The following is a 56,009-nucleotide window of genomic DNA, read 5'->3' as shown; positions in this document are numbered from 1 at the left end:
GTCGTGTACGGCTGCCGCGCGTTCGGGCGGCTCATGATCGACGAGGGCAAGCGCGGGCACATCGTGAATATCGCCTCCGCGGCGGCCTTCACTCCGACCCCGGTAATGGCGGCGTACTCGGTGTCCAAGGCCGGGGTGAAGATGCTGACCGAATGCCTGCGGCTGGAACTCGCGCCCAAAGGCGTTGGTGTGAGCGCGATCTGCCCCGGTGTGATCAACACCAATATCGGGGAGCATGCCGTCGCGGTCGGTGTGGATCCGGCACTGGTGGAACGTGGCAAGCAGATCGCCGCGCAGATTCAGGAGCTCGCGGAGCGGCTGCCGTTCTCGCCGATGAGTCCCGACCTGGTCGCACGTGCCGTGGTGCGCTCCATCCGCTTCGATCTCGCCGTCGTTCCGGTGCGGACCGAAGCCTGGCTCGGCTACTTCATGCTGCGCATTGCGCCCGGCGTGAATCGCCGCATGACCCAGCCGCTTTCGATGGATCGCATCCAGTCGCTCGGTGAGCTGGTACTGGGCAGAGGGGGAGGCCCCAGGTGAATGCTCGCGCCCACGAACTCAAGGTGCGCGAAGTCATCAGCGAGACCGCCGATGCGGTCTCGCTGATCTTCGATATCCCCACCGACCTGACCGGCCGTTTCACCTACACGCCGGGCCAGTATCTGACGCTGCGTGTGCCCAGTGAGCGCACGGGATCGGTCGCTCGCTGCTATTCGCTGTCGAGCAGCCCGCACGGCGACGAACGCCCCACCGTCACGATCAAACGCACGCCCGGCGGGTACGGCTCGAACTGGTTGTGCGACAACGTCTCCGCGGGTGACATTCTCACGGTCCTGGAACCGGTGGGCAACTTCACGCCCCGCTCGTGGAACCGCGATCTGCTGCTGTGTGCGGCGGGCAGCGGCATCACCCCGATCATGTCGATCCTCAAATCGGCGCTGCGCTTGGGCCGCGGCGAGATCGCGGTCCTCTATGCGAATCGGGATCGGCCGTCGATCATATTCGCGGCGCAACTGCAGGAGTTGGTCCGCCGGTATCCGCGTCGCCTGACCGTGGTGCACTGGTTGGAGTCCGAGCGTGGAATCCCCACCGCCCGCGGCATCGCCGGGCTGGCCCGACCCTACCGGCGACACGAGATATACCTTTGCGGCCCAGTGGGTTTCACCTCGGCCGTGAAACAGGGATTGGGGCAGCTGCGGGTGCCCGAACGGGCCATTCGGGAGGAGAAGTACCGCTCGCTCACCGACAACCCCTTCGAGCATGCCACCGTGGCGCACGCCGATCCCGATCCGGTCGGCCCGGCCCCCGTGGCCTCGGCCGAATCCGCCATCGTTACCGTCGATATCGACGGCGAGACGCACACCCTGCCCTGGCCGCGAAACAAGAAGCTGCTCGACGTCCTGCTCGACCACGGCATCGACGCACCCTACGTCTGCCGCGAATCCGCCTGTGCCACCTGCATCTGCTCGGTCAAGCAGGGCCGCACCCGCATGCTCATGAACGAATCCCTCATCGAGGAGGAACTGGCCCAGGGCCTGACCCTGGCCTGCCAGACCCTGCCCGAATCCGATTCGCTGCACATCTCTTTCGATCAGTAGCGGCCGGACGCGCGAATCAGGCGGCGGGAGTGAGCAGTCCGTCGATGATCCGGCGCGCCATGGCCACGCTGTTCTCGTCGTCCAGGCGCAGCTCCTGATTGACCGTGGTCAGCAGGGCATTGACCTGGAAGGCGGCCAGATCGGGATCGATCGGGGCGATCTCACCGGCGGCGAGGGCCGCGCGGAACTGGGTGGCGAGAATCTCGACCCACTCCCGTCGCTGCCGACGCAGCTCGTCGCGGATCGGCCCGGTGCGGCTGTCGAAGATCGGGAGGTTCGCACCCCAGAAGCAACCGCCGGGGAACAGCGGCGCGACGACGTAATCCATCCAGCGATCGACGAGCGCGCGCAGCCGGGCGACGCCCGCGGGGGAGTCCTGCGCGGGCCGCACGACCGCGTCGAGGAACTCCGCTCGCGCCGCCTCGACGGTCGCGAGCTGCAGCTTCTCCTTGGTCCGGAACAGCGTCTGAATTCCCGCCTTGCTGACCCCGAGATCGTCGGCCAGTCGGCCGAAGCTGAGCCCGTCGAGGCCGTCGGTCGAGGCGATATCGACCGCGCGCTCGGTCACCGCGAGTCGTGATCGCGCCCCGCGCAGCAATCGCCGATCACCGCTTTCGGCGCTCGTCTCGGCCTCGGAAGTGTCCATACAGCCGATCGTATGCCGTTTTTCGATCCGATGGTCGCAACCCTTGCGATGTACATACGCCCGACCGTATTCTTTTTTTTCGTCTGACGAGAAGGGGAGCCTGATGGATGGCGTAACTACCGCACGGAACGCGACCGCGGACGCATCGGCGGCCTCGCCGCCGCCTCGCGATCGTTCGACGGCGATCGTGTGGATCCTGTGTTCGGCCGCGTTCATGGCCATGCTCGACGTCTTCGTCGTGAACGTGGCCTTCACGAAAATCGGTGAGTCCTACCGGGGTTCGTCGCTGGCGGATGTCAGCTGGGTGCTCAACGGGTACGCGATCGTCTATGCGGCGCTGCTGATTCCGGCGGGCCGATTCTCCGACCGGTTCGGGCGCAAGGCCGGATTCCTGGTCGGGCTGGGCGTTTTCACGCTGGCGAGCCTGGCGTGCGCGGTGGCACCGACCCTGTGGGCGTTGGTCGCGTTCCGGGTGGTGCAGGCGGTCGGCGCGGCCGCCTTGACCCCGGCCAGCCTGGGGCTGTTGTTGACGGTGCTGCCGGGAGCTCGGGTGCCGGGCGCGGTGAAGATCTGGGCGACGACGAGTTCCTTCGCCGCCGCGGTCGGCCCGGTGGTCGGCGGGGCGCTGGTCGAGGCGTCCTGGCGGTGGGTGTTCCTGATCAACCTGCCGGTGGGCGTGGCAGCGGCCGTCGCGGCGGTGCGGCTGGTGCCGAATCGGCACGAGCGCATGCCTTCTCGCCTGCCCGACCTGTTCGGGACGGCCTTGCTGATCGTGGCCATCGGTGCGTTGTCACTCGGGTTGGTGAAGAGCGGCGACTGGTCGTGGCACGGTGGCGCGACGATCACCACGCTGGTGATCGCGGTGATCGGGGTGGCCTGGTTCGTGATTCGGATTGTGCGGCAACCGAATCCGGTGGTCTCGCCCGACTTGTTCCGGGTGCCGACCTTCGTCTGGGCGAATATCACCGTGCTGGCGTTCTGCACCGCCTTCGGGGCGTGGTTCCTCAGTATCGCGCTGTGGCTGGAGAATTCGGCCCACTTCAGCACCATCGCCACCGGGCTCGCCATTCTCCCGGGGCCGAGCATGGTGCCGATCTTCGCGGCCGTCAGCCAGCGGCTGATCAAGCGCATGCCGGTGGGTGCCGTTGTCGCTCTCGGGAATCTGCTGTTGGCCGCCGGTGTCCTACTGGTTCTGGCCAGTGCGGGTACGCCGGTGCACTATGCCACCGATGTGCTGCCCGGTTGGGTGATCTCCGGTATCGGTATCGGCCTCGCGTTGCCCAGCATGATCGCCTCGGCCGCCGTCGATCTGCCACCGGAGCAGTCGGCCACCGGCAGCGCGGTGGTGAACACCGCCCGCCAGCTCGGCTATGTGCTGGGGGTGGCGGTGTTGATCGCGGTGCTCGGTTCGCTCGATACCACCGCGGACCGCATGGTGACCGGCTTCCGGCACGGGTGGGTGTTCGTGGCGATCGTCGCGGTGGTCGGTGCCGCAACGGCATTCGGCATCACGCCCCGCTCGCGTCGGCCGGAATAGGAGTCGACGATGCCGAATAGTGCTCTGACAGAACAGAATGACCCCTACTGCCTCTCCGATCTCACCGCCGCGGGCCTGCTGTACGCCGCGCCCTGGCGACGATTCGGGGTGGTCGGCGACAGCCTGTCGGCCGGTGTCGGGGAGCCCACGCCCGGCTACCGAAACCTGGGCTGGTCGGACCGGGTCGCCGAGGTGCTGCGGCGGGTGCGCCCGGATATGCGGTACCTCAACACGTCCGAGATCGGCGCCACCACGGCCCGGACCCTGGCCGACCAGTTCGACCGCATGCTCGACTTCGAGCCGGATCTCCTGCATCTGCCCAGTGGTCCAAACGACATCCTGCGGCGGGAGCCCGATTTCGACGAGATCGAGCGGACCATGCGACGCATGTACCGGCTCGCGGCCGACACCGGTGCGCTACTGACAACCTTCACGATGGGGCGTGCGTTCGTCGTGCCCGCATATCCCGACTGGGACAAGCGGATTCGGACGGTCACCGACATCACCCGCCGACTCGCGGCCGAGTACGGGGCGGTGGTCTTCGATATGTGGGATCACCCCTTCAACAACCGCGACAACCTGGTCAGCGCCGATCAAATCCACTTCTCGACCTCGGGCCAGGCGGTGATGGCGGCCGTAGCGGTGCAGGAACTCGCCCACGTGCTCTCGACCGGCCGCTGATCCTCAAGAGTGCGCGGCAATGCGGGAGAGGGCTCGGGCCAATCGTTCGAGCCACTCCCGCTTGTCGCCGGACACCTGGGGATGCCTGCGCCGGAACCTATCCCAGTCCACCTTCCAGGCCAGGATGTCTTCGGCCTCGAAATCCGCTGTCCTGTCACCGAACACCTTGCGTAACAAGGATCGGGTGAGGTGGGTGCGTGGGGACTCCGCCAGCAGGACGGCGTCGTAGAGATCCTTGCCCGCGCCGCCGTCGAAACCGTCACCGTAGATCTCCACCTCGTGCGCATCGGTGTAGAGCCACAACAGCTTCCAGGCCAGCGACAGTTCCGGCCCGGCCGTGGCGCACGGGGTGGGCGCGCGACCCTCACCGCGCGGGATCAGGGTCCAGACCGGTGAGTCGAAGACGGCCTGGTCGGCCGCGAAATCCAGTTGGATGCGACCGGACATCGGCTCGGGGCCCAGCGTGTACCAGGGGACATGGAGGCGCAGGCCCGGGGTGTCGCCGTAGTCGAGGGCATAGTCCTCGAAGGATCCGGTCTCGATGCCGTCGGCGCTCAGGACCACACCCGCCGAGGCCACCGGTTGCCGCCGAATCGTCTCGATCAGGCAGTCCCGCAAGGGAGTCCAGGTGTGATTCTCCAGGTAGTCCGTGAGATCCACCCAGTGCAGGCCCTCCGGCGGCAGAGCCGGACGCAGCCCGAACGTCTCGAACTGCTCGTCCTCCCACATCTCGCCGTCGACCGCGCCGAACGCCGCCTCCGGCCAATGCTGCACCCAGGACAGGTCTTCCACGAACGGGAACGGATCCGCGGTATCGGTGAACGCGATATCGGTCGGCTCCGGCACGATCCAATCCAGATCCGCCGGCTCCCGCGCCGCCGCACCCACCCACGCGGCCATGGTCATACTCCCGCGCAGCACCAGCCCACGCCCCCACGATGATTCGGCGATCAGCGCCAGTACATGATCCAGCGCGGACCGGTGCGCGGCACGAAACCGCGGTGAGTTCTCCACACCTCGCGACGCTAGGGCAGGGGTGTGACAACGGCGCGAATAACCATGGTGCGCAACGGCATTTCGAACGGGCCGTCGGCCGTCTCGGGTCGGCTGTGCAGATACGTCGAGATGTGATCGAGCAGGACCGTGCGATCGTCCGGCGGAATCACGAGGGTGTGGGAGTGGGTTCCGATGGTGGCGGTGAGGGATTCGACGGTGCGCCGATGCGAATGCGGGAACGTCGCCGTCTCGAAGGGGGTGAACAGGGGATGGCTGGGTAGCTCGCCCGACTGCTTGGCCGAGGGGAAGGACGCATTCGACCGCGAGACCTGTTCGAGCCCGGCCACCCACTCCACGGAGAGGTCGGGTTCGTTCCAGAACGCCGCCAGCACACCGCCGGGCCGCAGCACCCGCGCGATCTCGGGAAACGCGCGCGGCAGATCGAACCAGTGCAGGGCCTGGCCCACCAGTACGGCATCCACCGAATCCGTCGGCAGCGGAATCGATTCCGCGGTCCCGGCGAGCGCGGTCACCTCCGGAAACCGCTCCGCCAGCACCGCACGCATCCCGTCATCGGGCTCGACCGCGGTCACCTGCGCGCCCGCGGCGAGGACCACCCCGGTGAGCTTCCCGGTCCCCGCCGCGAGGTCGAGCACTCGTACCTTGTCGCCCGCCACCGGTTCCAGCGCCCACCGCACTCCGGCCGCCGGATAGTCCGGCCGATGTTCGTCATAGGTGGCCGCCTCCGCTCCGAACGACCGCGCCCGTCGTTCCCGAAGCTCCTGATCCGCTCCCGCATTGCTGAATTGGCTCATTCGGCCAGGATAGGACCGCCGGTCAAGAGAAATAGCGGGCGTTTTCGGCGATGAAGTGGACCTGGTCGGTGGGTACGTCGTCCTCGTAGTAGATCGCCTCCACCGGGCAGACCGGTTCACAGGCGGCGCAGTCGACGCATTCGTCAGGGTTGATGTAGGCCATGCGCTCGCCGATGGCGATGCAGTTGATCGGGCATTCTTCCAGGCAGGCTTTGTCGAGCACATCGACACAGGCGGCTCCGATCACGAATGTCACGGGGCGCTCCTTCGGTTTTCGTCTCCGCGACTTGCGGATACGAATGATCCTGGTGCGGACACGGGGGAGTGGCTAGGGCGCCGAACGCGATCACGTCATAAGGTGGGCTTATGAGCTTGCCGTCGGGGACGCCGGATCTGGAGTCGCTGGAGCTGCTGGTTTCCGTGGCGGAGTTGGGGAGTTTGGGGGCCGCGGCGCGGCGGCACGGAATCAGTCAGCCCGCGGCGAGCATGCGGGTCACTGCGCTGGAGCGGCGGGTGGGTTTGCGGCTGCTGGATCGGGGGCGGACGGGTTCGGTGCTGACCGACGCCGGGCAGGCCGTGGTCGAGCTGGGACGGCCGGTGCTGGCGGCGGCGCTGGAGTTGACCGACGGCATCAAGGCATTGCAGAGCGTTCCGCGCTCGAGCCTGCGCATCCTGGCCTCGACGACGCTTGCCGACCATCGCATTCCGCATTGGCTGACGGCGCTGCGGAAGCTGCATCCGGAGTTGGCGGTGACGCTGGATGTGGCGAACTCCCGTCAGGTCACGACCGCCGTCCGGGATCGCGAGGCGGTACTGGGTTTCGTCGAAGGACCGCAGCCGCCAACGGGATTGGGCAGCCGGGTGCTGGCCGCCGATGAGCTGGTGGTGGTTGTCGCGCCCCACCATCCGTGGGCCACCCGCCGCCGCGCCCTGACCCCGCGCGAGCTCGCCGACACCCCGCTGCTGTGGCGGGAGAAGGGCTCCGGGACCCGGGACACGGTGTGGGAGACCCTGGAAATGCACGGCACGCCCGCCCCACCCGCCGCCGAACTCGGTTCCGCCGCGGCGATTCTCACCACTGCCCGCAGCGGTGCCGCCCCGGCCGTGGTGAGCCGCCTGATCGTGGCTCACGAACTGCGGGCGGGCACGCTCCGTGAGATACCGCTGGCCGAGGAGATGACCTTGACCAGGAAGTTCCGTGCGATCTGGCATCGCCGCACCCCGCCCACCGGCCCCGCCGCCGACCTGGTCGAACTCGCCGCCCGCATCGAAGCGGCCCGTACCCGCAGGCATTAGGCCGACCAGCGTTGTCGGGCAGACGATTTCGACCAGGGCTCGAGGTCAGGGGCGAGTCAGTTCGGCGCGCGCGGCGGTGACCATGGTGGTGATGGCGGTGGGAAGCGCCTGGCCGGGGTCCGGAGCGAAGCGCGGGGAGTGGTTGGATGGGAAGTGTGGCGGCAGTGCGCCTTCCGACAGCATGAACGCCTGATCCTCCGGGGTGAACCGGGCCGGATCGATGCCGCCGATGTGCCAGAAGACGGACGGGGCCTTGGCCGCCGTGCCGAACGCGCCGAAGTCCTCGCTGCCGGTGATGGGGCGTTCCATCGGCATGACGGGAAGTCCCGCCTCGGTGAGGGTGGCCAGCACCCGTTCGGTGTCGCCGGGGGTGTTCTCGGTGACCGGGAAGTGGTCGTAGAACTCGACTTTGGGCTCCTGGGGCGCGCCCGCGGCGGCGGCCTCGGCCTCGGCCATGCGCTGGATGCCCTCGATCATGTGATCGCGGGAGCCGTCGGTGAAGGTGCGCAGGCTCAGCAGCACCTCGGAGGTGTCGGCGATGATATTGGGCCGGGTGCCCGCGTGCAGCGCGCCCGCGGTCAGCACGGGGGTGGACGCGGTCGCGGTCTGGCGGGCGGTGAGCGACTGCAGGCGCACCACCAGCGAGGCCGCCATCAGCAGCGGATCGATGGCCGTATGCGGCTGGGAGGCATGACCGCCCCGGCCCAGGAAGGTGACGCGAACCGAATCGGAGGCGGCCATCAGGGTCCCCGGCTTGGACAGGATGATGCCCGCGGGCAGCGGGCTCACATGCTGGCCCAGCACGATGCGCGGATGCGGAAAACGTTCCAGCAGACCGTCATTGACCATCCCCTGCGCACCCGAACCGGTCTCCTCGGCGGGCTGGAACAGTGCGACCACGGTGCCGGGCAACGGATTCGCGGCCAGCTCCGCACAGGTGCCGAGCAGCGCGGTGACATGCACATCGTGACCGCAGGCATGCATGACGCCGGGCACGGTGGAGGCGTAGTCGAGGCCGGTCTCCTCCTGCACCGGCAGCGCATCCATATCGGCCCGCAACCAGATCACCGGGCCGGGACCGCTCTGCAGCACGCCGACAACGCCGGTGCCGCCGACGTTCTCGGTCACCTCCCAGCCGGGCAGCGCCCGCAGCTCCTCGGCCACCAGGCGGGCGGTGGCGTGCTCCTGGCTCGACAGCTCCGGGTGCGCGTGCAGCTGCCGATACACCTGCTGCCAGTGCTCGCCGTCCAGAAGCCGTGGTGCGGCAGCGGCGGATGCGCTCATGTGAGACTCTCCTTCGAGGGGACGGGCGCCGGTGCGCGCCGGGACAGCTTCGTCCGGAACGCCTCGGCGGTTTGCGGGACCAGGGCCGCTGCGACCAGGGCCAGCAGCGGTCCGGCGGCCATTGTTTCGAAAGCCGTGGTGTACGAAAGCCGATCGGTGATGAACCCGAAGGCCGCCGGGGCCAGCACCCCGGCCAACTGACCGCCGAAGATGATCACCCCGGTGGCCGCCCCGATCGTCGCGCTCGGCAGCGCGCGCAACGGCACCGCGAACGCGGGCATGTAGGCCAGCCCGGCGGCCAGGCTCATCAGCGTGCCCACCAGCACGAACAGCGGGAAAGGCTCGGCGCGCGGCAGCACGAAAAGCAGTGCGGCGGTACAGGCCATCGCCGGGACCACGATCATCCGCGGCCGCCCGCCGATCCGGTCGGAGAGCCGCGCGCCGAGCACCACCCCGGCCGCCGCGGCGAGTGTGGTCGGCACCGCCGCGAAGGCGATGTGGCCCATGGAGATGTGGCGCTGGTCGTGCAGGAAGGTCGGTGTCCACGAGGTGACACCCCACACCAGCACGTCATAGCCGAAGAAGATAACCGCGAACCCCAGCAGTGCGGGGGAGAACAACACCGCCCGGCGTTCGGTCTTGTCGCCGAGGCCCGCCATCGGAATCTCGTCCTGCACCAGCGGTTCCGGCATCCACCGCCGCCACGCCAGGATCACCGCCACCCCCAGCACCGAGATGACGCCGAACATGGCCCGCCAGCCCACCGTCGGCAGCATCACCCCGGCGATCGCCGCCGCCAGCAGCAGGCCCGCGGCGTTGGAGGCATTGGTCCAGCCCGCCGCGGTCGTGCGTTGTTCGGGCCGACTGCGTTCGGCCAAGGCCTTGATGGCGGCCGCGGGAAAGACGCCCTGTACCAACCCGAACAGGAAGCGGATGCTCATCAGCGCCGCGAAAGACCAGGCCACGGCGGTCAATCCGGTGAAGACCGACCAGGCCGTGAGCCCAATGACGCCCACCTTCAACGCGCCGTAGCGGTCCGCCAGCAACCCGCCGGGAATCTGGATGAGCGCGTACGGGATGAAGAACACCGACACCAGCAGACCCTGTTGGGTGTGGGAGAGACCGAGATCGTCGCCGATGGACGGCAGCGCGAAATTGATGACGGTCCGGTCGATGTAATCGACCACCCACGCCGCGAACAGCAGCATGATGGTTATCCGGGTGGTGCGTGGCATCCAAGCCCCTTCACGGCGGGAGGAGTGGCTGAACTGCCACACTGGGCCCCATGCCCGAGGATACGGCGGATTCGCCGGATACCGCCATCGATGAGAGCGTCGTGCCGGAATCCGCCGCGCTCGCCGCTTTCGATGAGCGCGACCTGGATCTGGTGAACGCGCTGCAGATCAATCCGCGGGCCTCCTGGACCCGGATCGGCGCCTCGCTCGGCATCGACGCCACCACCGCCGCCCGCCGCTGGCAGCAGCTGACCGGTGCGGGCCTGGCGTGGATCACCGCCTACGCGCCGGAGTTCGCGACCATCGCCTACCTGCGATTGCGTTGCCGCGCCGAGCACCTGACCGAGATCTGTGACCGGGTGATCGCCATGCCGTGCGTCTTCAGCGTCGACCGCCTCACCGGCAGCTTCGGGCTGCAACTGTCGGTCGCGGTCGACTCGCTCGCGGGCCTGGACGATTTCGTCGCGCGCGAACTGTCCGCCCTGCCCGGCGTCGAGGAGATCCGCACGGCGGTCAACGTGCACGTGTATGTCGAAGGCAGCCATTGGCGTCCGCAGGCCCTCGACCCCGGTCAGCGCACGCTGCTGACCGATCCGAGCACCCCGGCCCCGGCTCGTTCCCGGCCGTTGCCCGGTGATGCGGCACTGGTGCTGGCCCTGTCGGTGGATGGCCGCCGCAGCATCGCCGACCTGGCTCGCGACACGGGGCTCACCGAAACCACGGTGCGCCGCCGTATTTCGGAGATGACGCGTTCGGGGCGGCTGGTGCTGCGTTGCGATTTCGCGGAGCAGGCCGCCGGGTGGACGGTCACCGCCAACTATTGGGCGCAGTTGCCCGCGGCCGGGCTCGACGAACTCGGTGCGGCGCTGGCGAGCTGGCCCGAGATCCGGCTCTGTGTCGCGACCGCCGATGACAGCAATGTCATGCTCATCGGCTGGCTGCGCAGCGCCCGCGAAGGAGTCCTGCTGGAAGCCCGCCTGCAGCGCGCCTTCCCGGAGCTGCGGATCACCGAACGCCAATTGAACCTGCGCACGCTCAAACGGATGGGCCGGATCCTCGGCCCGCGCGGCCTCGCGGTGGGGTATGTCCCATTCAATGTCTGGGGTCGCCGCCTGGAGCGCGCAGCTCGCTAGGCTCGTTCCCGATGACTGAAACGATGACGCACGGTGTGGTCGCGCCGGGATACGGCCGGGTTGCCGACGCCTTCCGACGGAACTTCGAACGCCACGGTGAGATCGGTGCGGCGATCGCGGTCTTCGACGGCGACACCCCGGTGGTGGACCTGTGGGGCGGTTGGCGCGACCCGGTGCGGCGGCTGCCGTGGGAGCGCGACACCATCGCGCCGGTCTTCTCCTGCACGAAAGGCGTTGCGGCACTGGTGCTCGCGCTGCTGGTGTCGCGCGGGCAGCTCGATTACGACGAGCCGGTGGCGCGCTACTGGCCGGAGTTCGCGGCGCGCGGCAAGGCGGAGGTGACCGTCCGGCAGCTCATCGACCATCAGGTCGGCCTGCACATCCTGCGCGACACCCGGATGACGCTGGCGGATCTGCGGGATCTGGATCGGGTGGCGGGGGTGCTGGCCGCGCAGCGACCGGCGTGGACGCCGGGCACCCGGCAGGGCTACCACCCGGTGAGCATCGGGTTGTTCATCAATGAGCTGGTGCGTCGCGCCGATCCGGCCGGACGCAGCATCCGGCAGGTGATCGCCGAGGACATCGCCCGGCCGCTGGGCGTCGATTTCACGCTCGGCTCGGATGCGGAACTGGGTGGTGAGCGGATGGCGCACCTGACCCGCACCACCGGACCGGCGCTGCGCTTCGAGCGGAATATCGCGTGGAATCAAGCGATTCCGGCCTTGCTGCGCCGCGGTCAGCTCTTCCGGGCGCTTGCGGTCCCGGATCTGGGCATGCCGGAGGATTTCGTGCGCCCGGAGATCATGTCGGTCGAACTGCCCGGCAGCAATGGCGTCGGTTCGGCTCGCGCGCTGGCCCGCATCTATGCCGCAGGGCTCACCGGTGAGCTGCCGATCGCCGACGCGGTGCGCGCCCGCATTGCCGATCCGGGCCCGGTGCCCGCCCCCGATGCCGTGCTGAAGACGACGACGCGCTTCCACCTGGGCTTCCGAAAGTCCTGTCCCACTTTCCCGTTCGGTTCGCCCGATCATCGCGCGTACGGCACACCCGGCATGGGTGGTTCGCTCGGTTTCGCCGATCCGGAGACCGGTCTGTCCTTCGCCTACGTCCCCAATCGGCTGGGTCTCACGCTCAACGGCGACATTCGCTGCCTCCGGCTGGCGCATGCGGTATTCGGAAAGTCGACACGCCCATCGGGCACTCGCCGTGAACCGCAACGGGCCGCCATCCGTTGATACGGGTGTACCGGTCCTGAGCCGGTAGCCGTCCAGATGCGGTCCGGGAACCCCCTGCACCCGGACCCGGGCCCCGCCGCCACTGTCCCGCGGCGGGGTCTTCGCGCATCTAATTGCCCTGGCTAACAGCATTTTTCGGGCAACTATGTGATCTGTGACACGTTGATTAACTTACCTTCGAGTAGATACCTTGTGTGCGATGTATCGCGGACGAGTCAAGCGAAACGGGGGACCGTGTCCGAGATCGAACCGAGAACCAGCACCGTGGCCGACCTCATCGTCGACCGCATCGCGGCGCACACCGACCACCTCTTCGGAGTCGGCGGCGCCAATATCGAAGACCTCTACGACGCCGTCCATCGACGCCCCGGCCTCACCGGGCTGATCGCCAAGCACGAATTCGGCGCGGCCACCATGGCGGACGGCTACGCTCGCGCCACCAACCGGCTCGGTGTAGTGGCCGCTACCTCGGGTGGCGGAGCCATGAATCTCCTTGCGGCCCTCACCGAATCGTTCGATTCCCGAGTTCCGGTGCTCGCGCTGGTCGGCCAGCCGCCGACGGCACTCGAAGGACGCGGCGCGTTTCAGGACACCAGTGGACTGCCCGGCAGGCTCGATGCCCGGCGGATCTTCGGCGCGGTGTCGCGGTACTGCGCCAAAGTGACCGATCCGGAGGGCATTTCCGACGAGCTGGATCGGGCGATCGACGCCGCGCTCGGCGGAGGTCCAGCGGTTCTGTTGCTGCCCAAGGACATTCAGGCGGCGGATTCTCCTCGTCATTCCGGCGCGCTCTTGGCCGGAATCCAACGCGGCGGTGTGGATCCCGGCCAAAAGCATGCCGGGATGACGGGTGCGCACGCCGGGATGACGGAGGTAGCTCGCGCTGCGGTGGCGGCGGTAGTCGCCGACCTGCCCGCACCGGCGCGCGTGGTCATCATCGCCGGACCGGAGATCGGCCTGGCTGACGCGCGAGCGGAGTTGGCCGGCGCGGCACGGGCACTGAATGCCAGAGTCCTCGTGACCCCGGATGCCAAGGACGCCTTCCCGAATCGCGATCCGCGCTTCGCCGGGGTCGTCGGCGTCATGGGCCACCCCGGCGCAGGCGAACTGGTCGCCACGGCCGACCTGTGCCTACTCGTGGGTGCGAGCATGTCGATGACGGCCCGCGCCGGACTGGACGGTCCGCTGGCCGCGTGCCCGCGGCTCGTGCACCTGGGCGCGGAGGAGCCCTTCGTCCATGTCCACGCCCGCGCGTGCGGACCGTTGCCCGCCGCCCTTCGGGAGGTGGCGGGGCTGATCCGGTCGGGTTCTGCCGCACAACATGATTCGGCCGCAGCCGATCCGGACCGCGTCGTCCCCGAGTCGCCCGTCGCCCTGCCCGGCGAGGCGGCCGCCCCGGTTGTCGAGGCCGTCCAGGCCACCGGCGTGCAGCAGGATCCGCGCACGGGAGCAGCGCCTGCCGCGCTCGGCCCTTTGGTGGTTCCGCGCGCTTCCGGCCCGGGTGTTCGCTATTGGGAGGCGGTCGCGGCGCTCGAGGCGGCGTTGGAGCCGGGGACCGATGTGGTTGCCGATGCGGGCAATACCGGTGCGGCGGTGGTGCATCATCTGCGCGTTCCCGAGGACGGGCGGTTTCTCATCGCGCTCGGGATGGGCGGGATGGGGTACTCGTTCGGGGCCGGGATCGGGTGTGCGCTCGGGCGGAACCGCCGGACGGTCGTCATCGCCGGGGACGGTGCGTATTTCATGCACGGCCACGAGGTGCACACCGCGCTCGAGTATCAGGCCCCCGTCACCTTCGTCATCTTCAACAACAACGCGCACGCCATGTGCGTGACGCGCGAACAGGTCTACTACTCCGGCGATTACAGCTTCAACCGATTCCGGCCCGCCGAGATCGGCGCGGGCGTTGCCGCCCTGTTTCCGGACCTGCCCACCTGGACCGCCCGCACCCTCACCGAATTCGAGAACGCCCTGGAGAAGGCGCGAGCAATACCCGGGCCCGTCTTCATCGAACTGCAGTGTGACCCCGACGAGATCCCACCCTTCGCCCCCTTCCTGAAGGAGCCCCGCGCATGACCGAAACCGTCAAGGACGAGCCGATCGAGGTACCGGACCTGCAGATTCCGGGGGTGTATCGCATCGAGTCGATGGCCCTCAAGGAGGGCATGCCGCTGGTGCTGGACATGACCCGGGCGGTCTACCCGCACGATGAGATCTACGGGCAGTACTGCACCGTCACCGAGTACATCGACGCGCCGCCGCAGGAGGTGTTCGAGTATCTGGCCGACACCCGCAGCCTGTGCGAATGGACCTACAGCATGCGGGGTTTCGAGCGCACCGAGGATCCGGAGATCTGGGTCTCCGATGACCGCATCGGCTCGCACACCCGCATCTACACCCGCACGGTGTCCGTGCCCGAGGCCCGCACGGTGGACTACCACTGCGCCTGGGACCAGGCCGACCACCTGTGGATGATCTACCTGATGCGGGTCGTGGACGCGCAGCTGGTGCTCAACAAGCCGGGATCCGTTGTCACCTGGACCAATTGCCATCACCCGTTCTACGACGAGAACGGCTACCCGCAGACCGAACCCGAGGGCCGTCCGGTGTGGGTGGGCGACTTCTGGCACCTCTTCGCCGCCGGGCATCTGCTGGAACTGCGCAATCTCAAGGCCATCTGCGAACACCGCCACGCCAATGGCGAGCCGATCAAGCCGGAATGGATGAACTGAGCATGAGCACCGTCAGCCTGATCGACGTGGCCGGGTATCTACCCGAGAACATCGTCCCCGCAGACTATTTCGCGCAGTACGCCGATCCCGACGAGGTCACCTCGAACTTCATGTTCAAGGCGCCCAAGTTCCGTCACCACGTCGCCCCGGGCGAGACGCCCGCCGATATGGCCGAGCGCGCCGTCGCCCCGATCCTGGGCCGTCAGGGCCGGGAAGTGTTGCGCGACATCGATATTCTCATCGTGCACACCCAGCTCCCGGAGCTCGGCGTGGTCGGCAACGGCGGCGAGGTGGCCAATCGCCTGGGCATCAAGCCGGAGTGGCTGATCGATCTGCACAACGGCGGCTGCGCGTCGTTCGTCTACGGCATGAAACTGGCGCGGCAGATCCTGCTGTCCTCCGACGCCCGCTCCGCGCTGGTGGTCACCGTGCAGAACGTCGCCGGGCAGGTGTTCACCCAGGAGCAGGTGCGTGGCAAGGCGCAGGCCGCCATCCCCGGCGACGGCGCGGGCGCGGGACTGCTGGTGAAGTCCGGTGATTCGCCGATCCTCGATATCGAGACCCGGCACCTGCCGGAATTCGCCGGGCAGATGACCGTCATCGCCGACCCGCCGCGCCGCTACTGGGAGGCGGGCACCGGGCAGATGCACGTCGGCTTCACCGAATCCAAGATCGCCAAGGTGCTGCAGCGCGGCAACCGGCTGGTCCCGGAGGTCGCGCAGGCGGTGTGCAAGCGCATCGACGTGGCCTCGCAGGACCTGGACCTGCTGGTCACCAACCAGCCCAACCGCGCCTTCCTGCGCAACTGGCGTGACGCGTTGCAGCTGCCGCCGGAGAAGCATCCCGACACCTTCGACGACTGCGGAAACCTGTTCGGCGCGGGCATTCCGGTCACCTTCGACCGGGCCGTGGACGAGGGCCGGGTGCCCGCGGGGTCGGTGGTGATGCTCGCGGGCTTCGCGCACGCGGGCGACTTCGCCGGGGCCGCCGCGGTCCGCTGGGGTGGGCGCTGAGGAGGCGAGCGTCATGACCTCGCTGGTGACGGCCGGACATCGGTTGCAGCTCAACGAGATTCCCTACGGGCCGCCGCCGTCGGTGCGGGAGGCGCTGAGCCGGGCGCTGGCCTCGGCCAACCGCTATCCGGAGTTCCTGCCGCAGCGGTTGCCCCGGCTCATCGCCGAGCGGCTGGGCTGCGCGCCCGACCGGATCGTGGTGGGTGCGGGCGCGACCGGGGTGATCATGCACATCGTGCAGGAATTCGGTTCCGGCGGTGCGGAAGTCGTGATGGCGACCCCCACCTTCGACGGGTATCCGATCCTGGTCTCGATGGCGGGTGGTCGGCCGGTCGCGGTGCCGCTCACCGGCGGAGGCCGCCAGGACCTGGCGGCGCTGGCCGCCGCGGTGACCGAGCGGACCCGGCTGGTGGTGGTGTGTAGTCCGCACAACCCGACCGGAACACTGATCACGCCAAGGGAATTCGAGGATTTCCTCGGCGAGATCCCGACCTCGGTCACCGTTGTGCTGGATGAGGCGTACGTGGACTTCGTGGCCGCGGGCGACCGCATCGACGTCTTCGCCCTGCTCGAGCGCTACCCGAATCTGCTTGTGCTGCGCACCTTTTCGAAGGCATACGGCCTGGCGGCGCTGCGGGTCGGCTACGGCATCGGCGCACCCGAGCTCATCGAGCGCGTCGCCCGCTGGCAACTGCCCTTCGGGATGACCGCGCTCGCCGAGGTCGCCGTGCGCGCCTGCTACGAGGCGGAGCCGGAGATCGAGGCACGGGTGGCGATGCTCGGCGAGCATCGTGACCGGCTCACCGCCGGACTGCGCGAACTCGGCCTGTGCGTGCCCGACAGCTACGCCAACTTCTCCTATCTCACCGTGGCGGGCCCGCAGGCCGATGCGGTGGCAACCGCGCTGGCGGGCGCGGACATCCACGTCAAGGCCTATCCCACCGGTATCCGCATCACCGTCGGCGATCGCGTGGCCACCGATGCGGTACTCGCCACGGTCCGCAGTACAGTGCTGTAATGCACGAACATCCGCCTTCCGCACCCGACGGGCATCGGGCCGGAGCGGACGAGGAGATCGACTACGCGCTGCTGTCGCTGAACGCCCAGCTGTGCTTCGCGCTGTACTCCACGTCACGATCCATGACCGCGGCCTACCGGCCGTTCCTGGACGATATGAAGCTCACCTATCCGCAGTACCTGGTGCTGCTGGCGCTGTGGGAACGGCCCGGCATCACCATGAAGGAACTGGGTGAGCAGGTCCACCTCGACTACGGCACCCTCTCGCCGCTGGTCCAGCGACTACAGTCGCGCGACCTGGTCGAGAGCGTGCGTAGTGAGACCGACGGCCGCGCGGTGGTGCTGCACGCCACCGAGGCCAGTCGTGAACTGCAGCACGGGGCGCAGCACATGATTCAGACCGTGCTGGACCTGGTCGGCGTGCCGCTCGAGGACATCGAGGCCATGCGCGATCAGGTCAAGGCCCTGGGTGCGCGGCTGGATGCCGCCGCGGCCGCCGCCCGCGCCCGCTGACCGGATCGACCCGCCGAACCGGTCAGGCGAACTTGGCCAGGGCGTCGGCCACGATGGCGTCCAGGCGCGCGTGGTGCGCGCCCTTCCAATAGGTCTGCCCGCAGTCGACGCACTGGGCGAAGGAGTCGTAGCTCTCGCCGGTGTTGCCGGGCAGCCGGTCGCGCACCGCGTCCCGTTCGGCGGCCCGCAGCACCCCGTTGCATGCGGTGCAGCGGGTCCAGGGCGCCAGCCGCGGTGCGAAGCGGGACAGCACGTCGTCCAGCTGTTCGGCCGGCTGATGGCTGTAGACGTAAGCGCCGGAATAGATTTCGCGACGACGCAGCAGGCCGCGGTCGCGCGACAGCAGCACCCGTTGCTCGGCCGCCGAGCGGGCCGCCAGCGCGGCGTCGCCGATGTCCGGATTCTCGTATGCCGCATCGATTCCCAGCAGGCGCAGCCGCCGGGTGAGGGTGCCGAGGTGGATGTCGAGCAGGAAGCGCAGCGGCTCCGAGCTGGGCTGCGGACGCGCCACCGAGGACACCGTGACGGTCTCGCCCGCGGCCGGAATATGCCCGGCCGCAACCGGTTCACCGTCCACCGTCAGCCCGCCCACCTCGGTGAGCGGCACACCCAATGACTCCACCACGTGCCCCAGCGTCGACGTGCCGTCGATCCGGATCGGCGAGCCGTCGCGCTGCCCGACGAAGACGCGCAACTCGGGCGCGAACTCGACGGTGATTTCCCCTGCGTTCACCAGCCCAGGATCCCAGAAACCGGGCACCCGCGAGCAACTCAATTTCGATCTTGATCGGCCCGGGCGCGGCGCGAAAAGTGAAGTAGCGACGAAATTCTGTGGGTTAGTGGCCTGAAGCACAGTCGAAGTAAATGAGAACAATTCGTTAACCAATTGTTTGCACACCTAAGGGTTGCGGTGCTGGAACGTTGGTGTTTTTCTTGGTGCGCAGGTCGATTACGACCCACCGATGGACGAAGGAGTATTTCCCATCGGGTGCCATTCTCGGCAGCGTCGCCGCCGCACACCACCGACCTGCGACCACCAAGTCGCCGTCCCCCGGCGCTTGTCCTGATGAAGGCGAAAGGAAAACAGGCCATGAATGCATCCCGGATGGCCCGTGCGGCCGTACTTCTCGCGGGCATCTGTGTGCCCCTGTTCGCGCCGGCCTTGGCTACCGCCGCGCCGGCGGGCGGCGACTCTCCCGCCCCCGTCGGCGCGGACACCCCCGCACCGCCCCCGCAGTCCTCGGTATTGCCGCAGCTCGGCACGGGCAGTGCCGCACTCGGCACCGGCAGCTCCACCGCCGCCGGACTGGCCGGGGCGCTGGGCACCGGCAGTGCCGCGGGCGGCAGCATCGCCGGGCTCTTCCCGGGGCCGGGCACGGTACTCGGACTGCTCGGCACCGGCAGCGGCGCCGCCAGCGGTTCGGCGCAGGCCGGTGGCACGGCCGCACAGGCATTGGGGACCGGCAGCGCCGCAGCGGGCGCTGGATCCTCCGGTAAGTAGAGCAATAGCTTTCAATTCGCCGGACAGCTTATAAACCGGTTCGGGAGCGAGGGTTTCGCTCGGACTGATTTATTTACGGAATTCAAACAGGCTGTTCCAGGTGGAATTAGATGAGGGAGACCGGTCGTGGATTACACCCATCTGTCCGAATTCGCCGTGCGCCCAGGCGCACTCACCCTGTGGCAGGCCGACCTGGCCGCCGGGTCGCGCTGGGTCACCGATGAGCGACCCTTCACCAGCGTGCATGTGCGGCACTGCCGCGATGCCGACGTCGCCGACCCGCGCCCCGGGCGCGGGCGCTGGATCGGCACCATCTTCGAAATGGACGCGCCCCTCGACGCCGGGCACTGGCGCGAGACGGTGCGGCTGTGGCATGCGCGCCACGAGGGTCTGCGCACCACGCTCGACGACCCGGCCGGGTCCGGCGAGCCTGGGCGGTTGGTTTGCGCGGCGGCCGATGTGACCGTGGTCGACGAGCCGGTGGCTGACATCACCGAATCCGAGCAGATCAACGAATACCTCACCGGCACACTGGAATCGCGGCTCTCCCCGCTGCACTGGCCGCACTGCCTGCTGGCCACCGTCGAGCACGCCGACACCGGCGACTTCACCGTGCTGGTCGCCGCCGACCACTCGGTCATGGACGCCTACTCGCAGGCCATCGTGATCCTGGAGCTGCGCAGCCTGTACCGCTCGGTCGCCGCGGGCGAGCCGGTGCGGGAATCGCCGACCTTCGGCAGTTCGGCCGACTTCGCGCACTGGGAGCGCACCGCCGCCGCGGGCCTCACCACCGACTGCGAGCCGGTGCGCTACTGGCGGCGGTTCCTGGACGGCTCCGGCGGTATGCTGCCGCGCTTCGAACCCGCCATCACACCGTCCGGCGACGCGGTCTCGCACCGGCCGCAGGCCAGCGTCTCCCGAAAGCTGTTGTCGCTGACCGAACTCGAAGCGGTCGAGCAGGCCGTCACCACGCGCGGGCATCGACTCTCGGTCGCCGTCTTCACGGCGCTTGCCATCGCCTACCGCCGCACCTTCGGCTACATCTCGCTGCGCGCCATCATGCCCATCGCCACCCGCCCGGACCTGCGCTACCTGGAATCCATGGGCTGGTTCGTGAATGTCGTGCCCATCGACATCACCCTCGCCCCCGACCTGGACGCCGACAGCGCCCTGGAAACCACCCGCAGCACCCTGCGCCGTTCCCGAATCGCCAACGACGCCACCTGGACCCGCGTGCTGGAGCTGCTCGACTGCGCCGATCGCCCCCGCTTCGGCATCTCCTTCCTCGACATCCGCGTCCTCCCCGACTACGAACTCGTGGAATCCCTGCGCGGCCACACGCTGCGCGCCGAGTCCTACTCCGGCGACGAAGTCTTCTTCTGGATCGTGCGCGCCGCCGACGGCCTCCGCCTCTCCACCCGCTTCCCCGCCTCCTTCCCGGCCGTGGAGATGGATCGCTTCCTCGCCGAATTCACCAGAGCCATGGCGGAATTCGCCCACGGTCTGCTCCCCGAGACCCCCACCGCCCCCGCGATCCCCACCGCATCGGAGATCCAGGGCCGCGAAACCGATCAGGTCACCGCGGCGCTCCCCGGCACCGCCGCCGGGCCCCGAACAGCCGCGGCCCTGGAACCTTTCGGGATTCCGGGCGCCCCGGCCGAAGCGCCCGCGGCAGCACCGGCGCAACCGCCTCGTACCCAGACTCCGGCCAGGGTGTGAGCCATGCGCGCGCTCTCGAAAGTCTCCGGCGCACACCGTGACAACCGCCCGGGTGGCCTGCTCGGCCGCGATTGCGCGGGCCGCACCCACCGGCTGTCATCCGCATCTCCGCATCCGTCCGTCCGACCCTGCCTCGAATCCCGTTCCGGCGGTGCCCGATGAAGGTGCTGTTGGCCTTCGCGGGCAGCCGGGGTGATGCGCAACCGGGCGTGCTGATCGGGCGGGAGCTGGCGGCGCGCGGTCACGAGGTGACGGTGGCCGTTTCGCCGAATCTCGTCGATTTCGCGGAGCGGCACGGGGTTTCGGCCGTGCCGTTCGGGGTCGGCAGTGACGAGTTGTTGCGTGCGCAACGGGATGATCCACGGTTTCGGCAGTGGAATCCGGTGGGGCGGGTGCAGGCGGTGGTGGAGCTGCAGCGTCGCGGATTCGCCGAGGCCGTTCGTGGTCTGGACGCGATCGGCGGGGACAACGATGTCCTCGTCACCGGGATGGCGTGCGAGGAGGTCGCCGCGGAAGTGGCACGCCACCACGCCATCCCGCTCGCGGCCGTGCACTTCTTCCCGATCCGGCCGAACGGCGCCGTCCCGGTGGTGCCCACCGGCTGGGGCCGCAAGCTGCCCGGAGCACTGCATCGCCTCGGTTGGCAGACTCTGACCGCGGCTCGCGCCTGGGCGCTGGCCCCGGAGATCGCCGCCGCTCGGGCGGTCGCCGAGCCGCCCGGTGAGGTGTTGCGCCACACCGTGATTCAGGCCTATGACCCGGCTCTCTTCCCGGGGCTCGCCGACGAGTTCCCCGACCTTCGCTTCACCGGGTTCCCGGTCCCGCCCGCCCCGGCGGGCGACGCTTCCTCGATCGATGTCGAGTTGGCCGAGTGGCTGGCGGCGGGAACCGCACCGGTGTACGTCGGGTTCGGGTCGATGCCGATCGCGGATCCGGTGGCCGCCGAATCGATGGTTCGGGAGGTCGGTCGGCGACTGAGACGGCGAATATTGCTGGTGGGAACCATGTTTCGACCTCGGATCGGCGACGGTCTGGCGGTGGTCGATCAAGTCGATCACGGGGCCGTGCTGCCGCTGTGCGCCGTGGCCGTGCACCACGGCGGGGCGGGTACCACCGCCGCCGTCCTCCGGGCGGGGGTCCCGTCGGTGATCTGCTCGGTGCAGGCCGATCAGCCCTACTGGGGCAGTCAGATCGAAATGCTCGGGCTGGGGGCGACCGCGCCGTTCGCCGACCTGACCGCGAATCGGTTGGAGCGGTTGCTGATTCGGGCGACCGAACCCGAAGTGGTGGCGTGGGCGGCCGCCTTCGGTGCGGGGTTCCGGGACGACGGAGTCCGGCGCGCCGCCGATGTCATTGAATCCATTGTTCCGGACAGCGACGTTCATGGGACACCGACCATGATCGGAGGTGTGCGATGAGTGGTGAGATCGCGATCGAAACCCGGGGGCTGGGTAAGAGTTTCGGCAGTATGACCGCCGTGGACGCGGTGGATCTGCGGGTCGAGGCCGGAACGGTGTTCGGGTTGCTCGGGCCGAACGGGGCCGGGAAGACCACCACCGTGCGGATGCTGGCCACCCTCGTGCGGCCGACCCGCGGCACCGCAACGGTTTTCGACTACGACGTGGTCGGGCAGGCCACGGCGGTGCGGTCGATGATCGGGCTGACCGGGCAGTACGCGGCGGTCGACGAGAACCTGACCGCGTGGGAGAACCTGCGGTTGTTCGGGCGGCTGCTCGGGTTGAGCAAGCGCGCGGCCCAGGACCGGGCGGCAGAACTACTGGAGGAGTTCGAGTTGACCGGCGCGGCGACGCGGCGGGTCGGATCGTTCTCCGGTGGCATGCGCCGGCGGCTGGATCTGGCGGCGACCCTGATCACGGTGCCGCCCTTGATCTTTCTGGACGAGCCGACCACCGGCCTGGATCCGCACACCCGCGAGCGCATGTGGTCGGTGGTGCGCGGCCTGGTGGGGCGCGGCGCGACCATCCTGCTGACCACCCAGTACCTGGAGGAGGCCGACGCGCTGGCCGACCGGATCGCCGTCATCGACCACGGCAGCGTGGTCGCCGAGGGCACCGCCGCAGAACTCAAGTCCTCCATCGGCGAGGAGATGCTGCGCATCGATCTGGCCGATCCGGCACAACGCCCGCTGGCCGATGCCGCCGTCGAGCGGCTCACCGGCAGCACGCCGCTGCACGGAGACAACCCGGCCACCCTCACCGTCCCGCTCACCGATATCGGCACCGCCGCCGATGTGATCACGGCCTGCCGGGACAGCGGAATCCGGCTGCGCGGCTTCGGGGTCGAACGCCCCGACCTGAACTCGGTGTTCCTGGCGCTCACCCAGCGCCCGGCCCGCCCCTCGCTCCCCGTGGAAAGGGCCAGCGCATGACCGCCGTCTCCGCCACCCCCGTGTTCGTGCACCCGACCGCGCGCATCGCGCGGCAGCCCCGCCTCACCCGGATCGGCGCGCGCGCCGGGCTGGCGCAGGCCCTGTTCATGGCGCAGCGCGGCCTGCTGACCTTCCGGCACAGCCCGCAACTGCTCTACGACGCCGTGCTGCTGCCCATCGTCGGGCCGCTGCTGTTCGGCAGCGTCTTCGGCAAGGCCATCGCGGGCAGCCTCGACGCCTACCTGCCGACCTTGATCCCCGGCGTGCTGGTGCAGATCGTGCTCACCTCCTCGGTGGCCATGGGAGTCCAACTCTCCGAGGACATCCGGTCAGGCGTGTTCGACCGCTTCGTCGCCATGCCCATCGCCCGCTCCGCACCGGTGACCGGGGCGCTGCTGGCGGGCGCGACCCGCTACGTGATCGCCGCGGTCATGGTGCTCCTGGTCGGCTTCGGCATGGGCTACCGCCCGGATCACCCGCTCGGCCTGATCGCGGGCGCGGTCCTGGTGGTCTTCGCGACCACCGCCATGAGCTGGCTGTTCGCCTTCATCGGCGTGACCGTGGCCAAACCCGCTGCGGTGCAGGGCATGTCGATGCTGGTGCTGACCTTCGCCAGTTTCGCCTCCAATGCCCTGGTGCCGGTGGCGGCCATGCCCACCTGGCTACGGCACGTCTCGGACTACAACCCCGTCTCGCATCTGGTGGCGGCCGTGCGCACCCTCGCCGACTCCGGCTCGGTCGGCTCCGACTTCGCCTGGTCGGTGGTCGCCGCACTCGTCGTCGCGATCGTGTTCGCGCCCTTGACCGTTCGCACCCTGCGTGCCCGTTGATTCGGAGGACGTTGTGACCGCAGTGCTCAACCGGCTCACCGCCGACGACGACCTGTTCCTCAAACTGCACGACCTGTACGGCAACGCCCTGGTCAACCAGCTGGCCTGGCGCTTCGACGAACCCCTCGACGAGGCTGTGCTGCAACGCTTCCACGCGCACCTGGCACACGGATTCCTGGCCCGGCGGGTGATGACCACCTCGGTCCCCTTCGCCCGGCCGTGGTGGGTCTCGGCAGCCGTCTCCGAGCCGCTGGACTACCAGGACGAGCCGGTGCCCGAAGACTCGGTGCTGGATTGGTTCTTCGCGCAGAGCCGGGTGCAGTTCGATCCGATCACCGGCCGGGTGTGGCGACTCTCGGCCGCGCCCACGACCTCCGGCGGCACCCTGCTGTCCCTGGTCACCTCGCACGTCAGCTCGGACGGCGGTGCGGTGCTCTATGCGGTGGGTGACGCGCTGCGGCGACTCGACGCGGGCGACGCTCCCGATATCGCCACCAGTTCCGGACGGCTGGTGGGTGTAACCCCGGCCACCGGCCTGGTGCGCAACCATCTCGCCGACGGTCTCGGCCAGTTGCGCGCCGCGGCGCGCAGCCTGCGCACCGCCTTCGCATCCCGCAATGTCACCGAGCCCGAACGCAATCCGCGTCCGGCCGATCCGCTCCGCCTGGTCGGAGACCGGTATTCCGCCGCTGATCTGGTGGTGGAAGTCTCTGCGGCCGACTGGAATTCGGTCGCGAAGGCGCACGACGGCACCGCCAACGGCCTGCTGGTCGGGGTGGCGGTCGGCGTCTTCGGCCGCAGCGGCCGGGTGGCCGACGGCTCGGCGGTCCGGGTCGACATCCCGCATTCCATGCGCGGTCTCGACGACCCGCGCGGCAATGCCACCACCGGCCTGCCGATCGCGGTGCCCTACCGCAAGGGTGAGCACACCGATCTGCGCGGCGTGCGCACCGCCATCAAGCAGGCCGCCCGCGCCTACGCCGATCCGGCCACCACCCCCGCCCTGCAACATCTGCAGCCGGTCCAGCAGATGCTGCCGAAGTTCGTGCTCGGCTACTTCTCCCGGACGGCCAAGGCCCCCGAATGCCTGTGCACCAATCTCGGTGAGACCGGTCAGGGCGTGGCGACGATCGCCGGCGTGCGGGCCCGTTCGGTGCTCATGCGCCCGGTGGTCTGCACCGGCGAAACCGACCTGTTCCGCCGCCTCGAGATCGGCCTCAACCTGTCCTGGTCCAGCGACGGGGAAACCGTCACGCTCGCCATCACCGGGGCCGATCCGGACCGCTTTCCGACCCGGGCGGCGCTGCGCGAATACGTCCTCGACGAGTTCGAATCCTGGGGGTTGAGCCCGCGCTTCTGGTCCTGAACGATCTCTTGTTGACGGCTTGCCAGTTTAGGTGTAACCATGGGGAACAGTTACTTAGGTCACTTCCCGAGAGGCTCTGACAATGACGTCAGCACCCGTACACGCCGATCCCACGCTGGAGATTGCCCGGCAGTACGCCGAGAAGCTCCTGCTGCTGTCGCAGGGTTCGGTCGACAAGCACTTCGATCCTTTCACCGATATCGATTGGGACAACCCCGATTTCGCGGTCACCCCGAACGACAAGCGCTGGATCTTGCCCGTCTCCGGTGACATGTTCGCCCGCCACCCCTGGTATCAGGCCCAGTCCGAGGCTCGCAAGATTGCCATCGGACTGTGGCGGCAGGCCAATATCGCCAAGGTGGGGCTGCAATTCGAGACCCTGCTCATCGGCGGCATGGTGCAGCACACCTTCAAGCTGCGCAACGGCTCGCCGGAGTTCCGCTACTGCACCCATGAGGTCATCGAGGAGTGCAACCACACCCTGATGTTCCAGGAGATGGTCAATCGCATCGGCATCGACGTGCCCGGCATGGGGCCGCTCCTCAAGCAGCTCACCTACGTGGTCCCGGCGCTGGCCTCGCTGTTCCCGAATCTGTTCTTCATCGCGGTGCTCTCGGGTGAGGAGCCGATCGACCACGTGCAGAAGGCGATTCTGCGCGCCGGAGAGGACGTGCACCCGATCATGCGCGGCGTCATGGCGATTCACATCGCCGAGGAGGCGCGGCACATCTCCTTCGCGCACGAGTTCCTCGAACATCATGTGCCGCAGGCGAACCCGCTCAACAAGTTCGTGCTCTCACTGGCCTTCCCGATCGTCATGTGGATCGGCGGGCGGGCCATCGTGATCCCGCCGCGCGCGTTCTTCCGCGAGTTCGACATCCCGCGCGAGGTCCGCAAGGACGTCTTCTTCGGCCAGCCGGAATCCAAGGAAGCCTTCGCGGGCTTCTTCGGTGACGTCCGCACCCTGGCCAAGCGCATTGGTCTGATGAACCCGGTCGCCAAGCAGGTCTGGAAAGTCCTGGGCATCGACGGCCCGACGACCCGTTACCGCTCGGAGCCCGACCGGCCTGGGCAGGTGCGCGCTGCGTGATCCGGGGGGTTCGGGGGCGAAGCCCCTGAGAGCCCCGAGAGTTGGCTAGTAGACGTTACCTGAATTCACATGTAATACTCGGTGCGCCCGGACGCCGGTGTCCGGGCGCGACCAGAAGCGAGAACCTCTGATGACGCGGCATGTCGACGTACTGATCATCGGCGCGGGCCTGTCCGGTATCGGCATGGCCTGCCATCTGACCCGGGAAAAGACCGGGCGCAGCTACCTGATCCTGGAGCGGCGGGAAGCCATCGGCGGCACCTGGGACCTGTTCAAGTACCCGGGCATCCGCTCCGACTCCGACATGTACACCTTCGGCTTCGGCTTCCGGCCCTGGCACGGCACCAAGGTGCTCGCCGACGGACCTCACATCCGGCAGTACATCGAGGACACCGCGCGCGAATACGGCGTCGTCGATCACATCCGCTTCGGCCGCAAGGTCACCAAGGCCGCCTGGTCCAGCGAGCGGAACATCTGGACCGTCGAGGTGCTCGACGAGCGCACCGGCCAGACCGAGACCTACACCAGCGACTTCTTCGTCGGCTGCACCGGCTACTACAACTACGACCAGGGTTACCGGCCCGAGTTCCCCGGCGAGGAGAACTTCAGCGGCCAGATCGTGCACCCGCAGTTCTGGCCCGAGGACCTCGACTACCGCGGCAAGAAGGTCGTCGTGATCGGCAGTGGCGCAACGGCCATCACGCTCATCCCGGCCATGAGCACCGACGCCGCGCACGTGACCATGCTGCAGCGCTCGCCCACCTACATTGCCGCACTGCCCGCCGACGACCCGGTCGCGGTCGGCTTCAAGTTCGCGAAAGTGCCTGCGGCCATTGCCTACAAGGCGGGCCGGGCGCGCAATATCGCGCTGCAGCGGGCCAGCTACCAGCTCTCGCGCACCAACCCGAAGCTGTCGGCCAAGCTCATGCTGGCCGCGGTGCGCGCGCTGGTCGGGCCGGACATCGACATGCGGCACTTCACCCCCAGCTACAACCCGTGGGATCAGCGCCTGTGCGTGGTCCCCAACGGCGACCTGTTCAAGGTGCTGCGCAAGGGTGAGGCGTCGATCGTCACCGACACCATCGAGACGTTCACCGAGAACGGCATCCGGGTGTCCTCCGGCGAGGAGATCGAGGCCGACATCATCGTCAGCGCAACGGGTCTGAGCGTGCAGATGCTCGGCGGCGCACAGCTCGAGGTGGACGGTGAAACCCTCGCCACCCGCGACCTGGTGGCCTACAAGGGCGCACTGCTGGGCACCGTCCCGAACATGATGGTGATCCTCGGCTACACCAACGCCTCCTGGACGCTGAAGGCCGATCTGGCCGCCGAGTACTTCTGCCGTCTGCTGAACCACATGCGCGACAACGGTTTCACCGAGGTCGTCGCCGTGCCCGAGGAGGGCGATCGCTCCGAGGCGTCGCTCATGGGCGGCGCGCTGACCTCCGGCTACATCCAGCGCGGCGACGGCGTCATGCCGCGCCAGGGCACCCGCGGACCGTGGCTGGTCATCAACAACTACTTCCGCGACCGCGCTATGCTGCGCAAGGCCCCGCTCGAGGACGGCGTGCTGCGCTTCCGCCGCGGCACCCGGGCGGCCGCCCCGGCCCCGGCCGAAAGCCGTTCCGCCTGATCATCTCCGGACCCGTGAAACCCGGCCGTGCCCTCGTGTACGGTCGGGTTTTTCATACGGGAGGGGAGAACCCATGAACTATCCGGCCGAGTCGATTCAACTCCGGGAGAAGGGGCTGGCGGCGGCGTGCGCGGGGCGGCCCGAGGCCGCGGAACAACTGCTGCGCAACGCATTCGACGCCGGGCACGCGGCCGCCGCGGGAGACCTGGCGGATATCGAACTGCAGCGCGGCAATCGCGACGAGGCGATCGTCTGGTGGCAGCGTGGCGCCGAATCGAATGATGCCGCCTGTCTTTTCGAGGTCGGCTACCTCGACGAGGCGCGCGGGGATCTGACCGCCGCCGAAGGCTGGTACCGGCGCGGCGTCGCCGTCGGCGGCGCCAGCTGCCTGCTCAATCTGGCCACCATCCTGGAGAACCGGGGCGAACGCGCCGAGGCCCTGGAGCTCTACGAACGGGCTTGGACCGCCGGGATGGACAAGGCCGCGTTCAACATCGGACGCATCCTCGACGATGGCGGGCGTGGCGATCTGGAGGCCGCCGCGCTCTGGTACACCCGCGCGGCGGAGCACGGAAATGCCGGGGCCGCATTCAATCTCGGGTTCGTGCGCGGCGATCAGGGCGATCGCGAGGGCATGCTGACCGCCTGGCGGCGCGCCGCCGCCCTGGACCATCCCAAGGCGGCCGCGGCGCTGGCCGAGCACCACGGGCGGTACGGCACCCCCGCGCAAGCGCGGTACTGGTCGGAATTCGCGGACGGGCCAGGCGGTTTCAGCGTCGAGTTCGAGGCTTTCGGCGGCTGGGGTGCGGCCGCCGCCATCCACCGGCAGGACCTGCTCAACGACGCGCTGGGCGACGGCTACCTGGCCTACGACCTCAAAACGCGGACGCTGACGGCCGGGGACACCGGCTACGGCGGTCTCACCGTGCTCGGCAGCTTCTCCAACCTCGATCAGAGCTGGCTGTGGTCCTGGGCCAATCCGCACCTCGACTCCGGGGCCCCGGCCGTCGAGCAGACGGCTGAGATCCGGAAATACGGTGTGCGCAACGGCATTCCGGAGCTGATGACCGGGCGGCTGGACCTGTCGAACTTCCCGAACCCGAAGCAGGCGGCGGCCACCATGGCGATCGCGGCGGCGACGCTGTTGGGCGGCAACGGCGTCAAGGCCTTCGGGATCAATGACGGCGCGGGTGTCACCTATGTGCACGTGGATGATCCACGCTTGCCCGCCGACGAGTACGAGCCGCTGCGCGTGCCTCGTCTGATCATGACGGCCGCCGAGGTCTTTCCCGCCGCGGACGCACGGCTCATCGTGGAGGGTCTGCTGACCAACTACGGGCCCAGCCGGATGCAGATCGGACCGAACGCCATGACCGGCGAGCTGCCCGCGGGCCATCGGCTCACGGTCGCGTTCACCGAGGAGGGGTGGATCAGCGCCATCACCTCCGATCCGGCGCGCGTGGACTCGGGATCAAGCCAGTAATCGTGCGGCTGGCCCTTTCCCGATGACCGGGAGCGGTCGCAGGATGGAGGGATGACCACCATCCCGCCCGCGTTCGCGTCCCTCGTGCACGACGAATTCGCGCCCGCCACCACGTATCTGAATGCGGCCAGCTACGGCCTGCTGCCGAAATCCGTGGTGGCGGCGGTGACCGGGGCCGAGGAACAGCGCATGCGCGGTGAGTTCGACATCCCGGGCGTGGACCCGATCATCGACGAGTGCCGGGCCGCGTTCGGGCGGCTCACCGGATTCGACGCGGCGCAGGTGGCGGTCGGATCGCAGGTGTCGCAGCTGGTCGGGCTGGTGGCGCAGAGCCTGCCGCCGGGCGCGGGCGTGCTGGTGCCGGAGCACGAATTCAATTCCGTGCTCTGGCCGTTCCTGGTGCGGACCGACCTGAACGTGCGGGTGGTGCCGCTGGCCGAGCTGCCCGCCGCCATCGGGCCGGGCATCGATGTGGTCGCCGCCGCCGTTGTGCAGTCGGCCGACGGCGCGGTGCTGGATGTCGCCGCGACGATGGCCGCCGCCCGGGCGCACGGCGCGCGCGTGCTGTTCGACGTGAGCCAGGCGATCGGCTGGCTGCCGGTGCACGACACCGGCGCCGACTGGGTCGTGAGCGTCGGCTACAAGTGGCTGCTCGGCCCCAAGGGCACCGCGTTCCTGGCGGGAACGCCTGCGGCACTGGATGATCTGACTCCGCTCGCCGCGGGCTGGTACGCCGGTTACAACCCGTGGGAGACCTGCTACGACGGTCCGCTGCGGCTGGCCTCGGACGCCCGGCGCTTCGATCTCGGGCCGGTGTGGCCCGCCTGGATCGGGCAGCGGCGCAGCCTGCAGCTCATCGAAGAGGTCGGCGTCGAGACGATTCACCGCCACGATCTGGCCCTCGCCGATCGGCTACGCAAGGGAGTGGGCCTGCCCGAGAGCAATTCGCCGGTGGTGTCGCTCGAGGTGTCGGAGGCGGCGCTGGAGCGGGTGCGGGCGGCACGCATCGTCGGGGCCATGCGGGCCGGGCGGCTGCGGCTGGCGTGCCACCTCTACAACACCGAGGAGGATGTCGACCGCGCGCTCGACGCGCTGGTGGGCTAGATCGGTCGCGGTCGGCTAGATCGGCTGGAAGCCGCTGCCGATGCCCTTGCCGGCGTCCACGGCGAATCGGACGGTGTCGAAGGCCACGGCGATGACGGGGGAGTGGATGGGGTTGCCCGGGTCGGTGCAGCTGAAGCGGAGTGCCCGGGTGTCGGTGAAGAGCGGAGCGGAGACCATGCCGACGAGTTGGTCACCGGCGGTGACGGGCGCGCCGGAGTCGCCGTAGCTCGAACAGGCCTGTTCCATGAAACCGACCGGGCTCGACGCCCACACCACGCCGCAGCCCAGGCCGCTGGTCCGCCCGTTCTGGCAGACCACGCTCCAGGCGGGCGGGGCGGACGCCATGCCGGCGATGGTGCCGCCGTTGACCGTCCGCAGCGGGGTCACCACGCTCGGATCGAATTCGATGACGGCGTAATCGAGTTCCGCGTCGGACTCGCGGACCACGCCGACCACCCCGGCATCCGGGAACTGTTCCCCGCGCACCGGTGTTCCGGCCTCGGCGCAGTGCCCGGCGGTGAAACCGACCAGTCGCCCGGCGGCGTCGTAGCCGATGGTGGTCAGACTGCACTTGGTCGATCGGCCCAGGACCAGGCCGGAACCGCCGCCGAGGGCGGCGACGGTGTCCCCGGGATCGGCCTGTGCGGCCGGGGCGGCGGGCAGTCCGCAGGCTATGAGCACCACCGCCGGTGCGATCCAGCGCTGCGAAAGCTGCATGAGCCAACCACCCATCCGACTAGACGTGTATAGCTACACCGTAGCTCCGTGGTTCAACTCAGCCAGATCGGGCGCTGTGCGGCGAACGGATCGGACTGGACGTGCGGTGCATCGGACCAGATCATGGTCTCGCGCCGGTCGAGAGTGTAGCGGGGCCAGGCCGGGCCCGGGTCTCCGTTGCTCACGAACGCCACCCACGCCCGATGGACAGCATCGGCCAGCGCCTGCGGCGGATTGTCGCCCGCGATCGCGGTCACGCCCTGCGCGCGCAGGCAATCGAAGGCGAACGGGACGTCCAGGCAGTGGAACGAACTACCTTGGAATTTGGGCGCATTCGAGGTCCAGGTGAACTCGTAGAGCCAGGTCGGCTGATCGTGTCCCGCCCGCATCTCCGCCACCCGGTAGGACGGCATCCGGATGACCGCATCGCTCTGTGCCTGTCCCGCAAGCTGATTCGCGCTCAGACCCGGGTAGGCGTGGCGGAAGCCATCGGTGCTCGACGGCGCGAAGCCCAGCGCGCCCAGCGCCAGCGGCAGGGCGGCGTCGGTGACCTCCGGCTGCGTGCCGCTGAGCGACGCGGCGTTGAATTCGTGCGCGGTGAAGCCGATCATCAGTGGAATATCCTGATCCGCACCGGATTTCAGGACGTCGGCGCTGGTGGCCGGGATGAGTGCGCCGTCCGCCCAGGGGGCCAGACCCAGCAGGGTGGCGGCCGTGCTGTCCGGGCCGGGGGCGCGCAGCTTGTCTTCCATGTCCTGCAGCTGCAGCTTGCTGATGTCGCGCAGCGCGGCGGCGGTGGCGGGCATGCCGGTGCGCTTGGTGAACAGCTGCGACATGGCCAGCGCGGTGGCCCGGTCATTGGGCTGGGTGACCGCGCCGGACTCCGAAATGCCCGCGCGGAACAGGCCTTTCGCCGCCGGGGTGTTCATCAGCGCCCACACCGCGCCGCCGCCCGCCGACTGGCCCGCGACGGTCACCTTGGCCGGGTCGCCGCCGAAGGCCGCGATATTGTCGCGCACCCAGGTCAGGGCCGCGATCCAGTCCAGCACGCCGCGATTGTCCGGTGCGTCGTCCAGGTGCAGGAAGCCCTGGATGCCCAGCCGGTAGCCGACCGACACCAGCACCACGCCGTCGCGGTTGAAGGTCGCGCCGTCGTACCAGGGGCTGGCCGGGCTGCCCGCGACGAACCCGCCGCCGTGAATCCACACCAGCACCGGCAGTTTCGCGGTCTTGTCCGGATTCGGGGTAAAGACGTTGACGGTCAGGATGTCGTCGCCCGGGATGGACGGCTCTGGGATGGCGGTGACCTCCGCGAGCTGTTTGATCTGCGCGGTCGGGCCGTAGCGGGTGCAGTCGCGGGTCTCCACCCACGGCACCGGCGGCTTGGGCGCCGCGAAGCGCAGATCGCCCACCGGCGGCTGCGCGAACGGAATGCCCAGGAAGGCGACCCCGGTGTCGCGCCGCACGCCTCGCACTGGTCCGGAGGCGGTGGTGACCGTCTCCTTGCCGTCCTGGTCCGACCGGGATTTTCCGCTCGAACACGCCGCGGTCAGGGCCAGCACCCCCGCTCCCAGGAGCAGGGTTCGCCGCCCGAACTGTTCCGTCGCCATGCCAACCTCGGATTCAACATTTAAGTCAATGCTTGAAATAATTACTCGACACCATAATCTCAACCCCGTGGACCCCGCACCCCCGCCCACCGACTCGGCCGCCATCCGCCGCCGCAACCTCGGCCTGGTCCTGCGGCACATCGCCGACCACGGCCCCTGCGCCCGCACCGAAGTGGCCGCCGCCACCGGCCTCGCGCACGGCTCGGTCACCGCGCTGGTCGCCGACCTCACCGACCGCGGCCTGCTGCGCGAGGACGACGCCCTGCGCTCCGGCACCCGCGGCCGCCCCGGCCGGCCGCTGCGTCTGGAACCGCGCCGTGCCGCCGTGGCCGCGATCCAGATCACCTCCGAACATCTGCGGGTCGCCGTCGCGGATCTGGCGGGCACCGTCGTGCAGCGCGAGACCGTGCCGCACGAGCTGGCCCCCGGGACGCCGGATGCCATGGCCGACGCCATCGCCGCGGTGATCATGCGGATCACGGCGAACCTCGCCGCCTGGACGGACGCGACCGCCGACCGCCGCCCACCTGCGGTCCTCGCCCGTGTCGTGATCGCCATGGCGGGCCCGGTGCTCGACGACGCGGCCCAAACCGTGGTGGTCGCACCGGATTTCGGCTGGATGGCGGAGGTGCGCCTGCGCGACCTGGTCGCCGCCCGCCTGCCCGGTCCGGCCGTAGCGGTCGACGTCGTCAACGACGCCAACGCGGCCGCCCTGGCCGAATTCCATGCCCTGCAACGAGACTCGCGCGGCCTGGTCCTCATCGAGGCCGGTACCGGTATCGGCGGCGGCGTGGTGGTCGACGGTCGCATCCACACCGGCAGCCACGGCATCGCGGGCGAGCCCGGCCACATCCCCGTCGTGATGGACGGCCCCGACTGCGTCTGCGGCGCCCGCGGCTGTCTGGCCTGCTTCGCCGCCCCCGAGGTCGTCTTCGAGGCAGCCGGACTCACGGAACTGTTGCATCACAAGGGATTGCAAGCCGCCCAGACCGAACTACTGACCCTATTGAACTGTGCCGACCCGGCGGCCCTCGCGGCCCTCGACACCGCCGCCCGAGCCTTGAGCGCCGCCATCCTCTCCATCACGGCCCTCCTGGACACCGACGAGGTAGTCCTGGGCGGTCTGCTCTACGACTGGTTTCCCTGGCTGGCCCCCACCATCGACGCGCGCCTCTCCGGCCGCCGCGCCCTGGCCCCCCGCCTCGGCCTCCGCATTACCGCGGCCACCCTCGGTGCGGACGGAATCCTCCTGGGCGCCTTGGGCTTCGCCCGTCGGGCAGTGCTGGCAGACCCATCGGTGGTACCAACCGGTTCGAATGGGTGGTGACGGCTCCCCTCCGGCCGTCACCACCATCCCACCCGCAGCAGCGGGAGCCTCCCTCACCGGCGAGCGCTACCGCCGCGCCGGCGAGTCAACGGGGTCGTCGTGCAGCCATTCCCGACGGGTTCGGGCGCACGGTCCCGCTCGGCGGACCGAATCCACAGCAGCACAACGACTTCGCGCAGGGTGAGCCCGAGCTGAGCCGCCTGCAGCTCGGCCACTTCGAGGGCATCCTCCGCCTTCGCGGGCGCCGGATCGCTCAACACCTCGTCCAGCCCCATCCCGATCGCTGCCTGCTCCAGGCTGAGCAGGCGGTCGGGCAGCCAGGTCAGCTTCCAGCTGTCCATGGAAAGTGTTGTGCGGAAGGCCATCTCGGGCGACTTGTCGGAGCGGATCGTCCAGGGCGTGAATTCGAGGGCCATGGGGTCGGGCACCTCCTCGAAGAGTTGTTGTAGCACCAACGATACTGGAGAGCATCGATGGCACATAGACAGAAGATTTGCTCATGATCGGCACTAGCGGGACGTACGATGCTTAGAAATAAGCACTATCGAGTATGACTATCTGAAATATCGCTCAGTTTACGCATTTTGGGCTGGATAGATCTGAAATCCGCTGTCGGTGGCGGCAATTTGGATGATGGATCAAGAATCCGCTTTGACGTGTTTGTCCACTTAACTCGGCCTGTAAAAGAATCCGCCGCGTTTTGCAAGGCCTGTAATGGCGAAAATGCCACAGCGTGCTTAGGATGGGCTTTGCATGACACGTCTGGGCAACGCAGAACATGATGGGAGACGAGCATGTCTCGCTCGGCCTCGGACGGCGAGCCTATCGGCGCGGTGGTCAAGCGACTGCGTCAGCAACGCAACCTCACGCAAGAGACGCTGGCCAAGCGGGTCGGCTGCTCGCGCAGCCTGATTCAGCAGATCGAGAACGGCACCCGCACCCCTCCGCGCGCGCAGCGCGAGAAGCTGAGCGCGGCGCTGGGTGAACGGCTACCCGGTGACGGTGACGAGACCGACGCCGAGGCGGCCCTCAGCGAGATCCGGATCCGCTTCGACATCCTGCTGAACCAGAAGCCGGACATCGCCACTCGGGCACTCACGCTCGCGCAGAGTCTTGCCGCGCTCGACGACACCGATGAGGCACTCGCGCCGTTGCGGGAGATCGCGGAGCGGCAGCTGGCTCGGGCAGAGGAGGTGTTGACGCAGATTCCCTCCTGCAGTGTCGTTGTGCGGGAGTGGAATACGATTCTCGACTGGCTCACCGTGTTGGTCCGTGCACAGCAGCGAATCTGTGCGATCCACACGGCCGAGCTGGGCGCGATCGGCGGTGATGTCGGCGACGAGTACCACCGGGAGATCCTCTCCAAGGCACGTTCCGGTGTGTTGGTGCAGCGTGTCTATGTTCTCGACGACGTTGTGAACGTGGAACCCTACGAGGACCGGCTCTGGCAGCAGGTCCGGGCCGACGTCGAAACCATCCTGGTGAATCGGGAACTTGCTCCGAACGCGCAGGGCATCCTCATCGTCGACGACAGTTATGTGCTGGCGGGGGATTACGATTTCCGCCGCAAGGAACGGGACAGCAGCAGATTCTCGACGCTCCGACACGACGTGCAAGCCGCCCAACGCAAGTTCAATCATCTGCGTGAGCTCAGGAATCACGGAATGGCCCTGGTAGTCAACGATCTTGTGAAGACGACCGGACTGGCTGGGCTCGAGCGCCTGGACGAGGTCAGTCGTCCCCGCTTCCGAGACGCTCTTCGACGGGCGTGGAACAACGAGGAGCCGGGCATCGAAGGCAACCCCGGATGAGCCGACAGGTCGCGGTGTCGGGACCGTTGGACCCGGTCGAGGTCGCGGACCGCTCCGATCAGCGCAAGCGTCTCGCTCGGGTATATCTCGACAGCGACAGTCGGTTCCCCGGCACGGATGGCCGGAGCTATCGCGGGATCATCGATGCCTACCACGGTGAGACCGGCCTGCCCTTGGCCGACGACGCTGCGGCGGCTCTCAATTCCGCGTGGACGGAGGTGATGACGGGCCAGCTGTCCGGGCCCGGCGCGACATTCGCCGACGAGGACGGATCTCCCTACGACAAACGGCAGCCGCTGATTCTCCGCAAGCTGGCGGCCACGCGGCTCTTCGCGCGGATCTCGCAGCCTGCACCCGGGATGCCGGGTGTCGCTGTCGATCCCGCGCAGGTGATCGTTGGTCCGTACTCGAGCACGGTGCTGTTGGAGGAGGCGGTCGCCACGCTGGCGCGGCCGGGCGGTGTGCTGGTCTGCCCGGAGGGCTATTACAAGAGCGTGGCCGGTCACATCGCCAAGTTCGGTCTGCGGATGGTGACGTCTCCGGTGACGGCCGACGACGAATTTCGCATCGACCCCGAGGCCCTGGCTCGTACCCTGGAACATCATGCGGCACAGGGCGATCTGTGCGGCGTGCTGCTGACCCTGCCCGGCAATCCCGTGGTCGCCGATTACACGGCCGAGCAACTGGTCGAGATCGGCCGGGTGCTGGTCGCGGCCGAGGTGCCGGTGATCTGCGACATGTCGTTCGATCTGCTGGTGGACGGGCACATTCCGCTCGCCTCGATCGTCGTGCCCACCGATCGCGGTCCGGTCCGGCTCTACGATCGGATGCTCACCATCACGGGTAATTCCAAGGCGTTCAATGCCTTCGGTCCCTGCAAGCTCGGTGCGGCCTGTTCCGGTGACAGCCGGTGGCTGGCCGAGATCCGGACGCGGCTGCGGGTCGCGTTCCAGCGGGAGTCCACGCATCTGGTCCGGGCGACCATCGAGGGCACCTCGGAGGACCACCTGATCCAGAACCGCAAAGTGCTCAGGGAGCGAATGGAGTTCGCGCGGGAGCTGATGGTCGGTGTCGACACCCGGTTCGGGGCCGCACTGCTGCGTCCGCTGGGCAGCCGGGACGGCATGTTCCTCACCATCGAATTCGACACCGAGGTGATGGCCGCGGCTGCGGTGCGATCCAGTGCGGATCTCGAGGACCTGCTGTTGCTGGGCGCGGGAATCGACTGTGTCGCTCTCGATCGGACCGGTTCACGGCGAATGGGCGTGCGGCTCAACGTAACCACGCCCCGCAGCACCACGGGCGAAGCGGGTCCCGACCTGATCCCCGAGGTTTTCGATCGCATCGAGCGGCTGCTGCAGCGCATCGACGGTGGCCTGACGTATTCCGGCGCACTGCTCGAACGCCGGATCCCCGCCCGGTCCCCGCAGCTCGCCACCGTCGGGGTGCTGCGTGAAACCGCCGCGCGCGAGCTGCGTGTCGCCGTTACTCCCGAGGATGTGCAGACGCTGGTCGGGCGTGGACTGCGAGTGGTGGTGGAGCAGGGCGCCGGGTGGCGGGCCGATTTCACCGATGCGGAGTATCGGGTCGCGGGCGCGGCGGTGGTACCGACCCCCGGCGCGGTGTTCGAGGCCGCCGACCTGGTCGCCTGGGTGAAACCTCCGGTCTACGAACTGGATTCGATGCCGATCCGCAGCGGTCAGCTCCTGTTCGGATTCCAGGACCCCGTGCAGCGTCGCCGATCCATTCACCGGCTCAGCCGCCAGGGCGTGGAATCGGTGGCCTTCGAGTACATGGTCCCGGATCTCGAGGCGGGCGAATTGGATCCGCTGACCGCCATGAGCCGGATCGCCGGTGAGGTGGCATACCGGGAGGGCCGTGCGCGCCTGCGGGGGCATGCTCCGGATTGCCTGGTGCGTGCCTTGATCATCGGTTGTGGGCAGGCCGGGCTTGCGGCTCTGGACGCTGCGGCCGCCCAGGGGGACGTGCCCCCGATCGTGATCGGGCGCCGAGCGGAGCATCGGGCCGCAGTGCTGTCGCGCGGCGCCAGCGAGTTCTACCTGGCTCCGAGCCCCGACCTGGTCGCCCGGCGTATTGCCGAGGTTCGGCCGAACCTGGTGATCTGCGCCGCGGGCCATCGCGGAACCCAGGCGCCGGTTTTGCTGGACCGCGCAGGTCTGGAGGCGCTCCCCGGCGGTGCGGTGGTGATCGACCTGACCGCGAAATCCGGTGGCAACTGCGTGGCGACCCACGGCGACGCCACCGTGACCTTGGCCGACGGAGTCACGGTGACCCACCGCTCCAACTTCCCGTCCGTCCGCCCGAACCTCGCGAGTCGCGCCTACGGCGCCGCCGCTACGACCGCGATTCTGCGCTACAGTGCGGCGATCTAGATCGATCGGGTTCAGGCGGAGGGTATTTCGTTCCAGGCCCGCTCGAGCGCTTCGCGGAACAGGCGGCGGCAGTCGCCGTCGTCGAGGTGAGCGAAGCGCGCGAGCGGAGGCGCCGCGATCAGCTCGTTGACCTGGATCGCCCGCCCACGCTGGGCCAGCGCGTCGAGTTTGGTGAACCGGTCCAGATGGAAGTCGATGTCCGGCTGTAGTGCCGAGACCCGGGTCGCGACGCGTCCTTCGCGGAAGTTGTCGTATTCGCCTGAAACAGTGAATCTTCCGTCCACCACCAGCAGGCCCTGGGCATTGGGGGCGTGGTCACGTTTGACCACCAGGTTCGTCATGCCGGAGCGGGTCAGCCGCCACAGTCGGTCCTCGTACGGCCAGACGTCCGCGATCGCGTCGATGACATGAATCCGGCGCATGTCGATCCGGGCCGACCCGGTGCGGGCCGCGAGACGCAGCAGGATGTTGTGGTATTCGTCGCCGACCTCGCCGCCGATCGCGGCGAATCCCACGGCATGCACCATCAGCACCGAGCTCGTCGCCTGTTCGAGGATCGTGCACCAGTCGGTGATGGTGTTCCATTCCGGCACCCGGACCATCCGTGACGGGACCTGTGCCAGGACGGTTTCCGCGCGCGTCAGTTGCCGTAACGCGATGGCCCGCAGCGAGGCGGTGTCGGCATCGACCGAGGCCGCCTCCAGAAGTCGTCGGGTGATGCGGAGGGCGTGCTCGGCCATCGCGGGATCCTTGCCCAGCAATACGTTGAATTGCATGCGGAGATTGTCGATTCCGGCACCGGGGGTCTCGGTCGGGACAACAGTTCGCCCGGTGGCCGGCAGTGGGACGCCGAGTATCGCACTCAGGCTTTCCCGCAGGGGCCGCTGCGGCACGCGGGTTCCGGCCTCGATCTGCTGAATCTGGCTGCGTGAGCAATTCGCTCTGTCGGCCAAGGATTTCTGGGTGAGACCGCGTTCCTTGCGCAGCCTCCGAACCAGTTCGCCGATCGGCTCGCCGACCGGGTGAGTGCGCGTCATTCGGCCCCCTGCGCGACCCCGATGCCTTCGGTGTGTCACAAAAGCCTACTTCGTGGCGGTGACCGCGACCAGACGTCCGATGATTCGTGACCGGGCCGCCGGGTGGTCGGAAATCCCTGGCAAATGGCAAGGGACAGTGCGCAGTTCGATGGATGCCACAGGTTCGCGATCGCAGACTTTCGGTACCGGGAACGGCAAGCAGAGAGCGGCGAGGATATGACACTGCACGTGACCGATCGGTCGATAACCAGCGATGTCACCCCGGAGATCGCGTACTACATCCCGGACCCCGACGGCGGGAGATGGATGCTGACGTGGTTGCCGGGGAGATTGTTGACGCACGAGCAGGCGGTCGCGGGCATGCGACTCGACGAGATGCTCAGTGATCCCCTGCTGGAGGGGGAGGCGGCGCTGCGCGCCGGAGGGGAGTGCGCGGCGTCGCTGGGGCTGGAACTGGCGGAGGTGGTGGTCCGGCTGGCCACGCGGATCGCGCAGCGCGATGCGCGGCGGGCGGGGCGCGGCGGGCACCGGCGGCGTGGACCGCGATGTCCGGGAGGGTTTGTGCCGCAGCGATTCCTGCTCGGTTGTCTGACGGTGTCGACGGTGCTGTGGCGGATGCTGTACGCGCTGGCGACCCTGCCGTCGCTGGTGTTCGTGGTGGCGGCCCTGGCGACGGGGCTGGTGATGGCGGGACAGCGTGGGGGCAGCGTGTCGCTCGAGATTCGCTGATTTCCGCTGATCGGGTGGTTCGATAGCGGAATGGACCTGGATCAGGAGCTGAGCGGCGCTGTTGATGGGTTGATGCCCGAGTTGAAGGGTCTGCTCGGACAGCTGGTTTCTATCCCTTCGATTGCGTTTCCGGACTATCCGAAGGAGAACGTGCGGAAGGCGCACGATCTTGTTGCGGAGGAGTTGCGGAAGTCGGGGGTGGGGGAGATTCGGGTGTTGGATCTGCCGGACACCTCGCCGGTGATCTACGGGCGGATTCCGGCTCCGGAGGGGGCGCCGACCGTGCTGTTGTACGGGCATTACGACGTGCAGCCTTCGGGGGATGAAAGTCTGTGGCATACACCGCCGTTCACGCCTACCGAGAAGGATGGGGCGATTTACGGGCGGGGCGCTGCGGACTGCAAGGCCAATGTGGTGGCGCATATCGGGGCGTTGCGGGCGTACGGGGGGAAGCCGCCGGTGGGGGTGACGGTGGTGATCGAGGGGCAGGAGGAGTTCGGGTCGGTCTTCGATGACTATCCGGCAGAGCATCCGGAGCTCTTTCAGGCCGATGCGTTGCTCATCTGCGATGCGGGGAACATTCGGGCGGGGCAGCCGACGCTGGTGACGGCGTTGCGCGGGGTGGCGGATGTGTTCGTGGAGGTGCGGACGTTGGCCGCGCCGGTGCATTCGGGGCAGTTCGGTGGGGCCGCGCCGGATGCGTTGCTGGCGTTGATCGCCGCGCTGTCGACGCTGCACGACGCCGACGGGAATGTGGCGGTGGCCGGGTTGCGCCGTGACAAGTGGAAGGGCGCGAACTACACCGACAAGGAGTTCGCCGAGGTGACCGGGATGGAGCCCGGCATGCCGTTGCTGGGAACCGGTCCGATCGGGGAGCGGATCTGGTACGGCCCGGCGATCACGGTCATCGGATTGGACGCGCCGCCGACGAAAACCGCTGCGTCCGCGGTGGTTCCGTATGCGAAGGCGTATCTGAACGTGCGGGTGCATCCGGAGCAGGATCCGGCCGAGGGGCAACGCGCGGTCATCGAGCACTTGAAGAAGGTGAAGCCCTTCGGGGTCGAGCTCGAGGTGACCGGCGGCGATGTCGGAGCCGGATTCGCCGCGGGCACAAGCGGTCCCGCCTACGCGGCGATGAGCGCGGCCATGACGAAGGCATGGGGTGTGGATGCCGTCGACTCGGCCATGGGCGGGTCGATTCCGCTGACCAATTCGATGGCCGCGGCCAATCCGAATGCCGAGGTGCTGATGCTCGGCGTCGAGGATTCCAAGTGCAATATGCACGGCTTCAACGAGCGGGTGCTGGTGAGCGAGTTGCGGAATGTGACGCTGGCCGAGGCCGAGTTCTTCCGGCTGTTCGCGGAGAGGATGCGCAAGTGAGCGACACCGCCACCGTCGACGCCGCCCCGAAAGCCCCTCGGCATCGCAAGAAGTGGACGTTCCCGTCCACCTACACGATCCTCGCCGGGGTCACCCTGGCAGTCTGGTTGGCCGCCTTCGTGATTCCGCCGGGTGCCTACGACACCGACGCCAAGGGCCACCCGATCGCGGGCTCCTATCACCGCCTCACCGACGCCAAGGGTTTCGGCGCACGGGTGCGGGACCTGTTCCTGGCGCCGATCAACGGCCTCTACGGCATCCAGGACGACAAGACCGGCCAGGTCGCGCCCGACGCGGCCGGTTCGCTCTACGGTGCGGCCGCAGTGTTCCTGTTCGTGCTGGCGGTGGGTGCGTTCATCACCGTCGCCTTCGCCACCGGCGCGCTCGACAGCGGTATCGGCCGGCTGGCCTTCAAGCTGCGCAACCGCTCGTACCTGCTGATCGTCGGCATCATGGTGGTGTTCGCGGTCGCCGGTACGGTCGAGGGTTTCGCCGAGGAGACGCTGGGCTTCTACGCCCTGCTGGTGCCGCTGACCTTGGCCCTGGGCTACGACCGGATGACCGCCGTCGGCGCGATCATCGCGGGCGCGGGCATCGGGGTGCTGTGCTCGACGGTGAATCCCTTCGCCACCGGCACCGCCTCCTCGGCGGCGGGCATCGCCATCGGCGACGGCATCGTGCTGCGACTGGCCATGCTGGTGGTACTGACGGCGGTCACCGTCGCCTACGTCATCTGGTACGCGCGCCGGGTGAAGGCCGACCCCGAGAAGTCCTGGTCGGGTTGGGAACCCGGTGACCGTGACGTGAAAGCCGATGAGCACGAACCGGATCCGATGACCAAGCGGCAGGTGGCGGTGCTGTGGCTGGTCGGCCTCACCTTCGCGTTCATGATCTTCTCGATCATCCCGTGGGGCACGGTGATCAAGGGCCCGGACGCGAAACCCTATGTCTGGGAGCTGGACTGGTACTTCCCGGAGCTCACCGCGCTGTTCCTGATCGGCGCCATCGTGGTCGGCCTGATGGGCGGGCTCGGCGAGGGCAAGATGTCGGAGAACGTGGGCAAGGGATTCAGCGACTTCGTCGGCGCGGGTTTCGTCATCGTGCTGGCGCGCGGGGTCACCGTCATCATGAACAACACCCAGATCACCAGCACGGTGCTGCACGCGCTGGAGGGCGTGGTGTCGGGCACCTCCTCGGCGGTGTTCGCGGTGGCGGTGTTCCTGGTGAACGTGCCGCTGGCCTTCCTCATCCCCTCCACCTCGGGCCATGCCACGCTGGCCATGCCGATCATGGCCCCGCTCGCCGACTTCGCCCATGTGCCACGGTCATTGGTGGTGACGGGCTGGCAGTCGGCCTCGGGCTGGGCGAACCTGGTCACCCCGACGACCGCGGTGGTGACCGGTGGTATCGCGCTGGCGAAGGTGCGCTACGACCGGTACGTGCGGTTCATCGTCCCGCTGATGGCGATCCTGTTCGTGCTGATCTGCGTGTTCCTGGCGATCGCGGCCTGGATCGGTTAGGCGCCCGGGAACGGCATGCCGGTGTACTGGATCCAGAACTGGTGGAGGTGGAACTCCATATCGAGCGAAGGGTCGATGAGCCAGCGCGACTGCAGGCCGTCGGCGAGCGCCATGAACGCCGTGGCCATGACCTCGGGATCCACGCCGGAGGGGATGGTGCCCGCCTGCTGCATGGCGCGCAGCAGTTGGGCGAAGCCCGCCGTCCCGAGTTCGTAGTGGGCGCGCATGTACGCGTGCGCGGGATGGCGGGGGTCGGCGGCCGCCGCCTGCATGTGGGTGAACAGCTCGATCAGGCCGGGCACCTGGGTGTTCCGGCGAATGATCTTGACCAGCAGGTCGGGGCCGGGCTCGCCCGCGGCCACCATGTCGACCTCGTCGCGCTTGCGCAGCACCGCGACGAACAGCTCTTCCTTGGAACCGAAGTAGTGCAGCAACCCGCTCTGACTCAGGCCGACCGCCTCGGCCAGTTCGGCCACCGAGGTCGCCAGGAAGCCGCGCTCGGCGATCGTGCGCAGGGCGGCCTCCAGGATCTGCTCCCGGCGCTCGATGCCCTTTCCGTAGGGTCCGCGTTTCACCACCGGGAAAGTCTAAGCGGACTCTGAGAGTTTCTTGTCCTCCAAAACCGTGCACTGTACGGTTTTCGTTATGCGCTTCCGCCGTCGCACGCTGCCCCTGGTCGTTCTCGCCGCTTCCGCCGCGCTGACCGCTACCGCCGCCCCGGCCTTCGCCCGGCCGGAGCCGCCCGCGCGGATCGCCCCGCTGGGGCCGGACTTCCTCTGGGGAGTGGCGGCGTCCGGCTTCCAGTCCGAAGGCCATGCGCCGGACAGCAATTGGTCGCGCTACGCGGCGTCGGGCAAGACCGACGACCCCTATCGGGACTCGATCGATTTCTACGACCGGTACCAGTCTGACATCCAGCTGGCCAAGCAGCTGGGAGTGAAGGTGTACCGGATCGGCATCGAATGGGCGCGGGTGCAGCCGCAGCCGGGCGTGTGGGACGAGGACGGACTTCGCTTCTACGACAGGGTGATCGGCGCGATCGAGGCGGCTGGTATGCGGCCGATGCTGACGCTGGATCACTGGGTGTACCCGGGCTGGGAGGCCGACCGCGGCGGCTGGAACCACGCCGGAATGGTGGACGAATGGCTGGCCAACGCGCGAAAGCTGGTGGACCGCTACGCCTCCGGCAATCCGCTGTGGGTGACCTTCAACGAGCCGACCATGTACATGATCAACGAGGTCCGGCTGGGCACCCTGCCCGCGACCGCCGTCCCGGTCATGCAGGATCGAATCGCGCAGGCGCACAATGCGATCTACGACTACATCCACCAGGTGCAGCCGGGCGCGCAGGTGACCAGCAATGTCGCCTACATCCCCACCGCCGAGGACGCGATCAACGGCCCGCTCATCGGCAAGATCGCCGCCAAGCTCGACTACATCGGCATCGATTACTACTACGGCCTCTCGCCCGACGCCCTGCGCTCGCCCGCCAGCACCGAATTGTGGAACAACCCGTTGCAGGCCGACGGCATCTACTATGCGCTGGAACACTATTCGCGTGCCTTCCCGGGCAAGCCGCTCTATATCGTGGAGAACGGCATGCCCACCGAGAACGGCGCGCCGCGTGCCGACGGCTACACCCGCGCCGACGACCTGCGCGACACCATCTATTGGGTGCAGCGTGCCAAGGCAGACGGCATGAATGTGATCGGCTACAACTACTGGAGCCTCACCGACAACTACGAATGGGGTTCCTACACCCCGCGTTTCGGCCTCTATACCGTCGACGTCCTGACCGACCCCACCCTGACCCGGCGCCCCACCGACGCGGTCCCGGCCTACACCGCCATCACCCGTGACGGCGGCGTCCCCGCCGACTACCGCCCCACCCGCGACCCCAAGTCCTGCTCCCTGGTCGATCCGCTCACCAGTTGCACGGACCCGGTCACCGTGCCGCACTGACTTTGTCACCGTGCCGCACTGACCCGATCGCGTCCATCGCGCCCGGGTGACCCATTCTCGCCATTCCGGTGTGCGGTCGACGAGAGGCGGCGAACGGTGATGTCGGGAAAGATATCCCGGGCGGTGCGTGATCGAATCGCGTCGCGTCGAAGACCATCCGGCGGCTCGCCGGATCGGCTCGCAGGATCCCGTTACCCGGGTGCTCGGGAGCTTCCCCCCGAACCGTCCGGCCGCGCACCGGGGTCGTCCCACTGCGGGCCGGTCCGGTGGGCGACCTCCGGGGGATGGTCATAGTCCGGTTCTATGGGTGCATCGGAATGGGGTGTCTACCAGCGGGTTCACGTCGGGTGAAAAGTAGGGAGTGACCGAATCCCCGACGAAATCAGGACATCATGTACACCCTGCTCTTTGCCCTCATCCTGCTGTGTGTGGTGGCGGTGGTTCGAAGTTGGCCGCGGGGCTACGCGATGGGTCTGTGCTCGGCGACCTTGGCCCTGTCGGTCCTGGCTTTCCTGCCCCACGTCACCGGCCACCACTTCGAGGTGGGACTGTGACCACCACCGATTCGCCCACCCTGTCCAACAAGCTCGGACTGTGGTTCGCGCACGTCTACGTGATCGGCATGTGCGCCACCCTGCTCGGGGCCTACGTCTTCCAGTTCGGGCTGTGGGAGTACCCCTGCCCGATGTGCCTGCTGCAACGAATGTTCTTCCTGCTCAGTGCGATCGGGCCGACCTACATCATCGTCCGCTCCCGTACCGGGCTGGTGACCACCCGGGAGTTCGCCTCCGGCTGGGGCTGGGCGATCATGGCCGCCATTCTCGGCAGCTTCGTGTCCGGAGCCCAGGTGCTCATGCACATCGCGCCCGACGATCCCGGCTACGCCGGTGCGCTCTTCGGCCTGCACCTCTACACCTGGGCCTTCATCACCTTCGTGATGGCCGTGCTCGCCGCGGGCATCGTGCTCTTCCTGACCGCCTACAGCGAACCCCGCAGGGCCGCAGCGACTTCCGTCGCCCTGCGGCGGGCAGCACGGATCACTCCGGCCGTACTGCTCGCCTTCGCCGCCACCAACCTGATCGCCTGCTTCTTCCTGCAGGGACTGCACTGGAAGATGACCGGCGACCCCACCGGCTACCAGTTCTTCACCGACCTGTTCCGGTAGCCGGTCGGAGTTCAGCGCAGGGCTGGGATCACTTCACGCTCGAAGAGCTCCAAACCGCTGGTGTCATAGGCGGTTTCGGGGAAGTAGTGGATGGAGTAGCCCAGCCCCAGCCGCTTGACCTCCGAGAGCCGCTCGATGATCTGCTCGGGCGTGCCGACGGCGGGGGAGTTGTGGAAGACATCCTTCAGGTGCTGGGCCGCGGCCTCCGCGCCGATGAACGGGACGAGCCGGGCCTCCAGCTCGGCCAGCCGCTGCTGTACCTCGGCCTCGGTCGCGCCGACCAGGGTATTGAAATTGGAGCTGCGGGTAATGGCGTCGAAATCCGTTCCGACCGCGGCACAGTGCTCGCGCAGCAGCTCCGACTTCTGGGTGAACGTCGCCGGATCGCCCGCAAAGTTGGTGTACTGCGCGTACTTCGCCGCAATGCGCAGCGTCACCTTCTCGCCGCCGCCCGCGATCCAGATCGGAATTCCGCCCTCCTGCAAGGGCAGCGGCCGCACGATGGCCCCGTCGACCTGGTAGTGCTTGCCGTCGAGGGTGGCCTTGCCCGTGGTCCAGGCCTGCTTGAAGATCTGGACGCCCTCGTCGAGGCGGCCCAATCGCACTCCGGCGGAGGGGAATCCGTAGCCGTAGGCGCGCCATTCGTGCTCGTACCAGCCGCCGCCGATGCCCATCTCCACGCGTCCGCCGGAGATGAGGTCCACGGTGGCCGCGATCTTGGCCAGGTAGGCGGGATTGCGGTAGCTCATGGCGGTGCACATCTGGCCCAGCCGAATGCGCGAGGTGCTGGCGGCGAACGCGGACATCAGCGACCACGCCTCGTGGGTGGCCTCCTCGGTGGGGGCCGGGACGGTGTGGAAGTGGTCGTAGACCCACAGCGATTCCCAGGCGTCGCCGGAGTCGGCCCGCCGGGCCAGGTCTCGCATCACTCCCCACTGCGCCGCGGGGTCGATCCCGACCAGGTCGAGCCGCCAGCCCTGCGGGATGAAGATGCCGAAACGCACTAGATGTCTCCTCTGTTCGAATCCGGTGGGGTCACCTCGGCCGGGCCGAGCACCTTGCGCAGCGCCGATGCCACGGTCTCGAGTTCGGCCGCGTCCAGTCTGCCTCCGAAGCGCGCTTGGATGCCGTCCAGATAGTGCGGCGCGGCCTCGCGGAAGCGGCGGCGGCCCGCATCGGTGATGCTCACGAAGGCCGAGCGCCCGTCGTCGGGATTGGATTCACGCCGAACCAAACCGTGGGATTCCATCTCGGTGACCAGCCGCGAGACCCGGGTGCGGCTGAGCACGACGCGTTCGCCGAGGTCGCTCATCCGGAGTCGTTGCGGCCCGTCGAGTTCCAGCAGGACGTCGTACCAGCTCAGCGGGAGTCCGGTGGCGCGGCGCAGGGCGGCGTCGAGTTCGGGCACGAGTTTGGCGTGGACCTGCAGCAGGGCGGACCAGGCGTGGACGGCCGGATGGGAGCGGGAGGCGGGCACCCGGCCATTCTAACCAGTTGCGTGCGCCCGCACATAAGTAGTAGCGTGCACACGCACACACTTTCGTGCTCGGAAAGGAATTCCCATGACCGCACTCATCACCCGCGAGGAACTGGTCCAGGAGATCGAGACGGGTTCGGTGATCGTGCTCGACGCGCTCGGCGGCGAGTACTACGCCAAGGCCCATCTCCCCGGCGCCGTCGCCCTGGTCGAGGACGAGGTGGAAACCCGTGCCCCGCAGCTACTCCCGGACCGGGCCGCGGCCATCGTCACCTACTGCTCCAACGCCGCCTGCGCGAACAGCCAGCACGTGGCCACCAAGCTGGAGCAGCTCGGCTACACCAATGTCCGCAAATACCGTGACGGCATTCAGGATTGGACCGAGGCGGGCCTGCCCGTCGAAGGATAATTGTCCCAGACAGATATAGGATGCGGTGGTTGGTTCGATCCACGACGAAGGGGCTCACCGATGAGCACGATCCAGCTGACCACCCCGAACGGCACCATCGACGCCTTCGTGGCCACCCCGGCCGGGGCTGGACCCTGGCCGGGCGTGGTCGTTCTACACGACGGGATGGGGATGAGCGCCGACGTGCAGGCCGCCGCCAAGCGGCTGGCCGACAACGGCTATCTCGCCATCGCCCCGAACCTGTTCGCGCGCGGCCGCGTTCGCTGCGTGCCCGGCATGATGCGTGAGCTGCTCGCCAATGGCGACGGCACCACGGTCAAGGACATCCTCAGCGCCCGCACCCAGCTCATCGGGGATCCGAACTGCACCGGCCGGGTCGCTGTGGTCGGCTTCTGCCTGGGCGGCGGGTTCGCACTCCTGGCCGCCACCAAGGGTTTCGACGCCGCTGCGCCGTTCTATCCCTCGGGCCGTGGTAATTACGACGAGATGCTGCGCGGCTCCTGCCCCATCGTGGCCAGCTACGGCGCGCTCGACCCGGCCAATCCGCGCCGCGGTCCGAAACTCGAACGCGTGCTGAGCGAGTACGGCATCGACCACGACGTGAAGACCTATCCCGGTGTCACCCACTCGTTCGCGAACCTCACCCCGGCCGAGCCGATCATGCGGGTGACCGGGCTCGGCTACAACGAGGAGGCCACCGAGGATGCCTGGAAGCGCATCTTCGCCTTCTTCGAGACCCACCTGGGCTGAATCACGCCGGGCGGGAACGGCTCACGATCGCGAGACAGACCGCGCATCCGGCGGCGAGCACGCCCAGCATGGCCGGATAGCCGATGCCGGTGCTGTCGTGGCAGACCGCCATGACGGCGGGGACGCCGAAGCCGAGGTAGCTGATCGCGTAGAAGACCGCGGTCAGTCCCGCGAGGTCGTCGGGCCGGGCCATCCGCTCGATTTCGAGCAGGCCCGCGACCAGTCCGCTGCCGAAGCCCATGCCCAGCGCGATGGCGGTCAGCACGGTCAGCCACATGGCGAGGGTGGCGGCCGCGGCGGCGGCCAGCACCATGCCGGTGATGACCAGGGTCAGTGCCAGCACGGGCAGGCGCAGGGTGCCCGGGCGATCGATCCGGCGGGCGACGGACTGAATGCCGAAGCCGCAGCCCAGCGTGATGACGGTGATGAGCGCCGAGAACGCGACGGGAGCGCTGTGCACCTTCGGCATCAGGAGGGTCGGCAGGATGGCGTAGGCCACCGCCGAGCAGGTGAACAACCACAGGCACAGCGGGATGGCGACGGTGCGGAAGCGGTGGTGCGATGCCGCCGGGACCTTCAGGTCATCGCGTAGTCGTCCCGGGTGCTGCTGCGGGGCAATGGTTTCCGGGGCGCGGAACAGCCACACCGCCGCCAGCAGGCACAGCGTCACATTGATCAGGTAGGCGAAGGTGTCGGGCCAGGGACCCCACTGGGCCAGCACGCCCGCGACGCCCGCGCCGATGCCGAAGCCGCCGGTCAGGCTCATGGCCGAGCGCCGCGCGCCCGTACCGGACACGGTCTCGGCGGTGAAGGGCGACTGCGAAAGTTCCTTGAGCCAGCTCGATCCGACGGCCATGGCCAGGCCCAGCGCGATACCGCAGAGCACGCGCCCCGCGGAAAGCATGGGGACGGAATCGGATCCGAAGGCCAGCAGGGTCGAACCGAGCGCCGCGATCAGGGGAGCGGGTCGCATGAGGACCCGGCGGCCGAGGCGGTCCGAGAGCGGGCCGCCGATCAGCAGGGCGGGAATGATGCCGAGCACGTACTCGAACAGCAGCAGATCCACCGTGGCGACGGACAGGCCGTCGCGCTTGTACATGACCAGTAGCGGGGTGAATTCATTGCCGCCCCAGGCGATCGCGAAGATCGCGGCGGAGACGCTCAGCCAAGCCTTGGGGTGCGTGCCGATGCCGGTGGTGCGGGTACCGGCGGCGGTCAACGTCGCCATCACAGTCCTCTCAGGGTCACGCCGTGCACGTGGGTGAGGTGCTCGGCGAGTGCTTCGGCGAAACCGGCGCCGTCGGCGGCCTCGATCAGATCGGTGAGTCGGGTGTGCTGCGCGATGATGCGCTCGGGATTGGTCTCGCCCCGGTGCAGCGCCACGCTGTTCATCCGGCGCTGGCGTTCGCGCAGCGAGTCGTAGAAGCCGGTGAGCAGCGGATTGTCGGCGGCCACCACGTATTCGCGATGGAAATCGGCGTCCACGATGGCGAATTCGTCGAGATCGCCGAGCTCGGCCAGTTCCTGTTGGCGGTCGAGGGAGGTGCGCAGCCGGGGGATGAGTCCGGCGCGCGCGACGCGGGTGAGCGCGTCGACCGCACCGGTTTCCACCACGTAGCGGGCGTGGATGACGTGCTCGGCCTCGTGCGACGGAACGGGTACGACGAGCGCCCCGCGCTTGGGGTACAGCCGCATCCAGCCCTCGGTCTCGAGGCGCAGGAACGCCTCGCGCACGGGGGTGCGGGAGGTACCGAGTTCCCCGGCGATCTCGTTCTCGCTGACCAGCTCCCCGCCCGGCAGGTCGCCGTTGAGGATGCGTTCCTTGATCTCGCGATAGGCCCGCTCGGCGGCGGAAAGCGGCTTGGACACGACTTGCATACTAGTTGCGTCGTAGGATGATTAGCTCAGATGTGGCGGGGTTCACGCGCAGCGGTGAGGGAGTTGCGCCACAACCCTCTCACCCACGATGATTCATCCTGTTGGCACTACGTCAGTAAGTGTCCGTATCCAGGACGAGGAGGTCCGCATGGCGAACGACGCCCCGCCGCTGAACGAGGTCGTGAACGGTGGCATGGAATTCACGATTCCGGTCGCGCACAAGATGGGCGTGCGAGCCGACGAGGTGCGCCCGGGCTTCGCGGCCACCACGGTGCCGATCGAGGGCAATGGCAACCACTTCGGCGTCATGTACGCCGGGGTGCTGTTCACCGTCGCCGAGGTGCTCGGTGGCGCGCTCGCCATCGCGAGCTTCGATATGAGCAAGTACTTCCCGCTGGTGAAGGACCTGCACATCTACTTCCGCAAGCCGGCGGCCACCGATGTGCGGGCCGAGGCGTCGATCTCCGCGGAGGAGATCGCGCGCATCGCCGAGGAGGCGGAGGCCAAGGGCAAGGCCGACTACGTGCTGAAGGCCGTCGTCACCGACGCCAACGGTGTGGTCGTCGTCGAGACCGAGGGCCTGTACCAGCTGCGCGCACACGCCAAGTAGGCCGTGGACACGAGCGAGCCCCGGGAGCATTCTCCCGGGGCTCGCTCGGTGTCGCGGTCGGTCGATCGATCGTGTTCTCGCTCAGGCGACGATGATCCAGCCCTCGCAGCCGGTGCCCGCGCTGCCCGGCCACTCCGAGCCGGACACCTTGAACGGGATGGCCCCGGGCATCGGGGTGCCGAGGTCGATCTTGGTGGTCTGCGCGCCGTAGGTGTCCGGCAGCGCGACCCGCTGGCCGTTCATGTCGATCTTGGCGTCGTCGGTGAAGTTGTTGGAGGTGGTGATCTCCAGCGTGGTGGGCGTGAACGAGTGCGCGGTCAAGGTGGTCTGGGCGCACTTGCCCTTGGAGTAGTCGAGCGTGATCCGCTGCGGCGCGGCATCGGCCGACGCCGGTGCGGCGAGGGCTACGGAAACGGCGCAGGCGAGCGCGGCCAGGGTGACGCGGTACACGGTCTTCACGAAACAAAACCCCTTTCCTATGGTCACGGCTGTAAACCCCCCGATCGACGACGATCTTGCCGTGACCCGGTGGCGGGTATGCCGCAGACGCGCGGAAGAATTTCGACGAGTCAGCGCAAGCGCAACGGCAGGCTGCGATGGCGACGCACGAAGATGCTCGGAAACCACTGCGGCGGGGCGTCTTCGACGAGCGTGAACGCGCTCGTGCGCTCCAGCAGCGCGGTCAGGGCGGCGGTGGCCTCCAGCTTGGCCAGCGCCGAACCGATGCAGAAGTGGATGCCGCGGCCGAAGGCGAGATTGTTGGCGCCGCTGCGGCGATCCAGATCGAGGGCGTCGGGACGATCGAAGCGGGCCGGGTCGCGATTGGCCGCGCCCCACGACAGCAGCACGTGACTGCCCGCGGGAATCTCGGTGCCGCCCAGCACCGTATCGGTGGTGACGTGCCGATGATGGCCGCGGAAGGGCGATTCCAGGCGCAGCGCCTCGTCGAGGAAGGCCGGGAGCAGCGCGGGTTCGCGGCGCAGTTCGTCCTGGAGTGCGGGGTCGGCGGCGAGCAGGCGGGCGGCATTCGCGATCAGCCCGGCCGTGGATTCGCCGCCCGCGCCGACGAGTTGGACCAGGACGAGCACGGCCACGGGTTCGGTGATGTCGCCGGTGCGGCAGGCCGCGGCGAGCACGCCGAGCAGGTCGGTGGAGGAGTCGGCGTCACCCGGATCCGCCAGGGCGGTCTGGACTTTGGTGTACAGGTAGCCCGCCAGATCCGCCGCGGCGGCGGCCAATTGCCCGAAGCGGTCCGCCTCTACGATGCCGCCCAGCATCTCGGTGCTGTCGTAGGCCCACGTAAGCAGTTGCGGCACATCGGAGTCGGGCAGTCCGATGATGTCGGCGACCAGGGCGAGCGGCAGCCGGTCGGCCATGCCCGCCGCCCATTCGATGCGGTCGCCGCGCAACTCCTCGCGCCACATTCGATCCACCAGGTCGGTGGCCGTGGGCCCGAGTCCGCGAATCCGCTTGGCCAGCAACGGCTGTACCAGCTTGCGCTGCGCCTGATGGCCGGGATCGTCCGCGGTGGCCAGCACGTGGATGGCCTGGCCGCCGCCGTCCATGTCGAAGGTGGCGGGCGGGCGTCCCGGCTGCCGCAGCAGCGCGCCGGTGAGGTGGGAGGAGAACTCCTCGACGCGACTCACCGCCTCGGTCACCAGATCCCAGGACGTGACCAGGTAGAAGTCGGTGCCCGGGATGCGATACACGGGCGACTCGGCACGCAGCCGGTGATACAGCGGGTACGGATCGTCGAGGTGCGCGGGATCGAAGAGATCGAGGGCGGTCCTGGTCATCGCTGGGACTCCGAACGGTGGAAGGTCTGGTGTGCCCCACCGTTTCCCGGCCGTGAACCGGCTGTCAACGACCGTCTCGCCGTGAGACATGTGAGTGCGATCGTCACACCCGTACGCAGGGGTTTCACCGCCGTCTCGAGACTCCGGACCGGTCTCCGAACCGGCCGACTAGTATCGAACGCCTACGCGAAACGCTGCAGGCCGAGGAGGCTCGGGTGATCGTGCGCAGACCGAAGTGGGCGGGATTCGGAGTCGCGGCGGTGCTCGCGGCGGTCGGTCTTCTCGTCACGATATTCGTAGTGAATCCCTCGGTGGCTCGGGCCGCGCCCGCCCCGGATGTGGTCACCGTCGACAGCGGTGCACTGCACGGCGTGGTGGCCCCGGACTACCGGCTGTTCAACGGAATCCCCTATGCCGCACCGCCCGTCGGCGACCTCCGCTGGCGGCCGCCGCAGCCCGTCGCGCCGTGGCCCGGCGTGCGGGAAGCGCGGGACGCGGGTCCCACCTGCCCGCAGACCACCGGCCTGGGCGGGCCGCGCTCGACGAACGAGGACTGCCTGTCCCTCAATGTCTGGACCCCGCTGACCCTGCCCGCCGACGGTCGCGCACTCCCGGTGATGGTGTGGCTGCACGGCGGCAGTCTGCAGGTCGGTACCGGAAGCATGTACGGCGCAGCGCCTCTGGTTTCGCAGCCCGACGGTGACGCCATCGTGGTCACCATCAACTACCGGCTCGGGACGCTCGGCTTCCTGGCCGCCTCCGCACTGGACGAGGGTGCGGGCGCGGGCGATTACGGACTGATGGATCAGCAGGCCGCGCTGCGCTGGGTGCAGCGCAATATCGTGGCCTTCGGCGGCGATCCGGGTCTGGTCACCGTGGCCGGTGAATCGGCGGGCGGGATTTCGATCTGCGCCCAGATGGCCGCACCCGGTTCCGCCGGGCTGTTCAAGGCCGCCGTGCTGCAGAGCGGACCGTGCACGGATCAGGCGCTTCCGGCCGCGAAGCGCGCGGGTGACGCCTGGGCGGCCGGAGTTGGTTGTGCCGGGCCCGATACCGCCGCCTGTCTGCGCGCGCTACCGGTCGACACGTTGATCGACCGTGCGCCCGATACGGCGAGTGTGGTGTATGGCAACGACTTTCTCCCGCAGAGTCCGACCGCACTGGTGAAATCCGGTGGCCTGATGCGGATTCCCACCATCATCGGCTCCAATCACGACGAGATGGCGCTGTGGGTGTGGATGAAGTACGGCAATCCGCTCGGCCCGCGTCTGGACGCGGCCGACTATCCCCGGGTGCTCGGCGCGCAGTTGAGCCTCGACGGGGACCGCCTCGATCAGGCGCTGCGGGAGTATCCACTGTCGGACTATGCCCAGCCCGCCGTGGCCTTGACGCGCGGCTGGACCGACAAGGTCGTCTGCAACCTCATCGACCAGGTCCGTGACATCAGCCGCCGAAACCCCACCTACGTCTACCAATTCGACGATCTCGCCGCGCTGGCCCCGCCGAGCAGCTTCCCGATGGGCGCCTACCACGCCTCCGAACTGCCCTCCCTGTTCGACCTCGCCCAGTCCGGCTGGTTCCTGCACACCGCCATGACTCCCGACCAGCAACGCCTGCAAGCCGAAATGCGCCGCTACTGGACTCGTTTCATCACCGCGGGCACCCCCGACCCGCAGGGCCTGCCGCCGATCCCGCAATACTCTCCGGCCGACCCGACCTATATCTCCTTCCGTCCCACCGGCAATCAGCTCACCGACACCTTCGCCGCCGACCACCACTGCGCCTTCTGGAACACCCTGCCGCAGTGAGCCGATGACGGGTTCGGTGGTTATAACCATTGGGAAATTCGGTGCCGCGGCGGTAGTGCCGATGGATCGCGGAATCGACTGGGGCGCAAGAGGAAATTCTTTCGTCCTGTGAATTTCCTGTGACGATAGTTCGACGATGGACGGATGATCAGACGAATTACCATGCTTGCCGCCGGAACCGCCGCTGCCGCAGCCATGTTGGCGGTGTTGGCCGGGCCTGCCGACGCGGCGCCGAGCGTCACCATCAAAGGCAAGAGCGACGGCACGATCACGGCGCAGGGCTCCGGGCTGGAACCTGGCGCCTCGTGCACGCTGACGGACTACTCGCTCACCCGGAAGGCGGATGGCACCGTCGCCGCCGACGGCACCGCCGTCATCGTGCTCACCAAGGTCCGGCACGGGTCGCACTCGGTCGCCTTCAGTTGCGATTTGGCCGACGGCAGCACCGTCGTGCTCGTCAGTCACGCGACGGCGCCGGTCACCGGCTGAGCCCGGGGTTCGGTAGCCGGTTCGGCGATTAGTTCCGGTGCGGAATCCGCCCTACACAGACAGGACCGGAGCTCTGGTCCGCGTCGACAGACGCCGATGTAGGGAGCGGGAATCATGCAACCAACCGGAACGACCGAGGGGCTCGCCGTCCCCGGCAGAGCCGTCAATCGCTTTGCGGTGCTTGCGCTGGCGAGCGCGGCCATGTTCATGACGGTGGTCGACCTGACCATCGTCAATGTCTCCTTGCCGACCATGGCCGCCCGCCTGGGGCTCGGCGAGGACGCCCTGCAGTGGG

Annotated in this window: 54 protein-coding genes and 1 pseudogene (2 of these 55 cut by a window edge); 37 read left to right on the top strand and 18 right to left on the bottom strand. The window is 68.3% G+C overall.

The window, feature by feature from the left end; genetic code table 11:
- Together ACYVN4_RS41770 and ACYVN4_RS41765 are read left to right on the top strand one after the other, a co-directional pair.
- A protein-coding gene (locus ACYVN4_RS41770) for an SDR family NAD(P)-dependent oxidoreductase (RefSeq protein ID WP_460729243.1) crosses the window boundary here: on the top strand, positions 1-540 show its 3' portion. The gene continues 357 nt to the left of window position 1, outside the view; 540 of the gene's 897 nt are visible here — the last part of the coding sequence; the start codon falls outside the window, past its left edge; its stop codon occupies positions 538-540.
- A complete protein-coding gene (locus tag ACYVN4_RS41765; RefSeq protein WP_460729241.1) occupies positions 537-1,598 on the top strand; it encodes a 2Fe-2S iron-sulfur cluster-binding protein in 1,062 nt (353 codons plus the stop codon). Before ACYVN4_RS41770 ends, ACYVN4_RS41765 begins: the two co-directional genes overlap by 4 nt.
- Before the next feature lie 16 nt (positions 1,599-1,614).
- Here ACYVN4_RS41765 and ACYVN4_RS41760 read toward each other — a convergent pair whose 3' ends face one another.
- Positions 1,615-2,244: a TetR/AcrR family transcriptional regulator gene (locus tag ACYVN4_RS41760; RefSeq protein ID WP_460729239.1), complete on the bottom strand. Its 630-nt coding sequence runs from the start codon at positions 2,242-2,244 to the stop codon at positions 1,615-1,617.
- A 103-nt stretch (positions 2,245-2,347) separates the two neighbouring features.
- On the opposite strand from ACYVN4_RS41760, the gene ACYVN4_RS41755 reads away from it, so the two are divergent.
- Together ACYVN4_RS41755 and ACYVN4_RS41750 are read left to right on the top strand one after the other, a co-directional pair.
- Positions 2,348-3,781, top strand: a complete 1,434-nt coding sequence (locus ACYVN4_RS41755) for an MFS transporter (protein ID WP_460729237.1) — start codon at positions 2,348-2,350, stop codon at positions 3,779-3,781.
- 9 nt (positions 3,782-3,790) lie between these two features.
- A complete protein-coding gene (locus ACYVN4_RS41750; protein WP_460729235.1) occupies positions 3,791-4,462 on the top strand; it encodes an SGNH/GDSL hydrolase family protein in 672 nt (223 codons plus the stop codon).
- Positions 4,463-4,465: 3 nt separating this feature from the next.
- Here ACYVN4_RS41750 and ACYVN4_RS41745 read toward each other — a convergent pair whose 3' ends face one another.
- From ACYVN4_RS41745 to ACYVN4_RS41735, 3 genes and pseudogenes are all read right to left on the bottom strand, one after another.
- A complete protein-coding gene (locus ACYVN4_RS41745) occupies positions 4,466-5,476 on the bottom strand; it encodes a nucleotidyl transferase AbiEii/AbiGii toxin family protein (RefSeq protein WP_460729232.1) in 1,011 nt (336 codons plus the stop codon).
- Between the two features lie 11 nt (positions 5,477-5,487).
- Positions 5,488-6,273 carry a class I SAM-dependent methyltransferase gene (locus tag ACYVN4_RS41740; protein ID WP_460729230.1) on the bottom strand — a complete coding sequence of 262 codons (786 nt, stop codon included), beginning with the start codon at positions 6,271-6,273 and terminating at the stop codon, positions 5,488-5,490.
- A 25-nt stretch (positions 6,274-6,298) separates the two neighbouring features.
- Positions 6,299-6,529, bottom strand: a pseudogene (locus tag ACYVN4_RS41735) (indolepyruvate ferredoxin oxidoreductase subunit alpha); the annotation flags it as partial.
- Positions 6,530-6,639: 110 nt separating this feature from the next.
- Between ACYVN4_RS41735 and ACYVN4_RS41730 the strand changes: the two are divergent.
- Positions 6,640-7,569: a LysR family transcriptional regulator gene (locus ACYVN4_RS41730; protein ID WP_460729228.1), complete on the top strand. Its 930-nt coding sequence runs from the start codon at positions 6,640-6,642 to the stop codon at positions 7,567-7,569.
- 45 nt (positions 7,570-7,614) lie between these two features.
- On the opposite strand, the gene ACYVN4_RS41725 is transcribed toward ACYVN4_RS41730, so the two are convergent.
- Both ACYVN4_RS41725 and ACYVN4_RS41720 read right to left on the bottom strand, forming a co-directional pair.
- Entirely contained in the window at positions 7,615-8,853 is a 1,239-nt protein-coding gene (locus tag ACYVN4_RS41725) for an amidohydrolase (protein ID WP_460729226.1), read from the bottom strand.
- Entirely contained in the window at positions 8,850-10,088 is a 1,239-nt protein-coding gene (locus tag ACYVN4_RS41720) for an MFS transporter (protein WP_460729224.1), read from the bottom strand. Before ACYVN4_RS41720 ends, ACYVN4_RS41725 begins: the two co-directional genes overlap by 4 nt.
- A 50-nt stretch (positions 10,089-10,138) precedes the next feature.
- Between ACYVN4_RS41720 and ACYVN4_RS41715 the strand changes: the two genes are divergently transcribed.
- The 7 genes from ACYVN4_RS41715 (at position 10,139) to ACYVN4_RS41685 (ending at position 17,731) form a co-directional block, all read left to right on the top strand.
- Positions 10,139-11,221 (top strand): Lrp/AsnC family transcriptional regulator, encoded by a 1,083-nt coding sequence (locus ACYVN4_RS41715; RefSeq protein ID WP_460729222.1) that lies wholly within the window; start codon positions 10,139-10,141, stop codon positions 11,219-11,221.
- 11 nt (positions 11,222-11,232) lie between these two features.
- Positions 11,233-12,456 (top strand): serine hydrolase domain-containing protein, encoded by a 1,224-nt coding sequence (locus ACYVN4_RS41710; RefSeq protein ID WP_460729220.1) that lies wholly within the window; start codon positions 11,233-11,235, stop codon positions 12,454-12,456.
- A gap of 234 nt (positions 12,457-12,690) precedes the next feature.
- Positions 12,691-14,532: a thiamine pyrophosphate-binding protein gene (locus tag ACYVN4_RS41705; protein ID WP_460729218.1), complete on the top strand. Its 1,842-nt coding sequence runs from the start codon at positions 12,691-12,693 to the stop codon at positions 14,530-14,532.
- On the top strand, positions 14,529-15,188 hold the full coding sequence (locus tag ACYVN4_RS41700; protein WP_460729216.1) for an SRPBCC family protein: 660 nt from the start codon (positions 14,529-14,531) through the stop codon (positions 15,186-15,188). The genes ACYVN4_RS41705 and ACYVN4_RS41700 overlap by 4 nt, the downstream gene beginning before the upstream one ends.
- 2 nt (positions 15,189-15,190) lie before the next feature.
- Positions 15,191-16,201 (top strand): 3-oxoacyl-ACP synthase III family protein, encoded by a 1,011-nt coding sequence (locus ACYVN4_RS41695; protein ID WP_460729214.1) that lies wholly within the window; start codon positions 15,191-15,193, stop codon positions 16,199-16,201.
- Positions 16,202-16,214: 13 nt separating this feature from the next.
- On the top strand, positions 16,215-17,219 hold the full coding sequence (locus ACYVN4_RS41690; protein ID WP_460729212.1) for a pyridoxal phosphate-dependent aminotransferase: 1,005 nt from the start codon (positions 16,215-16,217) through the stop codon (positions 17,217-17,219).
- On the top strand, positions 17,219-17,731 hold the full coding sequence (locus tag ACYVN4_RS41685) for a MarR family winged helix-turn-helix transcriptional regulator (protein ID WP_460729210.1): 513 nt from the start codon (positions 17,219-17,221) through the stop codon (positions 17,729-17,731). Before ACYVN4_RS41690 ends, ACYVN4_RS41685 begins: the two co-directional genes overlap by 1 nt.
- 22 nt (positions 17,732-17,753) lie before the next feature.
- On the opposite strand, the gene ACYVN4_RS41680 is transcribed toward ACYVN4_RS41685, so the two are convergent.
- Positions 17,754-18,464, bottom strand: a complete 711-nt coding sequence (locus ACYVN4_RS41680) for a Mut7-C RNAse domain-containing protein (protein ID WP_460729208.1) — start codon at positions 18,462-18,464, stop codon at positions 17,754-17,756.
- 357 nt (positions 18,465-18,821) lie between these two features.
- On the opposite strand from ACYVN4_RS41680, the gene ACYVN4_RS41675 reads away from it, so the two are divergent.
- From ACYVN4_RS41675 to ACYVN4_RS41630, 10 genes are all read left to right on the top strand, one after another.
- Entirely contained in the window at positions 18,822-19,232 is a 411-nt protein-coding gene (locus ACYVN4_RS41675) for a hypothetical protein (RefSeq protein ID WP_460729206.1), read from the top strand.
- 126 nt (positions 19,233-19,358) lie between these two features.
- Complete coding sequence (locus ACYVN4_RS41670; RefSeq protein WP_460729204.1) at positions 19,359-20,951, top strand: condensation domain-containing protein; 1,593 nt, start codon at positions 19,359-19,361, stop codon at positions 20,949-20,951.
- A gap of 158 nt (positions 20,952-21,109) precedes the next feature.
- Positions 21,110-22,369: a glycosyltransferase gene (locus ACYVN4_RS41665; RefSeq protein WP_460729202.1), complete on the top strand. Its 1,260-nt coding sequence runs from the start codon at positions 21,110-21,112 to the stop codon at positions 22,367-22,369.
- The gene (locus tag ACYVN4_RS41660) at positions 22,366-23,340 is read left to right on the top strand and encodes an ATP-binding cassette domain-containing protein (RefSeq protein WP_460729200.1); all 975 of its coding nucleotides are present in this window, start codon (positions 22,366-22,368) and stop codon (positions 23,338-23,340) included. Before ACYVN4_RS41665 ends, ACYVN4_RS41660 begins: the two co-directional genes overlap by 4 nt.
- Complete coding sequence (locus tag ACYVN4_RS41655; protein ID WP_460729198.1) at positions 23,337-24,170, top strand: ABC transporter permease; 834 nt, start codon at positions 23,337-23,339, stop codon at positions 24,168-24,170. Before ACYVN4_RS41660 ends, ACYVN4_RS41655 begins: the two co-directional genes overlap by 4 nt.
- A 13-nt stretch (positions 24,171-24,183) precedes the next feature.
- Positions 24,184-25,536 (top strand): hypothetical protein, encoded by a 1,353-nt coding sequence (locus ACYVN4_RS41650; RefSeq protein WP_460729196.1) that lies wholly within the window; start codon positions 24,184-24,186, stop codon positions 25,534-25,536.
- Between the two features lie 82 nt (positions 25,537-25,618).
- A complete protein-coding gene (locus ACYVN4_RS41645; RefSeq protein WP_460729194.1) occupies positions 25,619-26,626 on the top strand; it encodes an AurF N-oxygenase family protein in 1,008 nt (335 codons plus the stop codon).
- A gap of 130 nt (positions 26,627-26,756) precedes the next feature.
- Entirely contained in the window at positions 26,757-28,259 is a 1,503-nt protein-coding gene (locus tag ACYVN4_RS41640) for a flavin-containing monooxygenase (RefSeq protein ID WP_460729192.1), read from the top strand.
- A 73-nt stretch (positions 28,260-28,332) separates the two neighbouring features.
- On the top strand, positions 28,333-29,742 hold the full coding sequence (locus tag ACYVN4_RS41635) for a tetratricopeptide repeat protein (RefSeq protein WP_460729191.1): 1,410 nt from the start codon (positions 28,333-28,335) through the stop codon (positions 29,740-29,742).
- Positions 29,743-29,793: 51 nt separating this feature from the next.
- Positions 29,794-30,846 (top strand): aminotransferase class V-fold PLP-dependent enzyme, encoded by a 1,053-nt coding sequence (locus ACYVN4_RS41630; protein WP_460729189.1) that lies wholly within the window; start codon positions 29,794-29,796, stop codon positions 30,844-30,846.
- Positions 30,847-30,861: 15 nt separating this feature from the next.
- Here the strand turns inward: ACYVN4_RS41630 and ACYVN4_RS41625 are convergent, their stop codons facing one another.
- Positions 30,862-31,563 carry a chymotrypsin family serine protease gene (locus tag ACYVN4_RS41625; RefSeq protein ID WP_460729187.1) on the bottom strand — a complete coding sequence of 234 codons (702 nt, stop codon included), beginning with the start codon at positions 31,561-31,563 and terminating at the stop codon, positions 30,862-30,864.
- A gap of 53 nt (positions 31,564-31,616) precedes the next feature.
- A complete protein-coding gene (locus tag ACYVN4_RS41620) occupies positions 31,617-33,173 on the bottom strand; it encodes a carboxylesterase/lipase family protein (RefSeq protein WP_460729185.1) in 1,557 nt (518 codons plus the stop codon).
- A gap of 67 nt (positions 33,174-33,240) precedes the next feature.
- Between ACYVN4_RS41620 and ACYVN4_RS41615 the strand changes: the two genes are divergently transcribed.
- Entirely contained in the window at positions 33,241-34,500 is a 1,260-nt protein-coding gene (locus ACYVN4_RS41615) for an ROK family transcriptional regulator (protein WP_460729183.1), read from the top strand.
- A 53-nt stretch (positions 34,501-34,553) separates the two neighbouring features.
- Here the strand turns inward: ACYVN4_RS41615 and ACYVN4_RS41610 are convergent, their stop codons facing one another.
- Positions 34,554-34,952, bottom strand: coding sequence for a hypothetical protein (locus tag ACYVN4_RS41610; protein ID WP_460729181.1), 399 nt, complete (start codon positions 34,950-34,952; stop codon positions 34,554-34,556).
- 342 nt (positions 34,953-35,294) lie between these two features.
- On the opposite strand from ACYVN4_RS41610, the gene ACYVN4_RS41605 reads away from it, so the two are divergent.
- Positions 35,295-36,311, top strand: coding sequence for a helix-turn-helix domain-containing protein (locus ACYVN4_RS41605; RefSeq protein ID WP_460729180.1), 1,017 nt, complete (start codon positions 35,295-35,297; stop codon positions 36,309-36,311).
- A complete protein-coding gene (locus ACYVN4_RS41600; protein WP_460729178.1) occupies positions 36,308-38,704 on the top strand; it encodes an aminotransferase class I/II-fold pyridoxal phosphate-dependent enzyme in 2,397 nt (798 codons plus the stop codon). Before ACYVN4_RS41605 ends, ACYVN4_RS41600 begins: the two co-directional genes overlap by 4 nt.
- 11 nt (positions 38,705-38,715) lie before the next feature.
- On the opposite strand, the gene ACYVN4_RS41595 is transcribed toward ACYVN4_RS41600, so the two are convergent.
- Positions 38,716-39,741 carry a helix-turn-helix domain-containing protein gene (locus ACYVN4_RS41595; RefSeq protein ID WP_460729177.1) on the bottom strand — a complete coding sequence of 342 codons (1,026 nt, stop codon included), beginning with the start codon at positions 39,739-39,741 and terminating at the stop codon, positions 38,716-38,718.
- 228 nt (positions 39,742-39,969) lie between these two features.
- Here ACYVN4_RS41595 and ACYVN4_RS41590 point away from each other — a divergent pair, with 228 nt between their 5' ends.
- From ACYVN4_RS41590 to ACYVN4_RS41580, 3 genes are read left to right on the top strand one after another with little or no spacing between them, the layout of a single operon-like run.
- On the top strand, positions 39,970-40,470 hold the full coding sequence (locus ACYVN4_RS41590) for a hypothetical protein (RefSeq protein WP_460729175.1): 501 nt from the start codon (positions 39,970-39,972) through the stop codon (positions 40,468-40,470).
- Positions 40,471-40,500: 30 nt separating this feature from the next.
- Positions 40,501-41,850 carry a M20/M25/M40 family metallo-hydrolase gene (locus ACYVN4_RS41585; RefSeq protein ID WP_460729173.1) on the top strand — a complete coding sequence of 450 codons (1,350 nt, stop codon included), beginning with the start codon at positions 40,501-40,503 and terminating at the stop codon, positions 41,848-41,850.
- Positions 41,847-43,370: a YfcC family protein gene (locus ACYVN4_RS41580; RefSeq protein ID WP_460729171.1), complete on the top strand. Its 1,524-nt coding sequence runs from the start codon at positions 41,847-41,849 to the stop codon at positions 43,368-43,370. Before ACYVN4_RS41585 ends, ACYVN4_RS41580 begins: the two co-directional genes overlap by 4 nt.
- On the opposite strand, the gene ACYVN4_RS41575 is transcribed toward ACYVN4_RS41580, so the two are convergent.
- Positions 43,367-43,948, bottom strand: coding sequence for a TetR/AcrR family transcriptional regulator (locus tag ACYVN4_RS41575; RefSeq protein WP_460729169.1), 582 nt, complete (start codon positions 43,946-43,948; stop codon positions 43,367-43,369). The two genes, ACYVN4_RS41580 and ACYVN4_RS41575, sit on opposite strands and share 4 nt — an antisense overlap.
- A 67-nt stretch (positions 43,949-44,015) precedes the next feature.
- Here ACYVN4_RS41575 and ACYVN4_RS41570 point away from each other — a divergent pair, with 67 nt between their 5' ends.
- From ACYVN4_RS41570 to ACYVN4_RS41560, 3 genes are all read left to right on the top strand, one after another.
- A complete protein-coding gene (locus ACYVN4_RS41570) occupies positions 44,016-45,332 on the top strand; it encodes a family 1 glycosylhydrolase (protein WP_460729167.1) in 1,317 nt (438 codons plus the stop codon).
- A 392-nt stretch (positions 45,333-45,724) separates the two neighbouring features.
- Complete coding sequence (locus ACYVN4_RS41565; protein ID WP_379357983.1) at positions 45,725-45,886, top strand: hypothetical protein; 162 nt, start codon at positions 45,725-45,727, stop codon at positions 45,884-45,886.
- Complete coding sequence (locus ACYVN4_RS41560) at positions 45,883-46,497, top strand: disulfide bond formation protein B (protein WP_460729165.1); 615 nt, start codon at positions 45,883-45,885, stop codon at positions 46,495-46,497. The genes ACYVN4_RS41565 and ACYVN4_RS41560 overlap by 4 nt, the downstream gene beginning before the upstream one ends.
- Positions 46,498-46,508: 11 nt before the next feature.
- Here ACYVN4_RS41560 and ACYVN4_RS41555 read toward each other — a convergent pair whose 3' ends face one another.
- Positions 46,509-47,501, bottom strand: coding sequence for an LLM class F420-dependent oxidoreductase (locus ACYVN4_RS41555; RefSeq protein WP_460729163.1), 993 nt, complete (start codon positions 47,499-47,501; stop codon positions 46,509-46,511).
- Positions 47,501-47,974: a MarR family winged helix-turn-helix transcriptional regulator gene (locus ACYVN4_RS41550; RefSeq protein ID WP_379357978.1), complete on the bottom strand. Its 474-nt coding sequence runs from the start codon at positions 47,972-47,974 to the stop codon at positions 47,501-47,503. Before ACYVN4_RS41550 ends, ACYVN4_RS41555 begins: the two co-directional genes overlap by 1 nt.
- A gap of 85 nt (positions 47,975-48,059) precedes the next feature.
- Between ACYVN4_RS41550 and ACYVN4_RS41545 the strand changes: the two genes are divergently transcribed.
- Together ACYVN4_RS41545 and ACYVN4_RS41540 are read left to right on the top strand one after the other, a co-directional pair.
- Positions 48,060-48,383 carry a rhodanese-like domain-containing protein gene (locus ACYVN4_RS41545; RefSeq protein ID WP_460729161.1) on the top strand — a complete coding sequence of 108 codons (324 nt, stop codon included), beginning with the start codon at positions 48,060-48,062 and terminating at the stop codon, positions 48,381-48,383.
- 60 nt (positions 48,384-48,443) lie between these two features.
- Positions 48,444-49,133 carry a dienelactone hydrolase family protein gene (locus tag ACYVN4_RS41540; RefSeq protein WP_460729159.1) on the top strand — a complete coding sequence of 230 codons (690 nt, stop codon included), beginning with the start codon at positions 48,444-48,446 and terminating at the stop codon, positions 49,131-49,133.
- Position 49,134: 1 nt separating this feature from the next.
- Here ACYVN4_RS41540 and ACYVN4_RS41535 read toward each other — a convergent pair whose 3' ends face one another.
- Both ACYVN4_RS41535 and ACYVN4_RS41530 read right to left on the bottom strand, forming a co-directional pair.
- On the bottom strand, positions 49,135-50,361 hold the full coding sequence (locus tag ACYVN4_RS41535) for an MFS transporter (protein ID WP_460729157.1): 1,227 nt from the start codon (positions 50,359-50,361) through the stop codon (positions 49,135-49,137).
- Positions 50,361-51,011, bottom strand: coding sequence for a GntR family transcriptional regulator (locus ACYVN4_RS41530; protein ID WP_460729155.1), 651 nt, complete (start codon positions 51,009-51,011; stop codon positions 50,361-50,363). The genes ACYVN4_RS41535 and ACYVN4_RS41530 overlap by 1 nt, the downstream gene beginning before the upstream one ends.
- Positions 51,012-51,159: 148 nt before the next feature.
- Here ACYVN4_RS41530 and ACYVN4_RS41525 point away from each other — a divergent pair, with 148 nt between their 5' ends.
- Complete coding sequence (locus ACYVN4_RS41525; protein ID WP_460729153.1) at positions 51,160-51,621, top strand: YiiD C-terminal domain-containing protein; 462 nt, start codon at positions 51,160-51,162, stop codon at positions 51,619-51,621.
- A gap of 81 nt (positions 51,622-51,702) precedes the next feature.
- On the opposite strand, the gene ACYVN4_RS41520 is transcribed toward ACYVN4_RS41525, so the two are convergent.
- Entirely contained in the window at positions 51,703-52,080 is a 378-nt protein-coding gene (locus ACYVN4_RS41520) for a hypothetical protein (protein ID WP_460729151.1), read from the bottom strand.
- A gap of 110 nt (positions 52,081-52,190) precedes the next feature.
- Positions 52,191-53,417: a cytochrome P450 gene (locus tag ACYVN4_RS41515; RefSeq protein WP_460729149.1), complete on the bottom strand. Its 1,227-nt coding sequence runs from the start codon at positions 53,415-53,417 to the stop codon at positions 52,191-52,193.
- Between the two features lie 215 nt (positions 53,418-53,632).
- On the opposite strand from ACYVN4_RS41515, the gene ACYVN4_RS41510 reads away from it, so the two are divergent.
- The 3 genes from ACYVN4_RS41510 to ACYVN4_RS41500 all read left to right on the top strand — a co-directional run.
- Entirely contained in the window at positions 53,633-55,225 is a 1,593-nt protein-coding gene (locus ACYVN4_RS41510) for a carboxylesterase/lipase family protein (protein WP_460729147.1), read from the top strand.
- 144 nt (positions 55,226-55,369) lie between these two features.
- Positions 55,370-55,714, top strand: a complete 345-nt coding sequence (locus ACYVN4_RS41505; protein WP_460729145.1) for a hypothetical protein — start codon at positions 55,370-55,372, stop codon at positions 55,712-55,714.
- A gap of 114 nt (positions 55,715-55,828) precedes the next feature.
- Positions 55,829-56,009, top strand: partial view of an MFS transporter gene (locus ACYVN4_RS41500; RefSeq protein ID WP_460729143.1) — the 5' portion only. It continues 1,262 nt past the right edge of the window; 181 of the gene's 1,443 nt are visible here — the first part of the coding sequence; the start codon lies at positions 55,829-55,831; the stop codon falls past the right edge of the window.

This window comes from Nocardia heshunensis, assembly GCF_054782115.1.
Note: the sequence above shows the minus strand (reverse complement) of the source record. Positions and strands in the feature narration are given on the sequence as shown.

Bases quoted from the DNA above. Each gene is read 5' to 3' on its own strand.
- ACYVN4_RS41760 (WP_460729239.1), bottom strand. From the start codon at position 2,244: ATGGACACTTCCGAGGCCGAGACGAGCGCCGAAAGCGGTGATCGGCGA.
- ACYVN4_RS41755 (WP_460729237.1), top strand. From the start codon at position 2,348: ATGGATGGCGTAACTACCGCACGGAACGCGACCGCGGACGCATCGGCG.
- ACYVN4_RS41750 (WP_460729235.1), top strand. From the start codon at position 3,791: ATGCCGAATAGTGCTCTGACAGAACAGAATGACCCCTACTGCCTCTCC.
- ACYVN4_RS41740 (WP_460729230.1), bottom strand. From the start codon at position 6,273: ATGAGCCAATTCAGCAATGCGGGAGCGGATCAGGAGCTTCGGGAACGA.
- ACYVN4_RS41730 (WP_460729228.1), top strand. From the start codon at position 6,640: ATGAGCTTGCCGTCGGGGACGCCGGATCTGGAGTCGCTGGAGCTGCTG.
- ACYVN4_RS41725 (WP_460729226.1), bottom strand. From the start codon at position 8,853: ATGAGCGCATCCGCCGCTGCCGCACCACGGCTTCTGGACGGCGAGCAC.
- ACYVN4_RS41720 (WP_460729224.1), bottom strand. From the start codon at position 10,088: ATGCCACGCACCACCCGGATAACCATCATGCTGCTGTTCGCGGCGTGG.
- ACYVN4_RS41715 (WP_460729222.1), top strand. From the start codon at position 10,139: ATGCCCGAGGATACGGCGGATTCGCCGGATACCGCCATCGATGAGAGC.
- ACYVN4_RS41710 (WP_460729220.1), top strand. From the start codon at position 11,233: ATGACTGAAACGATGACGCACGGTGTGGTCGCGCCGGGATACGGCCGG.
- ACYVN4_RS41700 (WP_460729216.1), top strand. From the start codon at position 14,529: ATGACCGAAACCGTCAAGGACGAGCCGATCGAGGTACCGGACCTGCAG.
- ACYVN4_RS41695 (WP_460729214.1), top strand. From the start codon at position 15,191: ATGAGCACCGTCAGCCTGATCGACGTGGCCGGGTATCTACCCGAGAAC.
- ACYVN4_RS41690 (WP_460729212.1), top strand. From the start codon at position 16,215: ATGACCTCGCTGGTGACGGCCGGACATCGGTTGCAGCTCAACGAGATT.
- ACYVN4_RS41685 (WP_460729210.1), top strand. From the start codon at position 17,219: ATGCACGAACATCCGCCTTCCGCACCCGACGGGCATCGGGCCGGAGCG.
- ACYVN4_RS41675 (WP_460729206.1), top strand. From the start codon at position 18,822: ATGAATGCATCCCGGATGGCCCGTGCGGCCGTACTTCTCGCGGGCATC.
- ACYVN4_RS41665 (WP_460729202.1), top strand. From the start codon at position 21,110: ATGAAGGTGCTGTTGGCCTTCGCGGGCAGCCGGGGTGATGCGCAACCG.
- ACYVN4_RS41660 (WP_460729200.1), top strand. From the start codon at position 22,366: ATGAGTGGTGAGATCGCGATCGAAACCCGGGGGCTGGGTAAGAGTTTC.
- ACYVN4_RS41655 (WP_460729198.1), top strand. From the start codon at position 23,337: ATGACCGCCGTCTCCGCCACCCCCGTGTTCGTGCACCCGACCGCGCGC.
- ACYVN4_RS41645 (WP_460729194.1), top strand. From the start codon at position 25,619: ATGACGTCAGCACCCGTACACGCCGATCCCACGCTGGAGATTGCCCGG.
- ACYVN4_RS41640 (WP_460729192.1), top strand. From the start codon at position 26,757: ATGACGCGGCATGTCGACGTACTGATCATCGGCGCGGGCCTGTCCGGT.
- ACYVN4_RS41635 (WP_460729191.1), top strand. From the start codon at position 28,333: ATGAACTATCCGGCCGAGTCGATTCAACTCCGGGAGAAGGGGCTGGCG.
- ACYVN4_RS41630 (WP_460729189.1), top strand. From the start codon at position 29,794: ATGACCACCATCCCGCCCGCGTTCGCGTCCCTCGTGCACGACGAATTC.
- ACYVN4_RS41625 (WP_460729187.1), bottom strand. From the start codon at position 31,563: ATGCAGCTTTCGCAGCGCTGGATCGCACCGGCGGTGGTGCTCATAGCC.
- ACYVN4_RS41620 (WP_460729185.1), bottom strand. From the start codon at position 33,173: ATGGCGACGGAACAGTTCGGGCGGCGAACCCTGCTCCTGGGAGCGGGG.
- ACYVN4_RS41605 (WP_460729180.1), top strand. From the start codon at position 35,295: ATGTCTCGCTCGGCCTCGGACGGCGAGCCTATCGGCGCGGTGGTCAAG.
- ACYVN4_RS41600 (WP_460729178.1), top strand. From the start codon at position 36,308: ATGAGCCGACAGGTCGCGGTGTCGGGACCGTTGGACCCGGTCGAGGTC.
- ACYVN4_RS41595 (WP_460729177.1), bottom strand. From the start codon at position 39,741: ATGACGCGCACTCACCCGGTCGGCGAGCCGATCGGCGAACTGGTTCGG.
- ACYVN4_RS41585 (WP_460729173.1), top strand. From the start codon at position 40,501: ATGGACCTGGATCAGGAGCTGAGCGGCGCTGTTGATGGGTTGATGCCC.
- ACYVN4_RS41570 (WP_460729167.1), top strand. From the start codon at position 44,016: ATGCGCTTCCGCCGTCGCACGCTGCCCCTGGTCGTTCTCGCCGCTTCC.
- ACYVN4_RS41565 (WP_379357983.1), top strand. From the start codon at position 45,725: ATGTACACCCTGCTCTTTGCCCTCATCCTGCTGTGTGTGGTGGCGGTG.
- ACYVN4_RS41545 (WP_460729161.1), top strand. From the start codon at position 48,060: ATGACCGCACTCATCACCCGCGAGGAACTGGTCCAGGAGATCGAGACG.
- ACYVN4_RS41540 (WP_460729159.1), top strand. From the start codon at position 48,444: ATGAGCACGATCCAGCTGACCACCCCGAACGGCACCATCGACGCCTTC.
- ACYVN4_RS41535 (WP_460729157.1), bottom strand. From the start codon at position 50,361: ATGGCGACGTTGACCGCCGCCGGTACCCGCACCACCGGCATCGGCACG.
- ACYVN4_RS41530 (WP_460729155.1), bottom strand. From the start codon at position 51,011: ATGCAAGTCGTGTCCAAGCCGCTTTCCGCCGCCGAGCGGGCCTATCGC.
- ACYVN4_RS41525 (WP_460729153.1), top strand. From the start codon at position 51,160: ATGGCGAACGACGCCCCGCCGCTGAACGAGGTCGTGAACGGTGGCATG.
- ACYVN4_RS41515 (WP_460729149.1), bottom strand. From the start codon at position 53,417: ATGACCAGGACCGCCCTCGATCTCTTCGATCCCGCGCACCTCGACGAT.
- ACYVN4_RS41505 (WP_460729145.1), top strand. From the start codon at position 55,370: ATGATCAGACGAATTACCATGCTTGCCGCCGGAACCGCCGCTGCCGCA.